We start from the raw sequence: 57,671 nt of genomic DNA on the forward strand, positions 1-57,671 counted from the left end.
GGAAACGCCAAGTTATTTGAAGAAATATCCAATGGGAGAAATTTCGGTTAATACGATAAACGGCATCGAGAGTTTTGACTTGCATAAAGATACTACACAATGGCTTTATTATTGCGATTTTGATAAAATGATAATCAGAGCAAAAGTTTCAAGTGAGGCAACACCTATCTATGAGAATTCATTTGAGTTGGGTTATGGACAAGAGTGGATTTACAAACCAGAAACAAAAACAATAAATAGTTTGAAATGTCAGCTGGCAGAAGATACGGCAAATCAATGGAAGATTTGGTTTTGCCCTGATATACAAAATAGCATTAATTTATCGGGTATTTTTAATTTACCAGGTTTAGTTGTTCAGGCAGATTTTTTACCTTTTAATGAACATTATCAGCTGATAAGTTATGATACACAAAGCGCAATTTGCGATGCTGTTTTTGAGCCTAAAGAGTTTAAACAAGTTAAAAAAGATACGAGGGTATTAAAAAGTTATCATGGCAAACCAGGCAAAAAGACCAAACTAGAAAAGCAACAAGAAATTTTAAAACAATAATTAAGATGAAGTTAGCTTTTTTGTTCTTCTTTTTGTTCATATCGCCCTTTACCATCCAAGCTCAGGAAATCAACCTAAATTCAATAATTATTGATGAATTTGGGATACCAATTAACGACTGTAGCATCACAATTAAAGGCAATAAAAGCAAGCTTATTTATAGTTATTTTGTATTGGCTGGCAAAAATACTTTCAATAGAAATTTTGTTATTAATAAAGATGATGATAGTCTCAAAATCGGCATCAACCACATTACATATACCGATACGACTATTGCTATAGCTGTAAAAAATCAAAAGCAGAATTTGGTAGTAAAGCTTCATGTAAAATCCAATTTTTTAAAAGATGTCAATATAAAAGGCCCTCCGATTTGGAAACGTGGCGATACCACCAATTTTAGGGCAGATGCATTTAAAGAAGGAGATGAAAAAAAGCTTAAAGATGTTTTGGAGAAAATACCTGGTTTCGAGATCTCTGAAGAAGGTAAACTTACTTATAACCGCAAACCGATTAATAAAATCCGTGTAGATAATGAAGATCTCTTTTCGGATAAAGTAAAGCTTTTGCTCAATAGCTTTCCGTCGCACGTAATAGATCTGGTACAAGTGCAAGAGAACCAGAGCGAAAATAAATTGCTAAGCGGTATTAGTGGAAATGAAACCTTTTTAAACTTAACCCTTAAAAAGGGAACTATTAAGGCTGGCTTTGGTGATTTCGAAATGGGCTTTGGAACAAAAAAACGTTATCTGGCAAGTCCTGTTCTTTTTTCAATTTCAAATAAAATCAAGGCAGGTTATGTTGGTAATATAAACAGTTTGGGCGATGGGGTGGATTGGAAGCTGGATAGTGAAATAAAAAATGAGCACGAACAATTGGGTGGCCAATTATTAATGACCAATTACCCGCTTTCCTTAATAAATAATGTACTTAACAGATATTATATTCGCAATAATTTGTTTGATAATAGGATTGATATTAATGCGCCGATTTCGAAAAAAACACATAGTAAAACCGAAGTTTCTTACATAAGCGATCATCAACAGCAAAGCACAATTACAAGTACAAATTATTATAATGGGCAAAGTTTCCTCAATAGGGAAGAAAATAATCTGGGTACTTATAAACCAAGATTGCTTAATATAAAACAAACGGTTAATTATGATATTGATACTGCCAGTAATCTCAAAACCGTAATAGGCTGGTTTTCCGATCATACTCATGGTAATCAGCAATCCAATTATCTGCAAAGTGGGAGTTTATCAGTGCTTGAAAATGGTTTGATCAATAATTGGGATAGTTTTAGCTTAGAAAGTGAATATACGCACCGCACTAATGCATCTTCAGCTAACCTAACGAGCATAAAATTTAATACTCAAAAGATAGATCAAAGTGCAGAAGCGCTATCTCTGCAATGGCCCGCGATTTTTAATTCGCCAAACTCTGATTATGTGTTATTGAATCAGCATTTGGATGATAGATTAAGTACTTTTTTAATAAGCCATAAAAGATTTATTAGCACCAAAAAACAAAGAATTGAATGGAACATTTCATATCAAATAAGTGAAATGAAGTTAGATGGGAGCACAAATTTTACTGACCTTTCAGATAATTTAACGCCCATAAGCCCTGTTGATTTTGGGAGAGGCCATTCGTATTTACAAAATAAAATAGTAACAAGTGTTGATGGTAGATTAATACGTAAAAAGGATTTTAGCGTTTCCTACAAAATTGAGGCTGGCTTAAATAGAAGTGTGCTCAAAGAAGCTCAAACATATGAAAGCTTTATTATTCCATTGATTAATACTTCATTAATTTATGTTCATAAAATACATACAAAAGCTAGTGGTTTCCTAACCATTAGCTATAACCAAAATGCTTATGACATTACTAAATTATCTAGGATTTATCAACCCAAATCAATAGAAAGCTACAGTAGAAATGCTACAGTTGATAACGGTGTAAAACAAATTTCTTTTAGCTATAATCTTAATTTCATTTGGCCAGATGTTTCAAACAACAGTAATCTTTATTTCTTTTATAATTATAATTTAAATAATCCAGTGCATATTAATCAGTATCAAAATTTTTTAAATTTTAGTACCGACAGTTTGGCTAATGCAGGGGCAGGGAATTTTTATGTAGGTACCAATCACCGATTTGTGTCTTTGTTTCTCAATGCGCTGATAGAACTAAAAGCCTCTGCAGGAAGATCGACATATCTATTGTTGAATAATGGGGGCATTTATAAAACAGTTAATAGTACTTCGGCACTAGAAATTTTTCTTAAAAGGAATTGGAGCAAAAAATATTATATCACACTTAACGCCAGCTATTTCAATTCGTTAAATAAACAGCCTGATTTTCTATTAAATAACGAAATACAATCTAAATCTGCTGATTTGGTTACAGGTTTTAAACAGAGATTATCGATTATTAAGCAAACCAACTTTATTCTAGATACGCGTTTTGTATATAATAATTTGTATACCACTTACAAAGCAAATTTTTTGTTTGTTGATGCAGAAGTAAATTTCAAACTTAAAAATACACCACTTTTTTTTACTCTCCGGGGCGAAAATCTAGCCAATGTTAAATCTTACTCAGCAGTTTACAATTTGGGCGATGGACAAAGAATTAGCAACATTCCGCTTATTGGGCGAAATGTTTTTGCCTCAGTTCGGTACGAACTCTAAAACGCCTTCAAAATAATTTACTATGCAGCCATAGTAATTTCAATCTGAAATGCTACATTTGATTAACTAACCTTTTATACATAAATGTTATGCATTTTGAATTAAGTGAAGAACAAATAATGATTCAGCAGGCTGCTCGTGATTTTGCACAGCAAGAACTAAAACCTGGCGTAATCGAAAGAGACGAACATCAAAAATTTCCGACAGAACAAGTAAAAAAACTAGGGGAACTTGGTTTTTTGGGGATGATGGTCGATCCAAAATACAATGGAAGTGGCTTAGATGCCATTTCTTATGTGCTGGTAATGGAAGAGCTCTCCAAAATTGATGCCTCGGCATCGGTTGTGGTATCGGTAAATAACTCTTTGGTTTGCTACGGACTGGAACATTATGGCAACGAGGCCCAAAAAGAAAAATATTTAAAACCATTAGCTTCCGGAGAAAAAATTGGTGCATTCTGTTTATCAGAGCCTGAAGCGGGTTCGGATGCGACTTCTCAAAGAACAACAGCAGAAGATAAAGGCGACTACTATTTATTAAACGGAACCAAAAACTGGATTACAAATGGCAGTACAGCATCAACTTATTTAGTTATTGCACAAACACATCCAGAATTAAGACATAAAGGAATAAATGCTTTCATCGTTGAAAAAGGCGCTGAAGGTTTCACCATTGGTCCGAAAGAAAATAAGCTTGGCATTCGTGGATCAGATACGCACTCTTTAATGTTTAACGATGTTAAGGTGCCCAAAGAAAATAGAATTGGAGACGATGGTTTTGGCTTTTCATTTGCCATGAAAACCCTAGAAGGTGGTAGGATAGGGATTGCAGCACAAGCTTTGGGCATTGCGCAGGGCGCTTTCGAGCTGGCAACACAATATGCGAAAGAACGTAAATCGTTCGGGAAACCAATTTCAGAACATCAGGCCATTGCATTTAAATTGGCAGATATGGCTACTCAAATAGAAGCTGCCCGTTTATTAGTTTATAAAGCTGCATGGTTAAAAGATCAAGGCTTGCCTTATACACAAGCTGGATCAATGGCTAAACTTTTTGCCTCGAAAGTTGCAATGGATGTAACTATTGAAGCCGTTCAGGTACATGGTGGCTATGGTTTTGTAAAAGAATATCATGTGGAGCGATTAATGCGTGATGCAAAAATTACCCAAATTTATGAAGGAACATCAGAGATCCAGAAGATGGTCATTTCAAGAGAGGTAATCCGATAGATTTTGGTTGGAAATAACAGTTTACAGTTAGCGAGTTAAAATGCTAACTGTAAACTGTCTGCCAAATTATTCTTTCTCACCAGCAACAGCGCCGAATATTGCTTTTATCAAAGCCACAACAATTGCTAAAAATGCAGCAGCTAAAAAGCCAGATGTGTTAAAAGAAGTCATCATGCTATCTACCAATAAAATCATTAAAACGGTAATGATGAACGATACCAGCCCCAAGGTTAAAAAGTTTACTGGAAAGGTTAACAGTCTTAAGATAAAACCAATGGTCGAGTTTGCCAATGCAATCAAAATAGCTGCAATAATTGCGCTACCATAACCTGCAACTTCTACTCCTGGAACTAATTTGGCTCCGATAAAAAAGGCTAATCCCATCAAAAGGATTTCAATAATAAATCTCATAATTGTTTAGTTTTGTAAATGATTAAATGTGTTTTTAAATACTTGTTTATTGTTGTAATCGCAATGCTTGCAATTTCTTGCTCAAATACAAACAGCAAGCCAGTAATAAAGTTTTCGGGAGATAGTTCTTCAATAATAATTAAAAATATTGATGAGGCAAGTTTCTTTCAAGTTAAAAATTCTTTTAAAACAAATCCTGATTCCGTTAATTTAATATCTGTGCTGTTAACGCCTAGCGATCAGGACAGTTTGCAAGTAGAAGAAGAAATTAGCGGGAGATTTAGTTTAGAAGGCGATTCGGTGGTTTTTAAACCAAATGAAGCGTTTATAAAAGGTAAAAATTACTTGGTAGAAAGTTATATTGGGGTTAATTATGCAGATGCTAAAAAACTACTAACAAACGGCATTAAACATAACTTACAGCCACAACGACAAATACTTACACGCTAATTCATACTATAATAATTGATCTAGCTATTGGATTTTTTATAAAAATTTAGTACATTTGCATCGTAATCGAAGAAAAGAGAAGGGGACAATGTCCCCTTTTTCTATGAAATCAGGTTAAAATATGCAGGTAGAAAAGAGAGTTGCAACCCTAGTAGAGGAAAAAATTGCAGATCGACCAGAACTATTTTTGGTCGAAGTTAAAATGTTGCCAAACAACAAATTGATTATTCATGTTGATGGAGACGAGGGAGTAAGCATACAGGATTGTGTGGCCATTAGCAGGCATGTTGGGTTTCATCTAGAAGAAGAAAATACAATAGAACAGGCTTATAATTTAGAAGTTTCTTCGCCAGGTGTAGGTGAGCCGTTAAAACTCATCCGCCAGTATAACAAAAATATTGGGCGTACAATAAGTATTAAGCTTGTTGGCGGACAAAAAAAAGAGGGTAAACTTTTAGAGGTTACCGAAAATAAATTGCTGATTGAAGAATCGGTTAAGGAAAAAGGAAAAAAGGCGACAACTGTGCAAACGGAAGTAGCATTTAATGATATAATAGAAACCAGTGTGTTAATTTCATTTAAATAAAAATGAGTACTACAACAATTAATTTGATCGACTCTTTCCAGGAGTTCAAGGATTTTAAAAATATAGATCGCCCAACGGTGATCAGTGTGTTGGAAGAAGTTTTTCGTAGTATGTTGCGTAAAAAATACGGAACTGACGAAAACTGTGATGTGATTGTGAATCCTGACAATGGGGATTTGGAAATCTGGAGAACGAGAAAAGTGATGGAAGATGGATTTTCTGAGGACGATGATCTAGAAATCGAACTTGCTGAAGTGTCTAAATTAGACAGCACTTTAGAAGTTGGTGATGATTATATCGAACAAATTACCCTAGAAAGTTTCGGTCGTAGAGCAATTTTAGCTGCACGTCAAACTTTGGTTTCTAAAGTATTGGAATTAGAGAAAGACGAAATCTTCAAAAAATATAAAGATAGAGTAGGCGAAGTGGTAACAGGCGAGGTTTACCAAGTATGGAAAAAGGAAACTTTAGTTTTGGATGATGAAGGTAACGAACTTTTAATGCCTAAAACAGAACAAATTCCTGCTGATTATTTCAAAAAAGGCGATTCTGTGAGAGCGGTAATCTCTAAAGTAGAAATGATTAACGCTAATCCAAAAATTATTATTTCAAGAACAGCACCTGAATTCTTACAACGTTTGTTTGAACAGGAAGTTCCAGAAATTTTTGATGGATTAATTACCATTAAGAAAATTGTTCGCGAACCAGGAGAACGTGCTAAAGTAGCAGTAGAATCTTATGATGACCGTATTGATCCAGTAGGAGCATGTGTGGGTATGAAAGGTTCTCGGATTCATGGTATCGTTCGCGAATTGAAAAACGAAAATATTGACGTGATTAACTTCACAAATAATACTTCATTATATATTACACGTGCTTTAAGCCCGGCAAAAATTACTTCTATTAAGTTAGATGATGAAACTAAACACGCATCGGTTTACTTAAAACCAGATCAGGTTTCATTAGCAATTGGCCGTGGTGGACACAACATTAAATTGGCTGGTAAATTAACTGGTTACGAAATTGATGTGTATCGCGAAGCAGGTGAAGAAACAGACGAAGATGTGGATCTAGAAGAATTCTCAGATGAGATTGATAGCTGGATTATCGACGAATTAAAGGCTATCGGTTGCGATACTGCTAAGAGTGTATTAGCACTTACAGTAGAAGATTTGGTAAAACGCACCGACCTTGAAGAAGAAACCATTAAAGAAGTGGTTCAAATTTTGAAGTCAGAATTTGAATAAGTGGTGTAATTGCCAAATAAACACTACTTTTGTATTAAATAAAAACAATAACAGGAGCTAAATGTCAGACGACAAACCAATCATTTTAATTAAAGCTATTAAAGAACTTAATATAGGCATGGGTACGGCCGTTGAGTTTTTAAACAAAAAGGGATTCTCTGCCGAGAAGAGTCCTATGTTTAAACTTACGGGAGACATGTATAATGCCTTGTTAAAAGAGTATCAGGGAGATAAGATCGTAAGAGAAGAAGCCAAACAAATAGTGATTGGTAAAATACGTCGTGACGAGCCTGAAACTGAGAAGCCAGTAGAAGCGCCGAAGAAGAATACCGATTTTGAGAAAGAAGAGATTTTAATTAAAAATGCTCAATCATTCGCACCTCCGGTAGAGAAACCAAAGGTAGTTGAAGCACCAAAAGTAGAAAACCAAGCTCCAGCGGCAGCAGAGCCAGTTAAAGAAACTAAGGCAGAAGATAAAGCTGAAGACAGCGGTCGCCCAGGAGTTAAAATTGTAGGAAAGATCGATTTAAACGACCTTAACTCAAAAACTCGTCCTGTTAAAAAGGAAGAAGCACCAGTTGCGCCACAAGTTACAGCTCCAGTTGCAAAGGTTGAAGAGCCTGCTAAACCAGCAGTTGAACAGCCAAAAGCTGAAGAAAAACCTGTAGAAGTTAGAAAGGAAGAAACTCCTGCGCCAACAGCGCCGGTTGCGAAAGCACCAGAGCCTGTTAAGCCAGTTGAGCAACCTAAGGCAGAAGAAAAACCAGCTGAAGTTAAACCTGTAGAGGTTAAACCAGTTAGTAATGAGCCTGAAGTTATAAAAGCACGTACAGTTAAACTTACTGGACCGAATATTATTGGTAAAATTGTTTTACCAACTACGCCAGATAGAAGAAACGGTCCGGTAGCATCATCTAGCGATAGTGAAGCGGCTAAGCGTAAACGTAAACGTAAAAAAACTCCTGGAGCGCCAGGTCAACCGGGCCAACATGGTGGCGGTGGCCAAGGTCAACAAGGACAAAATCCTTCAACGCCAGGTCAGCCGGGTGCATCGGGTACACCTCGTACTCCTTACCAAGGCAACAGACCGGGTGGCGGAACACCATACCAAGGTAATAGACCAGCGGGTGGTGGTGGAACTCCATACCAAGGAAATAGAAATAACAATACAAACCGTCCAGGCGGTGGTTTTCAAAATAGAAATGCTACACCAAGCGGGCCTAAAGAGGAACCTACTGAGAAAGAAATTCAAGATCAAATCAAAGCAACACTTGCTCGTTTAAGTGGTGCTGGTAAATCTGGTAAATTTGCCCAACGTGCAAAATTACGTCGTCAAAAACGTGATGATGTTGCTACATCGGCAGAAGAAGCAGCAAATGAACTTGAATCTCAATCAAAAATATTAAAAGTAACAGAATTTGTTACGGCTAATGAATTGGCGAGCATGATGGATGTACCAGTTACCAAAATTATTGGTACTTGTATGAGCCTTGGAATGTTCGTTTCAATTAATCAGCGTTTAGATGCTGAAACCTTAACCATTGTAGCTGATGAGTTTGGTTACGAAATTCAATTCGTTAAACCAGATGAAGACGAAGAAAACGTAATTGAGGAAGAAGATGCAGTTGAAAACTTAATCGAAAGAGCTCCGGTTGTTACGATTATGGGTCACGTCGATCACGGTAAAACTTCATTGCTGGATTATATCCGTAAGGCAAACGTTGTTGCTGGTGAGGCGGGTGGTATTACTCAGCACATTGGAGCTTATATGGTAACTACCCCAACTGGTAAAAAAGTAACGTTCTTAGATACTCCTGGTCACGAAGCGTTTACAGCGATGCGTGCTCGTGGTGCTAAGGCTGCTGATATTGCTATTATTGTAATTGCTGCGGATGATGCGGTGATGCCTCAAACAAAAGAGGCCATTAACCATGCACAAGCAGCAGGCGTACCTTTGGTATTTGCTTTTACAAAAATTGATAAACCAGGTGCAAATTCAGATAAAGTGCGTGAGCAATTATCGGTAATGAATATCTTGGTTGAAGATTGGGGTGGAAAATTCCAATCACAAGAAATATCAAGTAAAACAGGCTTGAACGTTGATGCACTTTTAGATAAGGTGTTATTAGAAGCTGAATTATTAGAACTTAAAGCGAATCCGAATAAGAGAGCTACAGGTACTGTAATCGAATCGGCATTAGATAAAGGCCGTGGTATTGTAACAACTGTATTGGTTCAGGCTGGTACGTTAAGAGTTGGAGATCCAATTTTGGCAGGTAGTTATAGTGGTCGTGTTAAAGCATTAACCAATGAGCGTGGTGCTAAGGTAGAATCGGCAGGGCCATCACAACCGGTACAGGTTTTGGGTATGCAGGGAGCGCCAACAGCTGGTGATCGTTTCAACGCTTTAGAAAGTGAAACTGAAGCACGTGATATTGCAAACAAGCGGATGCAATTACAACGTGAGCAAGGTTTACGTACACAGAAACACATTACATTGGATGAGATTGGTCGTCGTTTAGCGATAGGTAACTTTAAAGAACTTAACATCATTGTTAAAGGTGACGTGGATGGTTCGATTGAGGCATTAGCCGATTCATTATTGAAATTATCAACAGAGCAAATCCAAATCAACATTATCAGTAAAGGTGTTGGTCAGATTTCAGAGTCTGATGTATTATTGGCTTCAGCTTCTGATGCAATTATTATTGGTTTCCAAGTTCGTCCATCAACTGGTGCACGTAAATTGGCAGAACAAGAGCAAATCGATATCCGTTTATATTCTATCATTTACGATGCGATCAACGAGATCAAATCTGCAATGGAAGGTATGTTGGATCCAGAATTTGAAGAGAAAATTGTGGCTAACGTTGAGATTCGTGAGACGTTCAAAATTACTAAAGTGGGTACTATTGCAGGTTGTATGGTATTGGATGGTAAAATTACCCGTAAAAGCCAGATCCGCATCGTTAGAGATGGTGTTGTAGTTTATACAGGTGAATTAGCATCGTTAAAACGCTTTAAAGATGACGTTAAAGAAGTGTTGAAAGGTTACGAGTGTGGTTTAAACATTCAGAACTTTAACAACATCGAAGTTGGCGATATTGTAGAAGCTTACGAACAAGTAGAAGTAGCAAGGAAACTTTAATCGTTTCTAGATTATATACAAAAGGGAATCTCATTCGAGATTCCCTTTTTTTATTCGTTCTTTTTTAGATCATAAAAAAAGGGAACAGATTTGATATCCATTCCCTTTGCATATTTTATTTGGGCCATTAAACCGTCATTACGTCTTTTTCTTTAGCCTCAGCATGTTTGTCAACTTTGATAATATAGATATCAGTAAGTTTTTGAACCTCACCTTCACCGGTTTTTATCTCGTCATCAGAAACGCCATCTCCCTTTAGTTTTTGAATTTTGGTATTTGCATCCTTACGAATATTGCGTACGGTTACTCTTCCGCGTTCAGCTTCTTCCTTAACCTTTTTAACTAAGTCTTTTCTGCGTTCTTCTGTTAAAGGTGGCACAACCAAACGAATAACGATACCATCATTCTGTGGGTTGATACCAATATTTGCAACTTGGATTGCTTTTTCAATAGGCACTAAAAGTGATTTTTCCCAAGGCTGAATCACTATTGTTCTTGCATCAGGTGTGTTTATGCTAGAAACTTGAGATAAAGCGGTAGAAGCGCCGTAATAATCTACAAAAATACCATCTAACATTCCTGCTGATGCTTTACCAGCTCTAATTTTAGTTAATTCAGATTCACAATGATCGATGGCTTTATCCATTGCAGATTGCGCATCCATTAATTGTAATTGTATGAGGTCGTTCATAATTGTGTGTATTCTACAAAAATAATAAATTTTTTATGGTTATTTAACCAGGGTTCCAATAGGTTCGCCGTTTGCTATTTTCATGAAATTGCCATGCTTATTCATATCAAACACAATAATTGGAACTTGGTTTTCTTCGCAAAGTGTAAAGGCTGTCATGTCCATAACGTTTAAGCCTTTATCATACACTTCTCTAAAGGTGATTTCTTCATATTTGGTAGCATGAGGGTCTTTTTCAGGGTCTGCCGTGTAAATACCATCTACACGGGTTCCTTTTAAAACCACATCAGCTTTAATTTCAATTGCTCTTAAAGCAGCTGCAGAATCTGTTGTAAAATATGGATTACCTGTACCGGCACCAAAAATAACAACTCTGCCTTTCTCTAAATGGCGAACGGCTCTTCTGCGAATAAATGGCTCGCAAATTTGCTCCATTTTAATTGCAGTTAGTAAACGGGTTTTTATACCAACTTTTTCTAACGCATCTTGTAAAGCCATTGAGTTGATAACCGTAGCCAACATGCCCATATAATCGGCTTGCGCTCTATCCATCCCACTTTTTTCAGCACTTAAGCCTCTAAAAATATTTCCTCCACCAATTACGATTGCTATTTCTAGCCCTTTATCGTGAACAGCTTTTATATCTATAGCATATTGCCTAACCCGTTCATTATCAATACCGTACTGTTTTTCGCCCATTAGTGATTCTCCACTGAGCTTTAATAGGATGCGTTTGTATTTCATGACCTCAAAAATATTAACAATTTTTTACTTACCGGCTATCGATTTTAATAATTGATGTAAATATTTAGTTTGATAAAGAATTGCCCTTAAATATAGTTTGTTTAATATTTAGAGCTTCATCCAAAACGAGTAAATTCGCTTCCATACCCACCCCAATTTTTCCGAAAATTTGATCACTACCAATTAATTTAGCAGGATATTCTGTAGCCATTTTTAAAGCATCTATTAAAGTAATGTCGCAATGTTCTACACAGTTTTTAACAGCTTTTAGCATAGTTAAAGATGATCCTGATAAAGTTCCATCAGGCATTACATATTTATCGCCAATAAGCTTATGTTGATAAGGGCCCGAAGAACATTCAGTTACCGCATCGGTAATTAAAAACATCCTTTCCTTCAATAATTTCTGACTAAATTTAACCACTTCAAAACTTACGTGCTGATTATCTACAATAATACTGGCCATTGCCTTATTGTGGTTAAAAACTGCTGTCGGGATGCCTGGTTCGCGATGATGAATGGGACTCATTGCATTAAAGAGGTGTGTAGTGGTTTGAATTCCCTTATTATAAGCCTCGGTGGCCTGCTGAAAAGTAGCGTTGCTGTGTCCAAGAGAAACCACAACTCCGTTGTTTAAAAGATATTCAATCACTTCATCATCCTGAAGTTCTGGAGCAATCGTCATCATTTTAATAACGCCATCACCAAAATCCAACAAGGCTTTAATTTCATCGAGAGAAGCTTTTCGAACAAATTCTGGAATGTGTGCCCCTAAACGTTTTGGGTTTAAAAATGGGCCTTCTAAATGTAAACCTAAGCAGTTCTTTGCGATAGTTCGATGCTCTTTAGCCGCTTTTATACATTCATTAAAAACCTCTGGAGTGTTTGTCGCCATGCAAGCTAAAAAACCTGTAGTGCCCCTTCTTAATAAATCATCTTCCATTATGGTTAATGATTCTACAGTTGGTTCTGCAGAGAATAATCTACCGCCAGCACCGTAAATTTGAAGGTCTATAAAACCAGGAACAACAATCCTTTCACTTTCTTTATTATCTTTTATTGAGGGTTTGATAGAAGATATTAGGCCACCCTTAATTTCAAGATCATGATTTTTAATTAATATATCATTTTGATAGAAATTGATATTTTCTATTGTTAGCATGTTTTTTGTTTTATGATTAGGCTAAATTACAATCGAAGTTGTAAAAAAAGGTATAATTTTCAATTTACGCCATAAAATTGAGCAAAAAAAAATCCCGATTCTCATCGGGATTTTTAATACTATTTATAAATGCTTATGCACCTAATTGAACACGTTTGAAAGCTGTTACAGTTAATCCTTTAACAGTGTTATCTAAGAATTTACGAACATCTACAGAACCGTCTTTAACAAACTCTTGGTTTAATAAAGTACTGTCTTTGTAGAATTTATTCAATTTACCAGCAGCAATTTTTTCAACCATTTCTTCTGGTTTGCCTTCTTGACGAATTACATCTTTAGCAATTTCGATTTCACGTTCAATAGTAGCAGGATCAACACCGTCTTTATCAACAGCAACTGGGTTCATTGCAGCAATTTGCATTGCAACATCTTTACCAGCTTCAGTAATATCTACGCCATTAGTACCTTCAAATACTACCAAAACGCCCATTTTGCCATTAGAGTGGATATAAGAAACGATTTTTTCACCAGATACATTTGCGTAATCTTGAATAACGATTTTCTCACCAATTTTACCGGTTAGTTCAGTAATGGTTTCGCCAACTGTACGTCCATCTTCCAAAGTAATCGCTGATAATTCTTCGGTAGAAGCAGGATTGTTGGCAACTGCTGCAGCTAATACAGCTTGAGCTAGATTACGGAAATCTTCAACTTTAGAAACTGGCTCAGTTTCACAAGCTAGAGCAACTAATTTGCCATTAGTGCCATCTGCTGAAACATTGATTGATACTAGACCTTCAGAAGTAGCATTACCAGAACGAGCGGCAGATACTTTTTGACCTTTTTTGCGCAATAAATCAACCGCTGCTTCGAAATCGCCATTTGCTTCAACCAAAGCTTTTTTGCAATCCATCATACCAGCACCAGTTTGTTGGCGTAATTTATTTACATCTGCGGCAGTAATTTGTACTGTAGACATTTTTATTTTGTTTTTACAAACAAATCCCGATTGAAATCGGGACTTGTTTGTGATTAAATAATTTTATGAATTTTGAATTGTAACCTATACTTCCCCGTTAGAGGAGGTTGGGGGTTATTCTTCTGTTTTAGTTTCTTCTGATGAAGGCGCTTCAACTTCTGCTTCAGCAGTTACCTTTTTAGTAGTTGGTCTTTTTTCACCAGCTGCTCTAGGCTCTTTAACTTCAGGAGCATCAGCTGCAACTTTCGCTGCTACTGCTTCTTTTTCAGCTTCATCGTCTTTTTCACGTTTACGCTCATCTAAACCTTCTTCAATAGCTTTGATAATTACATCAGTAATTAAAGAGATTGATTTTGTAGCATCATCATTCGCCGGAATAGGGAAATCGATGTTAGAAGGATCAGAGTTTGTATCAACCATCGCAAAAGTTGGGATGTTTAATTTTAATGCTTCAGTTACTGCAATGTGCTCTTTCTTAACATCAATTAAGAATAAAGCTGCAGGTAAACGGTTTAAATCAGCAATACCACCTAAAAGTGATTCTAATTTAATACGCTCACGCTGAATCATCAAACGCTCTTTTTTAGATAAAATAGCATAAGTACCGTCTTTAGTCATTTTATCGATGTTAGACATCTTTTTGATTGACTTACGAACTGTAGCAAAGTTAGTTAACATACCACCTAACCAACGTTCGGTTACGAAAGGCATATTTACTTTTTTAGCTTGTTCAGCTACGATTCCTTTAGCTTGTTTTTTTGTTGAAACAAATAATACTTTACGTCCTGATTTTACGATTTGTTTAATCGCAGCCGCAGCCTCTTCAGTTTTAGTTAAAGTTTTATTTAAATCTATAATGTGAATTCCATTACGCTCCATGAAAATGTAAGGAGCCATTTTTGGATTCCATTTACGGGTAAGGTGACCAAAGTGTACACCTGCATCCAATAAGTCTTGATAAGTTGTTCTTGCCATTGTCTTTGCCTCCTGTGATTAACGTTTACTGAATTGGAATTTCTTACGAGCTTTAGCACGTCCTGGTTTTTTACGCTCAACCATACGGTTATCACGAGTCATTAAACCTTTAGCACGCAATGCTGGTTTTTTCTCCGCATCTAGTTCTACAATCGCTTTAGCAATAGCTAAACGAACAGCTTCTGCTTGTCCTTTTACTCCACCGCCTTGTACGTTTACAGTAATATCATAACGGCCAGTAAGCTCAGAAACTTCTAAACTTTGGTTTACGATATATTGCAAAGGTAAAGTAGGGAAATATACTTTGTGATCTTTACCGTTAACGGTAATTGCGCCAGCACCATCTTTTAAGTAGATGCGTGCAACAGCTGTTTTTCTTCTTCCTGAAGTGTTAGTAACTGACATTTCTTAAAGTTTAATGGTTTTTGGAGATTGAGCCGAATGCGGATGAGATTCACCAGCATACACAAATAAGTTTGTGTATAATTTTTTGCCCAATTTAGTTTTCGGTAACATACCACGTACCGCTTTCTCTATTACACGTTGAGGGTGTTTCGCCATTAACTCTTTTGGAGAGATAAAACGTTGACCACCTGGATAACCAGTATAAGAAACATATTGCTTTTCGCTGAATTTGTTTCCTGTCAATTTAACCTTGTCTGCATTGATAACAATAACGTTATCTCCGCAATCTACGTGTGGGGTGTACTCAGGCTTGTTTTTACCACGGATGATCATAGCGATCTTCGATGACAAGCGCCCCAAAATCTCGCCTTGTGCATCAACAACAATCCACTGTTTGTTAACAGTTTTCGCATTGGCAGAGACAGTTTTGTAACTTAACGTATTCACTTGCTTGTATTTAATTTATTAAACAATTATTTATTCCCATTAAATTTGGGACTGCAAAGATAGGTAGAAAACTTTTATTATCAAATAGTTGGTCGGAAAAAAGTTCATAATTAGAGGTTATTACAATTTGAGGGGAATTCCCCTCTTTTAGAGGGGTGCCTGCAAGGCGGGGTGTTTTAGTGATTTGGAAAGCAAATCCATTTGCTCTTCGGCTGGGTTCGGCCGGGCTTTCCGCTAAATCTTTTTGTTTTCAGCTTTGACAACTTTCTTTCTACGTGGCTATTAAAAGTTGTCAAAGCTTTAAGAGAAAACAAAAAGGATACCGCTGCAATCCCGTTTAGGTGGGATGGTTTGTAGTGCTATTGCGGGCTTAGTGCTAATAGTCATAAATCATCTGGCTTATAACCAATCTGTTTCCTTGGCTCAATTTTCTTTTCCATTAATTGATCCAAGTAACTAAAAACAAGCTCTATATTTTTATCCTGATTATTGAGCTTCCTTTTAATGTCCTCAATTTCGTACTTCAATTCTCCGTTTTCGGTTAACCATTGCCTTAATCGCGTAAATATCTTCACAATTTGAATGTTAACCTGAATAGCTTGCTGACTATTTAAAACACTGGAAAGCATTAGGACGCCATGTTCGGTAAAAGCAAAAGGAAGTTTTCTTATCCCACCTCTACCTTTCTTTGATGTCACAATTTGTGATATCAAAGAATTCCATTCTTCTTTACTTAATTGAAACATAAAGTCTTCAGGGAAACGTTCTATATTCCTTTTAATGGCTTGATTTAAAATTCTCGTCTCCACACCATAAAGTTCTGCCAAATCACTATCAAGCATCACTTTACAGCCACGAATTTCATAAATTTTGTTGACTAAAATATTTTCAGGGATGATAGAGGGCGCTTGTTTGGCTGTCATATCATTATTGGATTTAAATTGAAGATGCAAAAACAGATTTGATTTTGAGGTCACAATTTGCGACCTCAAAGATAGTCCCTCAAGCGTTGAATTAATTATAGTTACTATTTTCCAACTCATTACCAATCACAAAAATTGAGATTTATGAAATTCTTATTTATCTTGGAACATCTATCAACCTCTAGCAATATAATTTATGTTCAACATCGAATTTTTATCTTCATTAGGCAAGAAAACTCAATTACTAAACCGAAATAGCGCCGAGGTAGTAAACTTTTGTAAGGGTATCAATTGGCTGCAAGAGATTAAAAATCACTATCATGCTTACAGAAGTGACGAGTACATCGCTTACGAGGATTATTGGTATTTGGACCTTTCTGCTATCGAAAGCAGGTTAAATTTAAATGTTTTTCTTAATTATATTCATGAAGATCAACTACATGAACATAACTTAAACTTTGTAGTTACTTTGTCTTGGTATCATCTCGAAAAAACAGGCTGGCTAACTAAATTCATTACTAGAAAAGAGGAGAAAAAAGTTTGGGATGCCAGACATGCAGATGAAATATTAGTTAAGGATTTGGAACAAATCATTAAATGTTTTGTAGAAGGAGATTTAGCACAACTTAATTCAATATTACCGCTTGAAGGAGAGCATCAATTCGATGTGGATTAAATGTTTGAATAGCCACTTAACCTTCCCTACATGATCAGCTGGCTTGAATTTGCGACATTAAAACTTTTTACTGCAATATCGAATCAATAATGGATTTTACCTTTTCTTCTCGTTCTTGATAATTGCCACTAATTTTAAGATAATTTATTCCTCGATTTTCGAGTTCATGCTGTTCTCGAATAATTTCTATACTCTTTTATCCAATGCCATAAAGCAAAACCCGCAATAATCGTAAATATGAAGTACTCAATTCCGAAAAATTTAGCACCCTTTAAAAAGTACAAGTAAGTAGCAACCACATCAATTATCAACCAAATAATCCAGCATTCTATTCTTTTTTGAATCATTAAAAAAGTAGTGATAACACTCATTACCAAGATAAAAGAATCTATAAATGGGTAAGCACTTGGCAAATTGAACAATAATGGAAGCCAACTGTGAAGTTTACTTGCTAACGTTCCGATTAAAAAGGTTCCTAATATTCCGATACCCAGTAAAACCATAAATTGTTTAATTGGCATAAAACTGATACGTAATTCTTTCTTATTGTCCGCTTCCTCAGGTTTTGGATTTGCCCATCGGTACCAGCCCATAATATTGGTAACAAAAAAGAAAACCATTAAAAACATATCAGGATAAAGCTGAATTTGGTAATAAAAAAAGGCAGATAGAAACACATTTACTATCCCCATAGGCCAGCTCCAAATGTTAGCCTTTGCCGAAAGTATAACTGAAATGATGCCAGTAATTACAGCGAAAAACTCCAAGTAACTCATTTTGTAATCGAGTACCGTAAAAAAAATGCTGTGGCTATTGAAGAAATCCATTTTATCGATTTTTCTTAATGATTGAAAACCCTAATGTATTGAAATTATTATTGACGTAAAATTATCCCGACAAACAAAACGCAAAAGATTGTTGTTGTTAATTTATCGACTTGGCAATTCGCCGCACTATTTAACCAACAAATTTCTTTATGCAGTATCTCGACCATTTTTTCGGTTACCCCATTCCGTTATTTTTTAAGAATCTAATTATTGGAATTGTGGTCATATTGCTTGGCATGCTGATTAAATTTATCATACATAAAATTTTCTTATTGTTGTCTCGTTTGTGGGATTCCATTATTATAAAATCTACCATAAAACATTTACGGCATCCCGTTGGTGTATTTATTCCAGCCTTATTCCTAAATTTTTCTTTATCGCTAATGGAAATGGATGCGGTGTATCGATTATCATTAACAAAAATATTAGAAGTAGCGCTAACGATCCTATTTGCGCTAATTCTTATTCGGATTATTGATGTGCTAGAAGATTATTTTTTCCTCAAATATGATTTAAACAAAGAGAATAATTTAAAAGAACGGAAGATTAGAACTCAGCTTCAGTTTGTTCGAAAGTTTATTGTTTCGCTAATCATATTAATTACCGCCGCAATTATTTTATTGAGTTTTGAAAGCATGCGCAGAATTGGGGCTGGCTTACTCACGGGTGTAGGAATCGGTGGAATTATTATCGGCTTTGCGGCACAAAAATCACTTGGAAATTTATTGGCAGGCTTTCAAATTGCTTTTACTCAACCTATAAGGATTGATGATGTTTTAATTGTGGAGGGTGAGTGGGGAAAGGTAGAAGAGATAACTTTAACTTATGTTGTGGTAAGTATTTGGGACCAACGTAGATTGATTTTGCCCATTACTTATTTTATTGAAAAACCCTTTCAAAACTGGACAAGAGTTTCAGCTGATTTGCTCGGAACAGTCTTTCTTTATATGGATTATACCATTCCTATTGAGCCTTTGCGCCAAGAATTAACAAGGCTTTTAACCAATAATTTACTTTGGGATAAAAGAGTGAACGTGGTTCAGGTTACCGATACCAATAAGGATGGCTCAATAGAGATTCGTTTTTTAATGAGTGCTTCTAATTCTTCCAGAGCGTTTGATTTGCGATGTATTGTGCGGGAAGCGATGATTACGTTTATCCAAACAAATTATCCTGAAAGTTTACCTAAAACGAGGTTGGAACACAAGGATAAGTTTGAGGGGATTTAATACCACCTCAGACACCTAAGCTCAACTAAGGTAAGGTGCCTGAGGTGGTGATAGAATTATTTAAACATGCCTTTCAACTTCGCCAATTTCTCCTGCAAATCACCATCAGCATTTTTAACCCCAACCCCTAAAGGGGCTTTATTATGCTTATTTTTATTCGATTTTTCATCCTTTGGTAAAACTTTGTTTTTAGCTTGTGGTTTCGAAGCCTCTTTAGGGGTTTGGGGTGTTTTCATTGAAAGTGATATTCTTTTACGAGCAGCATCCACTTCCATCACGGTAACCTCTACTTTTTGATGAACTTTAACAATATCATTTGGATTGGCTACAAAACGATTGGCCAATTGGCTGGTGTGAACCAAACCGTCTTGATGCACGCCAATATCTACAAAAGCACCAAAGTTGGTAATGTTGGTTACAATTCCTGGCAATTTCATTCCAATTCTTAAATCGGCAATTTCGTTTACGCCATCGGTAAAACTGAAAGCTTCGAATTGTTCGCGTGGGTCGCGGCCAGGTTTTGCAAGCTCTTTTAAAATATCAGTTAATGTGGGCAAACCAATTTCGGCGGTAACATATTGTTGTGGCTTAATTTGTTTTTGTAGCTGTGGATCTTTCATCAAAGCTGATACCGTTGTGCCTAAATCCTTTGCCATTTTATCTACCACGGCATAACGCTCAGGGTGAACGCCACTTGTATCTAGAACATTTTCAGCATTTCGGATGCGCAAGAAACCTGCCGCTTGTTCATAAGCTTTATCTCCCAAACGAGGAACTTTTTTCAAACTTTCACGGTTTTTAAAAGCACCGTTAGTATTGCGGTAATCAACAATGTTTTGCGCTAAAGTTGGTCCTAAGCCAGAAATATAAGCCAGAATCTGTTTCGAAGCGGTGTTTAATTCTACGCCAACAGCATTTACGGCGCTGATTACGGTATCATCCAAACTGGCTTGCAATTTATTTTGGTCAACATCGTGTTGATATTGGCCAACACCTATAGATTTTGCATCGATTTTTACCAGTTCCGCCAGTGGATCCATCAATCTTCGACCAATGGAAACTGCTCCACGAACAGTAATATCCTGTGTCGGAAACTCCTCACGTGCAACATCAGAGGCTGAATAGATTGAAGCGCCACTTTCGTTAACCATCACAATAGTTGTATTTAGTAAGTTTAGGCCACGGATAAAAGCTTCGGTTTCTCTACCTGCAGTTCCATTACCAATAGCGATTGCCTCGATTTCATACTTTTTGCAAAGCTCTTGAATGGTGATTTCTGCATTTTTTACATTTCCTTGTCCGGTGTGCGGATAAATTGCTGTACTTTCTAAAAGTTGGCCTTGCTTATCTAGGCAAACTACTTTGCAACCCGTACGGAAACCTGGATCGATAGCCAGCACATTTTTTTGCCCCATTGGCGCTGCCAACAATAACTGTCGAGCATTTTCTGCAAAAACACGGATGGCTTCTTCATCAGCTTTTTGTTTGGTTAACACCCGAAGTTCGGTTTCCATTGCTGGCTCTAATAGTCGCTTATAACCATCTTCCAAAGCTTGCTGAACTTGCTTTGATGCGGCATTATTGCCCAAAATAAATTGGTTTTCCAGAATTGTTAAGGCATCTTCAGCAGGTGGCAAAGCATCTAATCTAAGTATCAGTTCTTTCTCGCCACGGCGCATGGCTAAAACACGGTGCGAAGCCGCAGTTTTTACTGGTTCACTCCATTCAAAGTAATCTTTGTATTTTATTCCCTCTTCTTCCTTACCTTTAATTACTTCAGCTTTAAAAACGGCTTTCTCCTGAAAATAAGTCCGCATTTTAGTACGAGCTTCAGCATTTTCCGAAATCATTTCGGCGATGATATCTCTGGCTCCAGCTAAAGCTTCATCCAAAGAATTTACACCTTTTTCTATATCAATAAACTTATCGGCTGATGCTTCTAAATCAAAATTCTGTTGGTCGAAAATTTGTAAGGCCAAAGGCTCTAAACCTTTTTCTTTTGCTACCGAAGCACGGGTTTTGCGTTTCGGTTTGTATGGCAAATAAATATCTTCTAAAAGCGAAATCGTTTCTGCATTGTTAATTTGTTTTTCCAATTCTGGAGTTAATTTTCCAAGCTCCGTCATTGATTTTAAAATGGCTTCGCGGCGCTTGTCTAAATCGCGTAACTGCAAAACTCTATCGCGGATTGCGGCAACTTGAACTTCGTCTAAACTTCCAGTAACTTCTTTTCTATAACGCGAAATGAAGGGTACGGTTGCGCCTTCATCTAATAAACTTACTGTTGCGGTAACTTGTTTTTCTGCAACTTTTAACTCTGTTGCAATTAATTTATGGTGGGCTAACATATTCTGAAATTAAAGGGGTAAAGCTAATCAGGATTTGCGGGATTTAAGGATTTTTAAGATGAAGTTTTCCACCGAAATATGTGAGTAATTAATTGCTTCGCGTACCAGGATTTGAATGATTAAATGATTTTGTAATTTCCTTTTTTTTGAAAAGCAAAAGCAGAAGCCTTGTTTATTGTTAGTTGGGCTTTACGCTAAATCTTTTAAAAAACTTCTGTCATTCTGAGGAACGAAGAATCTGTTTCATCGGTTGCAGATGCTTCGTACCTCAGCATGACAGCATATTCAGGGTTGCTGCTATTTTAAAAGTATATCGCTTCAATCCCGTTTAGGTAATTTGGGTATTGCTACTATTTTTGGTTGCAAAGGGCTAAAACTATTCACTAATCAAAATATCGTATTTGTTTAATAAGCCAGCGATTCCTGCTTTCGAAAACCTTGCTTTCTTAATTCTATTATTATCAGGGTCGATGGAATAATTGTATGCCGTTCTGAAATCGGCTTTTTCGAGAATGGTTCTGTCGAAAGTTGTGCCGAGTAAATCGCAGTTGTCGAAAGTTGAATTTGCCAAGTCGCACTCCGAAAAATCGACTTCATGAAGCTGGGTGTTTTTGAAAGTCGTTTTCTTTAGTTTCAGTTTGTAGAAAGAGGAATGGTCTAATTTGCAGTTATCAAAACCGAATGCCAAACCGAAATCGTTGCAATTTTCGAAACGGAGTCCAAGCATTTTACAATCACTGAAATTGATATCGTTAAGTGAGGTTTTGGTTAAGTTTGCTAAACTTAAATTGCAAGAAATAAATTCACAATCGAGAAATTTTACACCGTTTAAATCTGAATTGGAGAAGTTGCAGTTAAGGAATTTACAGTTTTCGTATTCTGCTTTTGGTAATGCTCTTAAAGTAAAATCTTCTTTGTTAAATATTTGCTCGGCTATGTAATTCTCGGACATGGAATGTGGTTTTTTGTCGTAGCGAAGTTAAAAAATATCGTTCGGTTTTTACGTTTAAGCAGGAAACTGAACGAAGTTTTTTGAACAGACTTGAGTAAAATAAACCCGACAGGAATGGTTCCGATTTTTCATCGGATTAATGGATGGCGGGGCTAATGTTTCAGAAGAATTACTGAATGTTGGTTTTCAAATATTTGCCACGGAAATGAAGAATTTATTTGTTGAAGTGAGATTGCTTCGTGCCTCGCAATGACGTATAATAAAAAAATCCCTCAAATTGCTTTGAGGGATCTATATGCTTATTCTTTGCTTAAGCAAAGAATGATAATTTATTTTTTAACGTACATTACTTCTTTCACGGCTTTAACTACACGCTCTGCATTTGGTAAACTAGCAGCGATTAAAGTTGGCGAATATGGAAGCGGAACATCAGCACAAGTAATACGAACTACTGGTGCATCTAAATAATCGAATGCATTTCGTTGAACGTTATAGGCAATTTCTCCTGAAAGCGATGCCAAAGGCCAAGCTTCTTCTACAACAACCAAACGGTTTGTTTTCTTAACCGAAGCTATAATTGTATCGTAATCGATAGGGCGAACAGTACGTAAATCTATAACTTCTACGCTGATTCCCTCTTTAGTTAATTCTTCTACAGCTGGGTTTACCACGCGGGTTAACATTTTCCCGAAGGTAACGATGGTTACATCTGTGCCTTCTTTAGTCACGTTTGCTTTACCAAATTCGATGTAATATTCTTCAGCCGGTACATCACCTTTATCGCCATACATCACCTCTGATTCCATGAAGATAACTGGATCTGGATCAATAATCGCTTGTTTTAATAAACCTTTTGCTTCGTAAGGTGTAGATGGAACTACAACTTTTAAACCTGGAGTGTTTGCAAACCAGTTTTCGAAGTTTTGAGAGTGTTGTGCACCTAATTGGCCAGCGTTACCTGTTGGACCACGGAAAACCATAGGGCAGGAGAACTGACCACCACTCATTGATAAAATTTTAGCAGCGCCGTTGATAATTTGGTCAATTGCTACTAATGAGAAGTTGAATGTCATGAACTCTACAATTGGAATTAAGCCTGCTGTTGCTGCACCAGTTGCAATACCTGCAAAACCTAATTCGGCAATTGGGGTATCGATTATACGTTTCGCACCAAATTCATCAAGCATTCCCTGACTTACCTTGTACGCTCCGTTATATTCTGCTACTTCTTCACCTAATAAAAAAACGCGGTCATCTTTACGCATTTCTTCTTGCATAGCTTCGCGTAGTGCTTCTCTAAATTGGATTTCTCTCATTGTAAATTTTAATAACGGTGGCAAATATAATTATTAATCGCATTGAAACCAAAGGGTATTAGGCGTGTATTTTGTAATAATTATGGTTGATTAATGCGGTTTTTGCGAACAGAAGTTTGAAGTATTGTTGGGCATAGCCAATAATTAGAAATTATATTGCGAATATCTGTTAATGAGGTGCTAATTGTATTCATGTTGAAGGTTTTTTCGGAATATGTTGGTGGAAATGGGTAATTATAGATTTTCTAGATCGTTTAAATCTTTTGACTATTCCCCCGTTACTTATTCCTTGCTCTAACACTAAACTTTGTTCTATCCATTCTGGGGTTGATTTTCTTCTGGGAAATTGTAAGCAATGCCGTTTCAATAATTTGCAATTCGCAAACGTTCTTTCCAGGTTAAGGTGCGATAATATTCAGCATGAGATTTTGAAGCTTCTTCTGCAGTTTGGGCTTTAAATGCTGTTCTGTCTAAACGATACATAATCAAATGTAAATATTTTATAGATTGATTTAATGGTTCGGATTCAATAATCCGTAAATCTCGCTATCTAAAAACTGCCCTCTAAAATAAAAATCTTGTTTGAAATGAGCTTCTTTTACAAAACCATGTTTAATGAGCATTTTTCGTGAGGCATTGTTTTCTACATTAATATTTGCCTTGATAGTATGCAGATTCATGTCTCTGAAACCGAAATCGATTGTTCTTTTTAAGGCCTCAGAAATAATGCCTTTTCTCCAATAATCAGGGTGGAGCATGTAACCAATTTCTGCTCTGTGATTAGCAAAATCGGTTCGCCAGTAACCAATTGAGCCAATCATGTGGTTAGGATTTTCTTTCAGCGCAATAACCCAAGCCAAATTATCGCCGTTTTCAAAGCCATCGTTAAATGTGGTAATGAAAGTTTTAATTTCCAATAAATCTTTTGGCCTTTCACGGTCGATGTACTTCATTACCGTTTCATTGGTGCGCATGGCGAAAAGTGTTTCAGCATCAGAAAGATGATGCTCTCGAAGAATTAATCGCTCGGTTTCGAGGATTGGAAATTTAGTGAAGTTAAGGGTTAGCATTTTTTATTCTTTTCGTAATTCAAATTTATACTTATCGGCGAACTCTTTTACTTCTTCTTCAAAAGATTTTTTGTTATGATGGTTCTCCTGATTTTTAATGTAATTACTGACAATCTCTAAGCTTGATTCACCAACGGAAACCGCAAAATAATCATCTTGCCACATAAAGGTTTCGTCGGTTAATTTATTTTTATTTATCCAATGGGCTGATTCGCCTTTAATTAGTTGTGCAATTTTAGCTATACTTTGTTCTTTTCCTATAGATATCAAGCAGTGCAAATGTTCTGTATAACCATTAATAGCTTTCAGGAAAATTGATTTCTCCTTACAGTTTTCAATTATGTGGCTTTGAAGTTGATAGCGGATGTTCTTTGTTAAATAGGGATGTCGGTTTTTAGTTGAGAACACCAAGTGAACCCAAATTTTTACATACGACATATTTTAAAGTTTGGCTAAAGCCAATGTAGTGATTTATTTTTATTCCGTCGGCTGAAGCCAGACGGCAAAGAAATGGATTGTTCAGATAGCGATTTTATTATAGCTGTGGTAAGATATTTATTGCCGTTGGTTTCAACCAACGGTTTGAGTTTGGCTAAAGCCAATGTAGTGATTTATTTTTATTCCGTCGGCTGAAGCCAGACGGCAAAGAAATGGATGGTGCAAATAGCTATTTATTACAGCCATGGTTTAATATTCATGGCCGTTGGTTTCAACCAACGGTCAAAGGACAATAAGTAAAAATCGGCTTCAGCCGATCTACTTCCCAAACAGCGTTTTATAAATCGAATACTTATAATTATCTGGAATTTCACTAGCCTTAAAATATGGCGAACCAAAAAGCTCAGCAAGTTTTTCTTTCAGTTTGGCCAAAAATATGGGCTTAATTTCTTCAAGGAAATCGCCACGCAAAACTTGCCTGTTAGATCTAAACCACACACCACCAAAAGCCGGATCGTTCATTGTTTTTACGATATACAAATTCGGTTCGACACAAGTTTTACCAGAAAATTGTTCATAAGCAAAGGTGTAAAGTAAGGTTTGAATTAACGCTTTATTGATGTGTTTTCCATCAGAATTGAAAAGTTCATCAACATCCTTAAAAGCCAATTTATCACTTCCTGTTTTGTAATCGACGATTTTTGTAACGCCATCTTTAACATCAACCCTATCAATATAACCGAATATTTTTACGCTTTCCTCTTTCCCGTTTAGCGGGAAACTAATTACCGCCTCCACCTTTTGCTCCAAACTAATAATGGTAAAAGGTGCTTGAGAAATATCTTGATTGAGGATAATATTTACATAAGCATCAACAATGGCAAGAATCACTTTTTGCATGCCTTTATATTCCATCACCAAATCCGGATGTTTAAACATCACCGCATTAAAAGCTTTCTGGATTAACTTAGGCACATTTTTTATTTGCTCATTAATGCGTTCGGCGGTAATTTCTGATTGCCTTAAATCTTGATAGAAATATTCCATCACTTTGTGCAAAATGGAACCAATTTCATTCGCCTCAACAACTGCGCTGATTTCTTTTGGCTCTTTAATTCCGGCAATATAGTTGAAGAAAAAATCTATAGGGTTGGAAATATATTGCGTTAAAGCCGATGGAGATAGAATTTTCTTTTTATCGAGATACTTTTGCAACGTTTCCTGAATAAAAGCATTTCCAGTTTTCTCAATCTGAACTTCCTTAAATGATTCCGTTTTTACATCGAGATTTAGCTCGTTATAAGTAAACTCAAAACCACTTTCATATTCCAGTTGCTTTAAAATTCTGCTGGCCTCACCAGATGTAGATTCATCGGTTAAACTGTTGTAAACGAAGTTGATATTCTTCGCTCTTTGCATTAATCTGTAAACCATGTAAGATGAAATGGCATCAAGATTTTCCAAAACCGGCAAGCCATAAACCCTGCGAATAGAATCCGGAATGAAACTATTACCGATTGAAGATTTAGGTATAATACCTTCATTAAAGCCCAAAATTACAACTTTATCAAAGTTTAGGTTTCTGGTTTCGAGTAATCCCATCACTTGTATTCCATTTAACGGATCTCCAGAAAGCGGAACCGCAATGGCTTGCAATGATTTCTGAACCAAGTAAATCACAAAAGGAATTTCCTCTTTTCCAATATGATTACTGAAAGTATCATGCAATCTATTTAACTCTTGAATGGTTTTTACAAACAGTTCAGCATCAATTTTCTTTAATGTTTTTGCGTTCGATAATCTGGTTAAAACGAAATCCAAAACATCCAACAAATTGGTTACCACGTGCTGAGGATTATCGATTTTCTTATAAAAAGCCTCGAATAAACCACTTTGTCTGAGCAAACGTTTATGGTCAATTTCAACTTTGTTTTCTTCCAACAGAGCAGTTAAAATTTTATCACGCATTTTTTGCGTTAAACCAGTTAATGGATGGGTTAAAAATGCCTCGACATTTTTGTAGGTTACTTTATCGGCTTGTAAAATTTCCAGCTGACTGGTTAACCATAAATCGACCAAGCCAAAAATGCTCGAGGTTGATAAGGCAAAACCCATGGTTACGTTTAGGTCGATTGCCGAACCATTAAAAGTAGTTGGGATGGTTTGTAGAGTTGGAATCAGCAAACTTTCATCAGCTAAAACCACAACGGTTTTGCCAACACTTTCTGCATCTGTATAATCCTCCTCTAAAATATTATTCAGAATTTTTGCTTGTGCCGATTGCCCCTGAACTTTGAAAACGTTCACATGATGTTCGCCAGTTTTCATCAAGCTTTCTTGATTTGCAAATACGTTTTTTAAACCTATTTGATTTAGGTTTTTCCGCAAGAATAAACCAGCCTCTTGTGAGGCATCGTCCAAGTAATAAGTATCTGCATCGAAGTAAAATATCGCCCTATCTGCCTCTTGTAATTGAGTAAATATTTTTGCCTCGGCGCTACTTAGCGCATTGAAACCAACGAAAACAACTTTTCCCTTATCAAAATTTGAAATAAATTCTTGATGGTTCGTAATATCATCTGCCAAATGGCGGTAAACAGAACCGTTTGTTAAATAGCCTTGTTCTTTAAGCGTAGCATGAAATTTATGATAAAGCTTAGGCATTCTACGCCACATTTTTATAAATAATTCCTGCTGTTTTTTGTGTTTTCCTTCCGAGTAGGAGGTCCAGAATTGAGAGAGAAATTCATATTGTTCAGGACTTAAATAATCGAATTCTTTGTTGATAACGGAGATGTCTTCTAAATCGCGATACAGTTTTTCGGCATCAACCAAATCTGCATCAATTTGGTTAAAATCGCTTAAAATAATTTTGGCTAAGGGAAAAAATTTATGACTGGAAATGGTTTCCAATTTTTCTTCGGCTAAAAGTTGATTGTAGATTCTATGCAGTGTGAAAAACTGCAAATAGAAATCGGCGATTTTATAACTTGTTGAGCAGGCAAAAAACTCTTGTATGGTAAAAAACGACGGACTAAAAAAAGGCTTGCCAATTAAATCTGCAAAGTGTTTTTGTAAGTAAGCTGCTGGTCGTTTATTATTAAAAACAATGGCGCAGTTTTCCAGTTGATTTCCAAATTTTGCAACTAAATCTTCGGCAACTTCTTGTAAGAATGGTTTCATTGTTTGATATAAGAATTTAGATATGAGATAAAAATAAAAGGCACCTTTCCAAATGAGATTGCTTCGTTCCTCGCAATGACGGTTGGGCGGTCGTCATTGCGAGGCACGAAGCAATCTTAAAGCGTATATTACTAAATTTCATGAGATTCTTCATAACTATACTAATTTCAACTTGCCTTTAACTGCATAAAAAAGATAAGTTTTAATGTTTTTATAACCCATTTCCGAAAGCAACATTCTGTATTTATCAACTTGTTGAGTGTGTTTATCACTTTCCTCCAATGTAAATTTATAATCTAAAATAATTACTTCATCTGCATTAATTAGTACTCGATCTGGCCGATGCAATTTACCATTCGCATCAATTATATTTTTTTCGGTGATGCTCTCTGTCGCTCTATTTAGGATTTCTTTTAACTCTGGATTATTTAATACTTCCAAAGCAGAATCAATCAGTTTTTGCTTTTCTTCTTCCTTAATAATGCCCTGTAAAACAAGGTTTGTAGTGTAATCATCAACACCTTTTTCGGTACTGGCGCTTGCTAAAATATCGTGCAACAACGAGCCTCTTCTTCCAGATTTTTCAACATTTACCAAGTGTTTTAAATGCTTTTCTTCTGATGGAATATAAAGTTCTGATAGCCGAGTTGTAGTTGGATAACTTTTTAGATTGATGAAATTAAGTTCCTCAATCTTATTTTCGAAAGGCATATAATCTACAATTTCGTAAACGCCATTTTCATCGAACTGATCGTTAAAAGTAAGATTAATAACATCGCCCATATTTGATAAATTGACCTCTTTATTCCCTTTTGGCTCAGCTTTACCCATTGTAGCGATATAGAGATAATCTTTTGAACGGGTTGTAGCCACATAAAGCATGTTTAAAGCGTCCATATTGTTGTAAAGCAATTCTTCGTAATAAGCTTTCGCGATGGAAGAATCTGCCAATGCCTCATTATATTTCAGCGGAATTCCACGAAGCTCTTTATAAACAGTATCTTCTGATGATACCCAAAAAGTTGAATTCGTTTTGCCTTTCACTTCCCAATTACAAAAAGGAACGAATACTGCCCTAAAAGCCAAACCTTTAGATTTATGAATGGTAATAATTTGAATTGCATCTGCACCCTCAGGCGATGGCAAAGATTTTTTCACGCCATCTTCATCCCACCAAGTTAGAAACGAAATAATACCTTTCTCGCCTAATCTGCCTGCATTTGCCGTTAAATCTCTGAAAGCCAAAAGATACGGTAGATGCTGAGTAAGATTTTTAATGTCATAAGCCTCAATCAATATCTCTACCAATTCTGGCAAAGGAAGTTGTGACCACGATTGCCAATTTTCGCAAAGCGATTTAGGTAGAACATTGCTCAAATTGCTTAGCGAAGCATTAATTAAATTTAAATAATGATTTGCATTTGCCTCTTTTTCATGCAATGAATGATACAATGCGATGCAATTTGCTTTATATAAAGCCGTTTGCGCATCCAAACCAATTAATGTTTTTAAGGTATTGATGATGAGTTGAACGGCAGAGTTATTCGAAATCATTAAGGCATCGCCAGAAAGCACAGGTAATTTTTGCTCCATCAATTTTTGAACGGTAAGCAACGCCTCACTGTTCGATCGGACCAAAATGGCGATGTCTTTTAAGGCATAATTTTGTTCATCCTTTAAGTAAAAAATTTCTTCAATAACATCATTTAAAGCAAGATCCCGAAAAACAGTTTCAGAGAAACGACTTTCTTCTGGAGCATGATCTTTGCTGAATTTTTTAATTTTTATTGTACCGCCTTTCGAAGTATTTGTGGCGAAGTTTTGAGTTGAGCCCCTGTAAATATCTGTAATTATCGAATCGTAATTTTGAATATTCCACCAGCCAGAAATACTTTCGGGTTTGCTTGCTAAGTTTTGGTTTAATTCATTTTGTAACGTTATCGGAATAGAACGATAAAGGAAATTATTAAACGTAATAATATTCTCCGCACTGCGATAATTCTCTTCTAAACTTTCTTCGATAACATTATGTGCGCCAACATCTGTTTTGGCATGTTTGTGCAAAATGTTCCAATCACCGTTTCGCCAGCGATAAATAGATTGCTTGGTATCGCCAACAATTAAATGATCGGTTAAATCTAAACTTGGCGTGGCAATCGCATTGGTTAAAAGCGATTTAAAACTTCCCCACTGACTCGTTGAAGTATCTTGAAATTCATCAAACAAAAAATTTCGGTATCTGTTGCCAACTTTTTCCCAAATAAAAGATGGATTGTCGCCAGCATCTTCCGTAATTCCGGAGATTAATTTCTGCGCATCGCTGATTAAAAGATTATCATTTTCTGCTCTATATTCTTTTAGCAACACCGCAATTTCTTGCATCAACCTTAAATAATAAAGGTTTTTATTGAAAGCGATAGCAAGTTGATATTTTGGTAAATGCTCTAGATAATGTGTCTTTATTTTTTGCAAAATCGGATTTACGGTTTCAAATGCCTCGGGTACGTTTGCGTTCTTTTGAAACCATTCTTCTGGTTCATCAATAAGATTAAATATGGGTTCTATTTTAGAGAAATCACCTCGGGCAACTATAATTAGCTTAGTCAGCGGACTCCGAGATTTTCCTTTCAGTTGATCGTTTTCTACGCCTAAAACTTCAAATGCTTCGTGCGCATCGGTTGCCAGTTGAATAATTTCACTCTCGAAATTTTTGATTTCATCTTTGGTAACGCTGATGTATTTCTTAAAAAGTTCATCAATATTTTCCAAGCCCAATTCTTCAACAGCAGATTCAAAAATCTGGAATCGCTCTGAGAAAATTTCTCCAATGAGGTTGTAAAGTTCTATTTTATAATTCCAGCTTTTGTTATCACTGATGCGTTCGATGGCTAAATCTATTATCCATTGCAAAAGCTGTTTGTTATCGTTTAAAGCCTCGTCAAGTTTGTTTACCAAGTCATCTTTAACCTTATCATAATTCATTTCCAAATTATAATCGGCATTTAAGCCAAGCTCAAAAGCGAAACCACGGATTACTTTTTGTACGAAACCATCAATGGTGCTCACCGAAAATCGACTGTAATCATGCAGTATTTTACGGTAGATTTTATCGGCCTTAACTTGTAATTCTTGAGCGCTTAATTGCGAATAAGCTACCAGAATGAGCTTGCGATAATCTTCAATTTTCTTTGATGGATTTCCTTGGGCTAAACCTACAAGCACTTCCAAAATTCTCGATTTCATTTCTTCGGTAGCCTTGTTGGTAAAGGTTACAGCTAAAATTTCCCGGTATTTGTTATCGCCAGAAAAAAGTAAAGTGAGGTAATGTGCAGTTAAACTGAACGTTTTACCGGAACCAGCAGAGGCTTGAAGAATTTTGAGGGGTTTATTCATTTATTGTTTCCTCTTTGATGCCCGCGGGCGGGTTTTAATTTATTGTTTTTTAACACCCCGTCTGCTTCGCATCCACCCCTCTAAAAGAGGGGAATGTTGGGAGCATAGACTAGCATGCATTTAATTGGCTTCTTGTAACTTTAGGCGTCAGGGTTTTTCTGCACTTTGTATTCCCCTCTTTTAGAGGGGTGCCCGCAGGGCGGGGTGTTTCTATTTATATTACCCCGAACCAATTCCATATTCCTTAATAATATATTCTTCCAGTCCCATTCTTACAAAATCCATATTTTTCATCACATCATCAACAGTAATTCTGTAAACCTTTAATCCTAAGGAAATAAAATATTCCTCTCTAACTCTATCGTAGAGTTCCTTATCGTCATGACTAGCGCCGTCAATTTCGATTACTAAACCTAATTTTTTGATATAAAAATCGACTATATAATTTCCAATAATTCTCTGTCTATCGAAATCGATATTGTGAAATCTCTTTTTTGTGATTTGCATCCAGAATAGAACTTCAGGCAAATTTTCTGCATACCGCAATGATTTAGATCTATCCTTTAAATTAATATTATAAGGGAGGTTTAACTTTGGTTTGTGATATACAATTATATTATTAATGAGGTAGTAATTTTCTGATGATTGCGCCTTATTAACCACCCCGTCCTGCGGACACCCCTCCAATGGAGGGGAATTGCGTGATGCAAAACCTGCAGGATCGAAATTTTTCATTTAAGTAATTTTTTAGGCAGTGGGTTTTATTCCCCTCCTTTGGAGGGGTGCCTGGTAAGGCGGGGTGGTTCTAAATTATTTACTAATACAGTGTTTTCTTTTTACAACACCTAACTTACAACAATTTAAAACTTCTCCGAAATAAGGATATTAACAATCTGTTAAAAAAAACGACCATTTAGATGCCTTGGTTCGTGTCTCCACGAACCAAATAAAGTTATGAACTTTTCTTTTTCTTCTTTGCCAATGTTTTATGACTAATCCTGGCTGGTCTTTCTGCCATTTCTATTGGAAGTCCTAACAAATCGCGAATTACAACTGATGCACAAGCACCACCAAAAGCTGCTGGTAAGTAAGAAACCGTTCCGTAAGCGGAGCGTTTAAAATTACTTCCGTCCGTCATAATCATAGAATTCTTATCCATTTCTTCCGTGGAAAAAACAGCTTTGATTTTATCGGCACCAACTAGTTTATTTAATCTTTTGCGAACATAGCTGGCGAAAACACATTGGTATGTATCTGGAAGCATTGTAATTCTGATTCGCGTTGGGTCCATTTTGCCACCCGCACCCATAGAACTTACAATTGGAATATTTTTTTCTAAGGCAGTTCCTAGCAAAGTAATCTTCGGCATCACGCTGTCGATACAATCCATAATGTAATCAAATTTCGATTCCAAAATTTCCCTGCATTTTTCGGGTGTAAGAAAAGTGTTTACCACATGGAGTTTTAAATCTGGATTAATAGCCAGCAAGCGTTCTTGCATAATGGCAGCTTTGCTGACGCCGTGGTTCGTTGCCAAGGCAGGCAATTGTCTGTTACGGTTTGTTGGGTCAACTACATCGCCATCAACAATGGTCATTTCGCCAATACCCGAGCGACAAATAAATTCGGCTGCGAAAGAACCTACCCCACCTAAACCGATCACTAAAACGTGTTTCGATTGCAGTTTATCAATTCCATCATTTCCAACTAATAGGGCAGAGCGTGAAAGCCAACTTGTATCAGACATATTACTAGTTTTTTTTACCGCAGATAAAAGGATGAACACAGATATTCAAACTTTAATCTATAGTTAATTTATTTTTTGCTGGGGAAAAACGGATTAACACGAAGTTTTTTTCTGTGAACTCTGTGCTTCCGTGGCTAATTATATTTTATGCTCTTAAAAAAACAGACACCATAATCAGTGTTTATTTGTGTCCATCTGTGGTTAATTAAAGCAAGCTTAATTTTTTCCAGTCGGCAAAAATACGTGCTTTAAGTTCATCAACAGAACATTTTTTTAAATTGGCTGTGGCATCATAAATTTCTTCGATCGGAGTTAATGAGTCATCGGTCTCTAAAAAAAAGTTGTCCGTATCTTGAATCAATTTTGCAGCGCCCGAATCTGTTCTTAAAATCGAAGTTCCAAAAGACAGCATAAAACCTTTATCAATTAACTGTTTGCCAAGTTCTACATTCTTATTAAAACCATGAAGGATCATTGGAACTTTAACTTTCAACCTATCTTTTATCTCAATTAGTTCAGCAAAACCTTTAACGCAATGAAGTATTATCGGTTTATTCAGTTCTTCAGCCAATGCAATTTGCTTTTCTAAAATTATGACTTGATTTTCCAGCCTTTCCCCTCTCAATTTATCCAGACCACATTCTCCAATCATTTTAACATTAGGTTGTTGCGCTTTATTCTTGAGGTTCTCGAATTGTAATTCTAAATTTTTCAATTTGGCAAACCAAGGGTGTAACCCAACTGAGATAGGCCTAGTATTGGTTAAAGGATATAAATCACCATCTGTTAACGATAAACTCAAAATGCTTTGAACATGCTGTTTTGGTAATGGCTGATGAGTATGAATATCAAGATATAGCATTTCTAAAAATTAGGATTTAAATAAAAATGTATTTGCTCTGTAAAGAATTCGCTAATAATCTATAAAATTAGTCGACTTTATTAATTTTACATCATCATTCTTAAAAATCATGAAAAAAATATTAATATTATTAACTGCGGTGTTAATTTCTACTACCGCTTTTAGTCAAGCAAAAAAAGAGGCTGTTCATATTTATAACCCCCAGGCAAACGCCAAAGCAGATCTTGCATCGGCGGTTACAAAAGCCTCGAAAGAAAATAAAAATGTACTAGTACAGGTTGGTGGAAATTGGTGTTCGTGGTGCATTGCGTTCCATAATTTAGTTGATAGCACAGCCACTTTGAAGCAATACATTAACGATAACTTTGAAACCGTTTTGGTTAATTATAGTCCAGAAAATAAAAATGAAGCTGTTTTGGCCGATTTGGGTTTCCCTCAGCGATTTGGATTCCCGGTATTCTTGGTACTAGATGGAAAAGGGAATGTGCTTCATATTGAAAATTCTGCTTACTTGGAAACAGAAGAAGTTGCCTCAAACGGTAAAAGGAAAGTTGGGCACGACGTAAAAAAAATCACTTCGTTTTTAAAAGGGTGGACGGTTACTGCCGTAAATCCTGAAACGTATAAAGCAAAAGCGAAATAAGCTAAAGGGTTAAAGACCAGACCTTAAAGCTAAAAAGCCACAAATTTTCAGATATTAAAGTCTGCGAATTTGTGGCTTTCTTTTTTTAATCATCAGAGTCATCAGTTTCATCATCGAGGTTAAGCTCGTAAGATGCTCTAGAGGCTTCGTCTGCCTGTTCAAGCATATCTTTGTCATGCTCAATGCTGGTGTCATCGCCACTTAATTCATTTATTTCATTTACGTCGTCCTCTCTGCGTAAAGCATCATTCGGATCGCTCGAGTAATCTTCGTCTTTTGGGTCTATCATAACTTTGAGTTTTATTAATAGATAATGATTTGGATTGGCAAATTGTTTTAAGTTTTTCTGTTGGTATCGTCATGCTGAAATAAATTCTGTGTTTCCGTGGCAAATGTATTAAACAAAAAATGCCAGATGAATTCATCTGACATTTTCTTTGTATTCTTAGTGTCTTGGTGATTAAACTACTCTACAACCCATCTCCAAACTTATAATTTGGCAATATACTTACAGGTAATTTTCCTGATGGAACCAATCTGTTATTAATCACCGCCGCCGCAGAAATTTGCATATAATCTTCTTTCTGGTATCCAATAATTAATCCTTTGCTATTTTCTAAACCCGGTAATCCGGCTAAATTATATGGATTTGCAAACAAAGCAAAAACTGCATTTTTGGCACTTAATTCCTTTATAAAATTTTTAACCCCAGCATTTAATGGAATGTTGTTGCCTGGTCTTGACCTGCTATCATGAATACCCACAATTACCTGATCAAAAGCACCAATTTCTCTAGCAATATTCGAAATCTGAGTTGCGCTCGCATCTTTATCCAAAACATAATAAACAGAGTTATAATACCCTTTAGAAATCTCTTTTTGGAAAGCCGTAACCAAAGGAACACCGATACTGATAATTGCCGTTCTTCTAATCGGAATTAAGTTTTTAATGTATTCCTTGCCCTTTAAAAGCGTAACCGAAGCATTTGCCAATTCTTGAACCAAGGCGTTACTTGAATTTCGGTTTACACCTGCAATTAGGCCTTGAGTAACTATCGTATCGCGTTTATTTAATCCGGCCCAATATTTTGCAGTAAGAATTTTTTTAACACTTTCATCAATTACTTTCATATCTATTTGATCATGTCGAACTGCTTTACGAACCAGCTTAATTGCTCTATCGCTATTTTCCGAAAGTTCCAAAATATCGTTTCCAGCCATAATCGCCATTAAATCGGCATTGCCATCTTTAAAGTATTTCACTACACCTTTCATATCCATGGCATCGGTAATAATTAAGCCCTTGAAACCGATTTTTTGCTTCAAAATGCCGGTAATAATAGGTTTAGAAAGTGTAGATGGCAGGTTAGGTGTATTATCCAACTGAGGAATATTCATGTGGGCAACCATTATGCCCGAAGCACCCTGTTTAACCAATTCTTTAAATGGGTACATTTCTAAAGTATCCAATCGCGTCGGACTAAAGTTTAACTGTGGCAAATCGTAGTGCGAATCTACATCTGTATCGCCATGACCGGGAAAATGTTTTAATGAGGTTAATAAACCGCCATCTTGCATGCCTTTCATGTATGCCCCAGCTTTATTGGCGACGTTGTATTTGTTCTCACCGAAAGAGCGATAATTAATTACAGGATTTTTGGCATTATTATTTACGTCAGCATCGGGTGCCAAATTCAATTGCATACCCATGCGTTTAAAATCTTTAGCAACCTCTTGCCCCATTCTATAAATTAAATCTTTGTTTTGGATGGCACCCAAAGTCATTTGGTAAGGGAAAGAAATTGTACTGTCTAAGCGCATACCCAAGCCCCATTCGCCATCATTTGCAACAATTAACGGTACGCGACTAACTTTTTGGTAAGCATTGGTTGCTCTAGCTTGCCTCACCGGCCCGCCTTGAAAGAAAATTACCCCTCCAAGCTGTTCTTTCTTAATTACCGTTCCTACTGAGTCAGTATATTTCTGACCCAAATTAGTATGCGCCCTAACAAAAAACATTTGCGCAATTTTTTCACGGCGATTTAATTTATTAAAAACAGAATCAACCCATTTTGGCTGATTGGCTAACATTTCTAAATAGGTTTGCTTTTGCGCATTTGCAGAAATTGTTGCAATGCAGAAGACAATAAGGAAGAATAGATTTTTTTTCACGTGTGTTTTGTTGTATCCGATGCGCTAAATTAAGAATCAAAAAACGAATTAAACAAAAACCAATCCAAGTAATCGATTTGATACAATATTTATAAATCTGGCAACTTCTTTGGATTTAAAAAATGGAAAATTTGATTTTTTTGAAAACGAAAGTTCAGTAATTCTTCGGAGAGATCGGTCCCGCTGTACGCTAAAGCCTCGCAGAAAAAGCTCGGGCTACCGCTTCCATCCGGTTTAAGAACAAAGTTGGTGCTTTAAAAAAGCTCGCAGGTTTATCATAAAATTTGTTTTTAGCACTAGCCCTTCGTAAATAAACCCGATTATACGAATGCCAATTTTTTTTTCTAATTGGCAGTAGGGAAAGCGGGACTGCTGTGTCAAATGAAATGTTGAACGTTCATTTCCAAGTTATTTTGTTTTACTAAACATCTTTCTAATCAATTCATCGCAGAAACTTAAAACATAATCTATCGCTATCGGTTAATATTATAGCGCTCGGATAAACAGTATTAATTAAAATTTATAATGTTATGAAAAACGTAAGCACACCAAAAAACAATCCTACAACTCAAGGGAGTTCGATTGCAGATAGAGCAAACCACGATGTTAAAGTGGATAAAAAAATTCAGGGAATTACGAACGGTGGCGGACAGCGATCAGATCAAACTTCCAACAAAGACAATCAAAGAAAGTACGATAACAAGAAATAAATAGGTTTGTCACATTGAGCTTGTCGAAATGTTCGACAAGCTCAATGTGACAGTTTTTTGAGTCAATCTTAATGAGTTATTTAGTTATGAAGGCTCATTCGCTAAAGCAATAATATCTTTTCCTTCTAATATTTTGCGCTCATTGTTATGGCTCAAAGTATTAATCATTGCATTTGCCAACTCTTCCATGGTACAAAAGCCGTTTTGATAAATTGCTCTTCCGATAGGGAATAACCAGTTGATATATTTATAAAATTTATGCGCATATTTTTGCCCTTTTATCGGTTTGATAAAACCAGGACGAAAATTAAACACCTGTTCAAACGGCAACTTCATTAAATCGTTTTCTGTTTTTCCTTTCACTCTAGCCCATTTCAATCTGCCTTTTTCAGTACTGTCTGTTCCGCCTCCAGATACATAACAGAAAGTCATATCCTCGTTTAGCTTAGCTAAGGTTTGGGCAACATGCATGGTTAAAGTGTAAGTCATTTTGTAATAGGTATCGTCATCCACGCCAACTGATGAAATTCCTAAACCAAAGAAACAAGCATTATAACCCGCTAATTGATTTTCTATTGGAGAAAAGTTAAAAAAATCTTGATGGATAATTTCTTTAAGTTTTGGGTGAACATAACCACAGGGTTTGCGGTTAATAACTAAAACCGAATTTATTTCTGGACTATTTAGGCATTGAATTAAAATACCTTCGCCAACCATACCCGTTGTACCGGTTATGATTACATTATTTTCTGCTCTAGTTTTTCCCATGTTTTTATTTCTTTCGGCGTGTATCAACTTGAAAAACTGAAAACACGAAACTTTGTTTTTCTTTAAACGATAAAAGTCTCGATTTTCATCGAGACTTTTATCGTTTATCTTAATACAGTGCCTTGCATTTTAAAATCTTTAGGTGGTTCTAAACCTAACAGGTTTTGCACAAAATAATCCCACCGCCTGCGCATCATGTATGGAGAATAAGCACCATAACCGTGTGCGCTATTTGGAAAGATCACCAAATCGAATGATTTATTTGCTTTCTCCAATGCTTCTACCACTAATAACGTGTTGTATGGAGGAACGTTATCGTCCATTAAACCGTGCACCAACATCAACTTGCCTTTTAAGTTTTTAGCGTAATTTTGATTCGCTTGTGCTTCGTAATCAGCGTTTTCTACTAAGCCGTTATAACGTTCGCCCCAATCATCCTCGTAGTTTCTATTGTCGTGATTCCCCGATTCCGAAATGCCAACCTTAAAGAAATCTGGATAACGGAACATTGCAGTAGCTGTTGCAAAACCACCGCCAGAATGTCCCCAAATACCCACTTTGGTCGTATCAATTGGATATTTTTCTGATAACTGTTTAATGGCTGTAATTTGATCTGGCAAAGTATTTTCAGCCATATTGCCATAACTCATATCGTGGAAACTTTTAGAGCGATCTGGATTACTCGTTCCCTCAATAACGACAACAATAAACCCCAATTCGGCCAAGGCTTGATTATCGCCACGAGAAGCAACAAAGCTCCAACTGCCAACACTTCCACCCTGTGGGCCAGGATAAATATAATCTATAACCGGATATTTTTTATTCGCATCCATTTTGGTCGGCGTAAATACCAATCCGTAAATATCGGTTTTACCATCATGAGCCTTAACCGTAACTGGCGTTGGCGCTTTCCAACCTGTTGCCGTTAGTCTGCTTACATCGGTTTTCTCTAAAGTTGTAACCAATTTGCCATTTAAACTTCTTAATACAGTTACCGGCGGAACATCTGGTTTTGAATAAGTATCGATAAAATAATTGGAGGATGGTGAAAGTGAAACCGTATGATTTCCATCTTCAGGAGTAAGCGAAATAAGATTTTTACCATCAAAACCAATTTTATAAAAGTGGCCGAAATAAGGATTTCCAACCTCTTTACCATTCGCAATAAAATAAAGGGTGCGGGTTTTCTCATCAACCTTTAATAATCGGGTGATAACCCAATTGCCTTTGGTAATTTGATTTTTTAGTTTGCCAGTTTCTGAATTGTATAAATAAAGATGTCCCCAATTATCGCGTTCCGAATACCAGATGATTTCTTTCGAATTGGCAAGATATCTCCAGTTAATTGAGCCCTGACCAGATTCAAATTGTGTTTTTACGGTTTCCTCGAAAACCTCACGAACAACTCCTGTAGAAGCTTTGGCGATTCTAAACTTTTCTTGTTTATGATCTCTAGAAGTAGAAAGAAATGCAACTTCCGAACCGTCTGCTTTCCAATCAATATCATCAAAAGTTCCACTACTCGAAATGTCATCGCTTAAAGTAGCGCGGTGCGGATCGGCAGGGATATTGAATGAAACTACCTTTGGATTTTCTACATCGATAACAACTCTTCTGATTGTTGGGATTTCTTTATCGCCCGGTAAAGGGTATTTCCATGCTTCTAGTTTTGGCGATCCCACGTTTGTGGTAACCAAATACATATCTTTACTATTTCTTTGATCTTGCTGAAAGGTAGCAATCTTTTTAGAGTCTGGCGACCAGCGCAAAATTGGTGCATCGCTGTGTTTCCAGCCCGCATTATCAGTAGCATAACCGTAATCTTTTACACCATCGGTTGTTAACTGCGTTAATTTTCCACTCGCAACATCTTTAACATATAAGTTGTAATCTTTAATTAAGATTGCTTTTTTGCCATCAGGAGATAAAACCTCATTTCTACCACCAAAACGTCTGCCACCAGTTGGTGTCGTGGCTTTGTAATCTGTGGTAAGGGTTTTTGTTTTCTTTGAAGGATCTACTAAATAAGTTTGCTCGCCTTTATCTGTTTTTGTGGTGTACCAAAATTTATCACCATCGAGCCAGTTGGGTTGCACGTTGGCGTTATCAATAAACTTCGCGGTATTGTACCCCATAAAACTTTCGGCCCTTTCGTAATCTTTGGCAGTTAAGGAATTGCCTTGCTGAGCGAATGCAGAAACAGCAAAAGCACAGGCTGTTACCGTAAGAAAATATTTATTCATCGTTTGATTTTATTCTTCAGCGATAAAAATAACACTGTTCTTGCACTTCAATTTAAAGTATTAAGAATGATACAGAATTTGAGGGTTTGAAGTGTGAAGGATAAAAGCGGAGAGGGCGGGATTCGAACCCGCGGTACCTTACAGTACACACGCTTTCCAAGCGTGCTCGATCGACCACTCTGACACCTCTCCGTTTAGGAATGCAAAAATATATTTTTTTAAATAAAAAAAATGCTCTCGTTTTAATCGAGAGCATTTTGAATATGTTAAGGTTAATGAAATTATTCTATAACCGTAATTTTTAACATGTTGGTTTTACCTTTAGCTTCCATTGGAATTGCTGCGGTATTGATGATAATATCACCTTGTTTAACCAGTTTTTTGCTTTTTAAGAATTCGTTAACTTCGATAATCGTGTTATCTGTGCTCTCAAATTTATCGTAGTAGAAACCTCTAACACCCCAAAGTAAACTGACAGCATTTAATAAAGCTCTGTTACTAGTGAAGATGAAAGTTAAAGCTTCTGGTCTGTGACTCGAGATTTCAAATGCAGTGTAACCGCTCAATGTCATCGAAACGATACCAACAGCATTGGTTTGTTTAGCTAAGAAACAAGCAGAATCGCAAATTGCATCACTTAAGAAAGATGGAGATTTCGGTTTTAAGAATTTATCAGGATTGAAAGGATAGTTGTTCTGCTCAATGTTCTGAATAATTTTTTGCATCGTTTCAATAACGATCAAAGGAAATTCTCCAACTGAAGTTTCACCACTTAACATTACAGCATCAGCACCATCAAGTACCGAGTTTGCAACATCATTTACCTCTGCACGAGTTGGGCGAGGCGTAGTAATCATACTTTCAAGCATTTGAGTTGCAACAATTACAGGTTTTGAAGCCGCTCTACATTTAGCAACAATCATTTTCTGTAACAATGGAACTTCTTCCATTGGACATTCAACACCCAAATCACCACGAGCAACCATAATACCGTCAGATACAGCGATAATTTCATCGATGTTAGCAATAGCTTCTGGTTTTTCTATTTTGGCAATTACGCGAGCTGTTTTACCACGCTCTGCAATTATTTTTTTAAGTTCGATAATATCTTCAGCCTTACGAACGAAAGATAAACCGATCCATTCTACATCATTTTCTAAAACGAATTCTAAATTTTCACGATCTTCTGGAGTTAAAGATGGAATAGAAACCTTTGTATTTGGAAGATTTACACCTTTTCTCGAAGTTAAAATACCACCGTGAACAATCTCACAAACTACTTCATCTTTTAAATTAGTAGAAATAACCTTCATTTGAAGCTTTCCATCATCCAAAAGGATAATTTCTCCAGCCTGAACATCTTGAGGGAAACTTTGATAAGTAATGTAAATGCGTTCCTCATTACCAATACATTCAGTAGTCGTAATTACAGTCGTTTTTCCATTAATTAAGTTGATCCCACCTTCTTTTACTAAGCCAATACGAATTTTCGGGCCTTGTAAATCGGCAAGAATACCAACATTATAGTCGTATTTTTTATTTAGCTCGCGGATGGTATCCAAAACCGCTTGGTGATCGGCTTGCGAACCGTGTGAGAAGTTTAAACGGCAAACATCTAAACCTGCGTTAAACATACTATATAATACATCTGGTTTAGCGGATGCTGGGCCTAAAGTGGCTACAATTTTAGTTCTAGAATGAAAAGGTTTCATTTAATAATTGATTTTAGCAATGCAGTTTAAGAAAACGCCAATTAATTATCTAAAATAATCAAACTGCATTAATATTTATATATTTTGTTTTTTTGTTCGTTGTTTGTAACCCTCAAATATAGTGTATTTAATACACCAAGTATATAATTTTTATATTACCAAATTTTCTCTACTCTTTAGCTTAGTCGGATCTATTTTCGCAGCTACTTGTATATCAGGTAGTTTGTTTAAGCCAGAGAGTAAATAATCAAGATCTTCCTTATCGATAAATTCTTTAATGATGATAAAAAAATCTACGTTTCCCATTTCAGGAATCAAGATTCCATCGCTACTTCTGTTGCTAATTAAGTAATATTCTACGTCTCCCTGCTCAACAAAAAAATAATATTTCGAAAAAGACCAGGCGGGTTCATCAATGTTAAAAAATATTTCATGGTCCTCTATTTTCTCGAAATGTAAATTTAATCGGGTATTAATTTTGTGGCAAAGTACATAGTCTTTTAGGGGCGCAGTGATCGCAATCAGTATAAAATCAAGGTCTAAGGTTAACTTTAGGTAAGTTCTATTCAAGGTGAAATAAATTATTTACAGAACGAAATTAAAAAACTAATTCTATATTCGCTGTGTTATTTAGATACCAAAAGTACGTGTCGAAATAAAAACATTTGAAAATTGTAAGAATTTATTTTTCTTTGCACAGAATTATTTAACCATTAAATTATAAAATTATGTCTGATATTGCTTCAAGAGTTAAGGCTATTATCGTAGAAAAACTAGGTGTTGACGAAAGCGAAGTTACGCCAGAGGCTTCATTCACCAACGATTTGGGTGCAGATTCTTTAGATACCGTAGAACTTATTATGGAATTTGAAAAAGAATTCAATGTAGCTATTCCTGATGATCAGGCTGAAACCATCGGTACAGTTGGTCAAGCAATCGCTTATTTGGAAAAAAACGTTAAATAGAATTACGCTTTTTCAGTATAAATGGAATTAAAAAGAGTAGTAGTAACAGGGTTGGGTGCGCTCACTCCTATAGGCAATAATGTTCCCGATTTTTGGGAAGGATTGACTAACGGGGTGAGTGGCGCTGCTCCTATTAAGGGTTTTGACACTGAAAAGTTCAAAACCAAATTCGCTTGCGAGGTAAAAAACTTTAATCCGGAAGATTTCTTGGAGAAAAAGGAAGCCCGTAAGCTAGATCCGTTTGTACAATATGCTTTGGTGGCAACAGAAGAAGCTGTGAAGGATGGTGGTTTTGATTTTGAAAAATTAGATACCAACCGAATCGGTGTAATCTGGGGCGCTGGCATAGGTGGATTGAAAACTTTCTTAGATGAAATCTCGAATTTCGCTAAGGGAGATGGTACGCCAAGATACAATCCATTTTTTATTCCTAAGATGATTATTGATATCGCTCCAGGGCATATCTCAATCAAGTATGGCTTACGTGGGCCAAATTTTGCAACTGTTTCGGCATGTGCTTCCTCAACCAATGCAATGATAGATGCATTCAATTATATCCGTTTGGGTATGGCTGATGTAATTATCAGTGGCGGTTCTGAAGCCATTATTAACGAAGCAGGAATGGGTGGTTTTAACGCCATGCATGCATTATCTACACGTAATGATGATCCGACAACGGCTTCTCGCCCTTTCGATAAAGATCGTGATGGTTTTGTAGCTGGCGAAGGTGCAGGAACTATTATTTTAGAAGAACTTGAACACGCAAAAGCAAGAGGTGCAAAAATTTATGCAGAACTTGTTGGCGGTGGAATGAGTGCTGATGCAAATCACATCACAGCTCCACATCCTGAAGGTTTAGGTGCTAGAATGGTAATGACGAATGCACTTAAAGATGCTGGATTAACCACTGCTGATATCGATTACATCAATGTTCACGGAACTTCTACGCCGCTTGGTGATATTAGTGAAACGAAAGCGATTGGTACATTATTCGGGGAAGATGCTTATAGATTAAACATCAGTTCTACGAAATCAATGACAGGTCACCTTTTGGGAGCAGCTGGTGCTATTGAAGCAATTGCGGCAATTTTAGCTGTTAAAAATGATATTGTTCCTCCAACAATTAATCACTTTACAGATGATCCTGCCTTTGATCCTAAGCTAAACTTTACTTTTAACAAAGCTCAAAAACGTGTTGTTAGAGCGGCGCTAAGTAATACTTTTGGTTTCGGCGGACATAATGCTTCAGTAATTTTCAAAAAGTACGAAGATTAATTAAACAGCCTTGCTATATAATTTTGTATGCTAATTAAAAATAGATAACTTAGTTAAATATGCTAGTTAGCCGTTAATTGTGTTATTTATTTAATGCCGATATTAAAATTATATAAACTTTATCTCTCTCCCGAAAAGGAGTTTGTAAAAAAGCTGAAAAACATTTTGGGCTTTGTGCCGGGCAATGTTACGCTGTACAAAATGGCGTTTAGACATCGTTCTGTAGCTAAAGTTTTAAAAAATGGAAGCCGAAGCAGTAACGAACGCCTAGAGTTTTTAGGTGATGCTGTTTTGGGTTCTGTAATTGCAGAATTGCTTTTTAAACATTATCCGTACAAGGAAGAAGGTTTTCTAACCGAGATGCGATCTAAAATTGTAAATCGGGCAAATTTAAACCAACTTGCCAAGAAAATAGGCTTTGATAGAATGATCCAGTTTGATCAAAGATCTGTGAGCATTCAAACCAAGCATAACTCTATGTTAGGCGATGCTTTTGAGGCCATTATTGGTGCAATCTACATGGATAAGGGCTATAACTTTACAAAGGAATTCTTACTTCGTAGAATTGTTAAGCCACACATCGATATTCATACCCTTGAACTTACCGAAACCAACTTTAAAAGTAAATTAATAGAATGGTGCCAACGCCATGGTAAGGATGTGCTTTTTGAACTTGCTGAAAATGGTGAAGGCGAAAGTGCCAAATTATTCACGATCAGTGCAGTTGTAGAAGGTGAAAAAGTAGGAACTGGCAGAGATTATAATAAAAAGAACGCTGAGAAATTGGCTGCCGAAAAAGCCTGCGAAACGCTATCGATTTAGATTTAAAATGTTTTATTGGTTAACTGCCTAATTGGGTTAACTGTTTAAATTGATTAGGTAGCCGAAACTTACTTTCCTTTTCCTAAAGTATCTGTAAAGTTTTTAGATGATTCCTTAATGTATTTAATGTAATCGTAACTGTTCCAGTATTGGGCTTTTTCAAATTCAGGGCGACAATTTAACATGTATTTCTCTAAGGTATCACCACGTAATTCTGTATTGTTTTTAATCATACTTTGATTGAAATAAACATCAATTTGAGATTGTTTAATTTCGTTATCCGCATATCTTCCAAATCTGCGGGCGTTTTTAGGGTCTTTCCCAACCAAATTATACAAAGCATTTAGCGGACTAAAAATTGCTGACAAAACAGATGATTTGCCACCATTATAAACGCCTTTGTTTTGAAATTCTCTTTTTATCTCATCAAGATCCTGCTTTTTTGTATTTCCTCTAATGGTAACATCTTCTAACATGGTTGTATTTCTAATAAGATAAACAATCAAATCTTGAGGCCCTTTTACCACTACTTCTTGATCCATTAAATTTCTTTTCGTAACGAGCAAGGTATCGCCAACACTGGCTTTAATTTGAAACAAGCCCAAATCATTGCTTCCAACCCCAAGCTTTGTGCGTTTATTAGTAATCTCAACCAAAGCAACCCTAATGTTAGATCCCTTTTCTATAACTACGCCTTTGGCAATAAAATCTTGTGCCTTTAAGCTATAGCCAGTTAATATTAAGATTGTATTTAGTATTGCATATTTTAAAAATTTCATGAGCATTTTAATTTTTCAAGGTATCTGTATATTTTTTGGCAGAAACCTTAATGTAATTTACGGCATCGTAATTATTCCAATTCTTTACCATTTCACTTTTTGGATAGTAATCTAGCATAAACTTATCTAGGTTTTTACCCTCAAAATTTGTGTATTTATTTATTAATGTCTTATTGAAAAATAGATCGACTTGCATCGATTTTATTTCGTTATCGTAATACTTTTTAAAGCGGCGGGCTTTAGCCGGCGTTTTTCCAAAAAGTTCATAAAAGAAAGTTAACGGACTTCCGCTAAACGGATTGAGCAATATTAATGGTGGTTTACCTTCGTAAAAAGATCCCTGCCGTTTAAATTCTCGTCTTATTTCATCCAAATCTTCTTTTTTCGTTTTGCCCTTAATGGTAACTTCCTCCAGTGTTGTACTTGCTCTAATTAGGTAGGCAATAACGTCTTTATCATCTCGAACTACAATTTGCTGATCAACGAAGTTCCGCTTTTCGATAAATAAAGTGTCTCCCAATTTGGCTTTGATTTGGTACATGCCCAGGTCATTACTGCCAACAGCCTGTTTTGTACGCCTATTGGTTACAACACACAGTGCTATTCTAATGTTCGTGCCTTTTTCAATTATAACACCTTTTGCTAGCAAATCTTGCGCATAAGCAGAATTTGTGTCAAAAATCAAACAAATAAGAAGTATAACGAGCGAAACAAAAGCTTTCATATCTGCTAGATATTTTTTGTAAAATTAACATTTGTTAACCTTTTTAATTGTTAAATAAACGTTAATGCTGATGCGTATGTATATGGATGGATGTAGCATTGAGGTGTAAATAAATTTTTACTTCAAACTAAAAAAATTATAAATTACTATTTTACTCTACTGCAAAACTCCAGGCTAGCAACTTAAACTCCAAACTTATTTTTCTATCTTTGCGCATGATAAAATCCATGACAGGATACGGCTTAGCAACAGCCGATTATGCGAATGCAAAGTACAGTGTCGAAATCAAATCGCTCAACAGTAAATTTCTGGAGCTTAATTTAAAATTCCCTAAAGCTTTTTCTGATAAAGAAATTATTCTGCGTAATGTGTGCAGTAAAGATATTGAGCGTGGCAAAGTTAGCCTAAGCATTAATGTAGAGCGTTCTGCAGCTGAAGTTACCGGTGCTACAATCAACACTGCATTATTGGCTCATTATTACAATCAATTAATTGCCGTTAACGATGAATTGGGTGCAAATAGCAGTAATTTATTGCAAACAGCTTTAACTTTTCCAGATGTAATTAACTACAAAGAGGAAAGCGTTTCTGAAGATGAGTGGAATCATTTATATAAAATATTTACGCAGGCCGTTGTTAGTTTTAACAAATTTAGAGAAGATGAGGGCGCTGTCTTAAAATCTGATTTAGAATTACGAATTAAGAACATTCTTTCGTACTTCAAATCTGTAGAAGAATTGGAACCAAAACGACTTTCGGCCATTCGTGATAAGTTTACTCAGTTTTTAGATGATGCAGTGGGCAAGGTTAACATCGACCAAAACCGTTTTGAGCAGGAATTGATTTATTACATTGATAAAATCGATATTACTGAAGAAAAAACACGTTTAAAAAGTCATTGCGATTACTTTTTGCAAACTTTAACCAGCAAAGAGGCAAACGGTAAAAAGTTGGGTTTCATCTCTCAAGAAATTGGTAGAGAAATTAATACCATGGGTGCAAAAGCAAATGATGCGCAGATGCAACAATTTGTGGTTGGTATGAAAGAAGAATTAGAAAAGATAAAAGAACAGTTATTAAACGTATTATAGAAAGCCTAAAGCTTAAAGCTCAAAGCTTAAAGCTTTGGACTTTCTGTTTTTAGTCTTTAGTTTTAAAAAAATGAAACAAGGCAAACTAATTATATTTTCAGCACCATCGGGAGCAGGCAAAACAACAATAGTACACCACTTATTAACTAAATTTCCCGAGCTTAGCTTTTCTATTTCAGCTACCACCCGCGAATTACGAGGTGCAGAAACGCATGAAAACGACTACTATTTTATTACTAAGGAAGAGTTTTTGCATAAAGTTGCCCGTCAAGAATTTGTTGAGTTTGAAGAGGTTTATAATGGAACTTTCTACGGAACCTTACGTTCAGAAATTGAACGCATTTGGGATGATGGAAAGCATGTAATTTTCGACATTGATGTTGAAGGCGGAATTCGTTTAAAAAGAAAATATGAAGAAGATGCTTTAGCTATTTTTGTTCAGCCTCCCTCATTAGAAGTTTTAAAAGAGCGTTTAAGCGGTAGAGGAACAGATAGTTCAGAAAAACTGCAAGAGCGTTTTATCAAAGCTGAAAAGGAATTAACCTATGCCGATAAATTTGATGTGATTTTAAAAAACTACGATTTAGCAACAGCTTGTGCTGAAGCGGAAAAGTTGGTTGGAGATTTTTTAAAGAGCTAAGGCATTTCGCCTTATTGGTCGTGATTGCGAGGCACGAAGTTACATAGCAATCCCTTTGGGACAATCTCATTTGACGATCTAATTTAAATGTTCGATTAAGATTGCTTCGTGCCTCGCAATCACGATTTGGTTTAAACTGATAACTACAAATTGAAAACTGGTCTATTCTTCGGTTCTTACAATCCAATCCACACTGGGCATTTAATTATTGCTAACTATATGGCCAACCACACCGAACTCGATGAAGTTTGGTTAGTGGTTTCTCCACACAATCCGCTTAAAGATAAAAGTGGATTAACCAATATGTACGATCGATTGGAAATGGCCAAGTTAGCTACTGAAAATGCGGAACACATTCGGGTTAGCGATATCGAATTTGCGTTGCCTCAGCCATCTTACACCATTGATACCTTAACCTATTTGCACGAAAAATATCCAGAAAAAGAATTCGTGCTGATTATGGGAGCCGATAATTTAGTTTCTTTTAAAAAGTGGAAGAACTATGAAGTGCTTCTAAAAAACTATCAAATTTACGTTTATCCACGTCCTGATGCTCATGTTGCCGAATGGGAAAATCACCCTTCGATTACGTTTACCAAAACCCCATTAATGGAAATTTCTTCAACTTTTATTCGCAAAGCGATTAAGGAAAATAAGAATATCCAGTTCTTTCTGCCAGATAAAGTCATCGATTTTATTGAAGGAAAGGGGATGTATCGGTAAACTCGACTTGCGAAGTTTCAAGGGGAACAAGGGTGGGGAAAACTTATGAAGTCTTTTAAGAAGGTGATTAACCCAATAGAAATTCATTTGAAAAGCAAGCACAGCGATCAGATTATCGTCCGGCTGGCTTTCCGCTAAATCCCGATGAAACCTGTGCAACAAGCAAGCATACTACTACAATGGAAAAGCCGATGCTTAAATCGGGGATACCGCTTCAATCCAGTTTATATATAAAATGTTCTGCAATTATTAAAGGTTGAGATTTGCTTTAAAGAAAAGCAATAAGCCTGTGATTTTTTTAAAACGGAACGATTTTAATGTGCACAGTTTTAAGTTAAATAAACCCGACAGCCGCGGCAATACTTTTTTTGATAACGATTATTTCCAACCGATCATGTTAGTTATTGACTGAGTTTTCTGCACTGAATTTTATTAACCCCACTCAAAAAAAGATTGTAGCAAATGGCGGGACTGCAATTGCCAAAAGCTTCTAACATTCGTTTTCTGATAATAGATAACTTGGTATAAACCTTAATCACCAGATATAGAGTATAAAATAAAAATGGTCTGCTAGGACACAGACCATTGTGTAACTAATACAATAAAAATATAGCAGGCTTTTTATGTAAATCTATCGTTTCCTTACGCCACAGATAAACGGTTTGAGTTTTAATAAATTCGTCTTCGCCCGTTAAGTTACAAGCAATACAAAGCTGAGAACTCGGCTTACAGCTTTTCAAAATTTCTTCTAGCATTTGGTTATTGCGAAAAGGTGTTTCGATAAAAATTTGAGTTTGTTTATAACGACTGGCCGATAAATCTAAATCTTTAACACGTTTGGTACGTTGTTCCTTATCAATAGGTAAATAACCCCAAAAAGCAAAACTCTGTCCGTTAAAGCCAGATGCCATAAGTGCGAGCAAAATAGAACTCGGGCCAACCAAAGGCACCACTTTAATCCCTCTTTTATGCGCTTCGGCAACAATATCGGCTCCCGGATCTGCAATACCCGGACACCCTGCTTCGCTCATTAAACCAACATCTTTACCCGCTAAAAGCTCAACAAAGAACTGACTTAAATCGGTACGATTATGTTTCCCATAATCATGAACGATTAAATCTTTTTGAGGCGTTTTTAAACCAGCCTCTTTTAAAAACCGACGAGCGGTTTTACTATTTTCAACTATATAAGTATCAATTTGATTAATGGTATCAACCAAATATGGCGTAAAAGTTTTGTGTGCTACCTCTTCAGCAAGAGGAACAGGAATTAAATATAAAGTGCCGTTCTGCATGGTGCAAAAATACTCACAAAAAATAGAATTTAAGTTTTAAAGTTTAACTGATGTACAGTATAATCTCTTTTGTAAACAGTTGTGTAGCAAATTTTATTTCTAAATGACTTATTTTCTGCACAATTATACCCGACTTAAAACGTTAAATAAGAGTTAAATATGCCATTGGATGCAATATTTGGCACAAATGATAAAAACTATGCAAGCATATTAAACCTTGGATAATTTTGGTTCTCTAATTGATACACACATGATAGGTTATTAAAAATAAACACACAAATGAAAACACTGAAATTTACGGCTATTGTGCTGGGGCTTTTTAGCCTCCTTGCCGGAACCACAACCCTAGTCAGGGCACAAGACTACCAAGACAGTTACCAGGATGATGGCTACAGTACTGGAAACGTTTCTATGCAAACCTTTTACGATGAGCTTTCTCCGTATGGAACTTGGATTCAAGATCCGCAATACGGTTATGTTTGGCGTCCGGATATAGATCAGAATGAGTTCCGCCCATATTACACTAATGGCCGTTGGGCTATGACGGAATATGGTAACACTTGGGTTTCTAATTACGATTGGGGATGGGCACCGTTTCACTATGGCCGTTGGGTAATTAATAGTTACAGACAATGGATTTGGTTACCTGATACCAACTGGGGTCCAGCTTGGGTAGATTGGAGAAGTGGAGATGGTTATTATGGTTGGGCACCAATGGCGCCAAGTATTAGCATTAATTTAAGCTTCGGTCGTCGTTATTCAGTACCAGAATTCTGTTGGAACTTTATTCCACAATCGAATATCTATATTAATACTTTCCCAAGATATGATTATGGTCGTAATAATGTTTACATCCGCAATACAACCATCATTAACAACACTTATGTGTACAACAGAAGAAGTTATTATGGTGGCCCAAGAATGGAAGATATTAGAAGAGCAACCAATCGCGATGTAAGAGTTTACAGATTCGACCAAAGTAATAGACCAGGAGCAAGTAGAATTGATAGTAGGGCGGTTTCTATTTACAGACCAAGACCAGAACGTAATGTGGTTGATAATCGCAATGCGGCACCAAGAAAATTTGAACAAGGAAACGCAGGTTTTGCAAGAAACGGTAGAGGAAATGATAACACAACCCGTGGAGGAAACAATAATACAGACAACAGGTTTGGAAACAGAAATGACAATAGAAGTGGACAACCTGATGGACGTACTAACGGAAATGTAGATAGGGGTAATAATAATCAGCCTAATACAAGAGGTGGCGTTTATAATAGAGATGCAAATGGAAGAACTGATCGTGTAGGCCAGAATAATGGGCAAGCTAATGTTGATAGAACTCAAGATCAGCAACGTGCCCAGCAAGCGCAACAACAAAGAGCAGAGCGTGGAGGTCAACAGGATCGAATGAGCCAAGATCAACAACGTGCTCAACGAGATGTGCAAATTCAACAACAACGCGGTCAACAAGCAGATCAACAAAGAGCACAACGTGATGCGCAGGTTCAGCAACAACGCGGTCAACAGGCAGATCAACAAAGAGCACAACGTGATGCGCAGGTTCAGCAACAACGCGGTCAACAAGTAGAGCAACAAAGAGCTCAACGTGATGCACAGGTTCAGCAACAACGTAGTCAGCAGGCAGAACAGCAACGTGCACAACAAGCGCAACAGCGTTCTGCCCAAGTAGAGCAACAAAGAGCTCAACGTGATGCTCAAGCACAGCAACAACGCAGTCAGCAGGCAGAACAACAACGTGCGCAACAATCACAACAACGAGAAGCGCAGGTTCAACAACAAAGAGCTCAGCAGCAACAACAACAGCAACAACGTACAGAACAAAGAAGAACTGAAGCACCACAACAACAGCAACAACAACAACAAAATCGTGGTGGTGAAAGAAGTGGCTCTGAAGGAAGACCATCAAGAGGTGGTAGAGGATAGATTGATAAGTCCCGATGAAAATCGGGACTTTTTTTATGCCCCATTATTCCCCAACTGCGATTGGCAGGTTACTCAAATCTTTTCCTCTATAAGTGCTTTCGGCATTAGGGTGTAAATTTTCCGGATCTAAAAGAAAAGTTTCAATTCTCAATTCAAGTCCGAATTTAATTTCAGAATCAGCATCATCACCTATTATTAAAATGTCATCCTTTTTCAGATTATATTTTTCAATTAAGTGTAGAAAGGCTTCTTTTTTGTTCGATGATCCTGCATCAACCACAAAAATTTCTTCAAAATCATCGGCTATGCCCAGCATTATTACTTTAGAATTTTGTTGTTTTGGAAAGCCAGCGGTAACAATAAATTTTCTTCCTTTTAAATCTTTAATGTAGTGGTAATCTTCGCTTGGTTTTAAGGTGGCCGTAACCGATCTATTGCTTAAATATTCTATAGCACGCTCTGTAGCTTCTGGTTTAAAGCCATATTTTTTGGCTATTTTTTGAAACGGCGTTGTAAGCATTTCCTTTTTTGCCATTTGCTTTTGTTCCTCAGAAATCCCTAAGTCTAATTGATCGAGCAGACTGTAAATCCCACTCATTAACTGTTCTTCGTTCGGTTTTGTAAAATAAATGGTATTATCTAAATCGATAAAAAATACATGCTTCATTGTGGATTGGTTTTTGTAAGATAAAAAAAATAAAACACCATTAGCTTAAATATGTTTATTAACTAAAGATTAAAGATCATGAAGAAAGAAACAAAAATTATAGTAGGCGTATTAGCCGGAGCAGCATTAGGAGCAACAATCGCATTGGCATTATCTTCAGATTCTTCCAGCGATATAAAAGGTAAATTATCAGATTTTTTTGCTGATTTGTTAGATGTATCAAAAGATAAACTAGCGGGCTTGGCAGATAAAGCTTCAAGCGTAGCAGATAAGGTAAAAGATAAAATAGCAGATATTAATGCTTAAAGAATAGGAAATGCCGGAAATATCCGGCATTTTTATTCTACATAATTTCTAACCATCACAAATGAAAATTGCTTTTCACGGTGCAGCCCGTACAGTTACAGGTAGTAAGCACCTCATTACGCTTAAAAACGATACTCAAATATTATTAGACTGTGGCCTTTTTCAAGGGATGGGCCATGTTACGGACAAGCTTAACGATTATTTTGGTTTTGATGCCAAAAAAGTTACCTATCTGGTTTTATCTCATGCACACATAGATCACTGCGGTTTATTGCCAAAACTTGTTGCCGAAGGCTTTAGTGGTAAAATTTTTTGTACTTCTGCCACAATGGATTTGGCTAGGATTTTAATGATGGATTCTGCAAAAATTCAAATGCAGGATGCCGAATTCTCCAATCGCCATTTACGCCAAGGCGAAGAAATGGAAGAACCACTTTACACAGATGATGATGTTGTAAAAACGGTGAGTTTGATGAAGATTGTAGAGTACGAGGAAGATTTCGAAATTGAACCAAACATTCGACTAAAATTTACAGACGCAGGCCATATTTTAGGTAGTGCGGCCGTTCACCTAACCATCACTGAAGATAATAAACCTACAAGAATTACCTTTAGCGGTGATGTTGGTCGTTATGGGGATTTATTATTAAAAAGCCCACAGCAGTTTGATCAGGCAGATTATATTTTGATGGAATCTACTTATGGCGATTCTCTACATAAAGATTTAGATCCAATTGAGGATATGTTGCTGGAAATCATCAGCAATACTTGCAATGTAAAAAAGGGTAAAGTAATTATCCCCGCTTTTAGTGTTGGCAGAACTCAAGAGTTATTATATGCTTTAAATGGATTGGAGCTTAAGGGCAAACTGCCCGATATTCCTTATTATGTTGATAGTCCCTTATCCTCAAAAGCCACGGAGATTCTAAAAAATCATCCGGAGGTTTATAATAATGGAGTTAAGGAAACCTTAAAAATAGATCATGATGTTTTTGCATTCAAGGGTCTGCGCTTTATAGAAAGTGTAGAGGAATCTAAAGCTTTAAATGATGATCCTCGACCTTGTGTAATTATTTCAGCATCGGGCATGGCCGAGGCAGGAAGAGTTAAACATCACATCAGAAACAATATTGGAAACCAAAAAAATACAATTTTAATGGTTGGTTACTGCGAGCCAAATTCGCTCGGCGGAAGATTAATGGCGGGACAAAAAGTTGTTGAGATTTTTAGAGAAGAGTACGATGTGAGAGCTGAAGTTAAATCCATAAAATCTATGAGTGCGCATGGCGATCATGAAGATTTGCTCAAATTTTTGTCTTGTCAAGATCCAGATAAAGTTAAACAGTTATTTTTGGTTCATGGAGAATATGAAGTGCAACAACATTTTGCAACAACCTTAAAAGAACATGGTTTTAAGCATGTTGCTATTCCAGAATATCATCAAGAGTTTGGCCTCACCCCAGCCCTCTCCGAAGGAGAGGGAGCGCAACCGGTATAGATAATTTGCTTAAGTCACTTGGCTTTTATCTTTTTGCTTTAAGCTTTGGTCTTTTTCCTTTCAGCTTTCTCTCTATCTTTGTGCCTATGGATGTTTTTGGTAAAGCGCTTACTGATATTTATAAAACTGGCGAAGCCGACGTGCTTTGGTTACATAACTCTTACGGTGAACCGGAAGAAATGCCTTTAGAGTTTTTCTTTCGTGATGATGAAGATATGCCTGTTTTAGAACTTCAGGCTTTGCATATGTGTGAGGGTAAAGTTTTAGATATTGGTGCTGGTGTTGGAAGTCATGCTTTACTTTTACAAGCCTTTAATATTGATGTTACGGCAATTGATGTATCTGAAGCTGCGGTAAATATTATGAAAGATCGTGGTGTAAAAAAAGCCCTGTTGCAAGATGTTTACACATACAAAGAGAAATTCGATACCATTTTTATGCTGATGAATGGAATCGGTGTAACGGGGACTTTGCCTGGCTTTAAAGATTTTTTGATTAAGATAAAAGAGTTATTAAATCCCAACGGACAGGTCATTTTTGATTCATCAGATATTTCTTATTTATATGAAGATTTACCAAGACCTCAAAATCAATATTATGGTGAGGTTTCTTATCAATATGAATATAAGGGTGAGAAGGGAAATTGGTTTAATTGGATTTATATAGATGAGGAAACAATAAAAGCTACAGCAGAAGAAACGGGTTGGAATTGTGAGCTTATCTTTGATGATGGTGAGGATCAATATTTGGTTCGATTAACACAAAAAATATAATAGGTTTTAACAAATAGCGAAATCGCCTTCAATTACGAAGGCGATTCATTATTATAATCTAGTGTAAATCATTGTAGTTTATAATTTTAACATTTGGGTTTTTGGTTAAAATTTCTTCCATCCAAATTCTGTGTGATGCTCCAACACCTACAACAATTCTTTTTGCATTTTTAGCTTGGGCTTGATCGATTATGTTTTTGCACATCCCTTCATTTCTTAAAACCCATTGCGCAACCATTCCTTTTAATGCTTCTGTAGGGAAACCTGGGTATCCGTAAAAATGGCGACCTCCATATAAATTCCAAGCTTCATCAAGCTCACCATATTTTTTCGAGTTCATGCCAGCGTATGGATCTGCGTTAAAGGCTTTAGATTCTTCTGGTGTAAAATTCCAGTATAAATCCATGGCTTTAACGGTTTTAGCCTCATCTGAAGTTGAATCTGCTTTCCCTTTTGCCAGCATAGTTTTATATAATGAATCCATTTTTCCCCATGCTTGTCCCCAGGGTTTATCATAAGTTTGGCAATCCATTTTGTAAATCTGATTTTGCCCGAGTTGGTAAATTAATGGGAAAAAGATTTTGCTGTACTCGCTACTAGGTTTAACAATTCCAATTTTCTTTAGTGAATCAGAACTTCCAAACATTTTCACGTATTCAGCTTGTTCCTCTCTTCCGAATTTGGATTTCATGTTGTTTTCTAGCACAAACATTTGATAATCAAAGTTTCCTCTGTCCCAACTTTTAGCATATTCTAAGGCTAAGTTCATTCTGGTTTTGTGGTAATATGCAAAAGAGACTAATGCTTTTTGGTTCCTTTTAATTAAACTCGAAAGGTTTGCAGGCGTTTTTGGATTAAGCTTATTCATGTAATCAACTTTGTTTTTGAAAGCTTTTTTCGCCCAATGACTCTCCTCCAATTTAGCATAATCGGTTTCTGGTAAATATTCTCCAAAAACCATATCGGGTTTAAAGTTTTTCAGTTTATCTACAATCGCTTGAAAATTTTGAGTAGAATTGGAATTGTCGTGACTTGAGCCAACAATAACAATTTCGATTTGATTTTGTGCATTTGATTTTATCGCGATGCTGAATAAAATTAAGAAGGCTAGGCTGATTTTTTGTATAGTTTTCATAATGAATCTTGTTTTCGTTTTTGTTGATTCAAAGATGATTATACGAAGGCAGGTGCAAAATTTAATTATCCCAATGGCTTAAAATATTATCCCAATAAATAGA

The 57,671-nt window shown here is 36.3% G+C and carries 52 protein-coding genes and 1 tRNA gene; 21 read left to right on the forward strand and 32 right to left on the reverse strand.

The genetic code is table 11. The features are described from left to right. From H7U22_RS00005 to H7U22_RS00015, 3 genes are all read left to right on the forward strand, one after another. A partial coding sequence (locus H7U22_RS00005) for a hypothetical protein (protein ID WP_222621768.1) occupies positions 1–550 on the forward strand: 550 nt, incomplete at its 5' end. Between the two features lie 5 nt (positions 551–555). Then, the gene (locus tag H7U22_RS00010) at positions 556–3,243 is read left to right on the forward strand and encodes a hypothetical protein (protein ID WP_187069294.1); all 2,688 of its coding nucleotides are present in this window, start codon (positions 556–558) and stop codon (positions 3,241–3,243) included. Between the two features lie 89 nt (positions 3,244–3,332). Further along, entirely contained in the window at positions 3,333–4,472 is a 1,140-nt protein-coding gene (locus H7U22_RS00015; RefSeq protein WP_187069295.1) for an acyl-CoA dehydrogenase, read from the forward strand. 66 nt (positions 4,473–4,538) lie between these two features. Here the strand turns inward: H7U22_RS00015 and H7U22_RS00020 are convergent, their stop codons facing one another. After that, positions 4,539–4,883: a phage holin family protein gene (locus H7U22_RS00020; RefSeq protein WP_187069296.1), complete on the reverse strand. Its 345-nt coding sequence runs from the start codon at positions 4,881–4,883 to the stop codon at positions 4,539–4,541. Positions 4,884–4,925: 42 nt separating this feature from the next. Between H7U22_RS00020 and H7U22_RS00025 the strand changes: the two genes are divergently transcribed. The 4 genes from H7U22_RS00025 (at position 4,926) to infB (ending at position 10,314) form a co-directional block, all read left to right on the forward strand. Next, positions 4,926–5,333, forward strand: coding sequence for a hypothetical protein (locus H7U22_RS00025; RefSeq protein ID WP_187069297.1), 408 nt, complete (start codon positions 4,926–4,928; stop codon positions 5,331–5,333). A 121-nt stretch (positions 5,334–5,454) separates the two neighbouring features. Beyond that, positions 5,455–5,919 carry a ribosome assembly cofactor RimP gene (gene rimP / locus H7U22_RS00030; RefSeq protein WP_187069298.1) on the forward strand — a complete coding sequence of 155 codons (465 nt, stop codon included), beginning with the start codon at positions 5,455–5,457 and terminating at the stop codon, positions 5,917–5,919. Between the two features lie 2 nt (positions 5,920–5,921). Beyond that, positions 5,922–7,166: a transcription termination factor NusA gene (nusA, locus tag H7U22_RS00035; protein ID WP_187069299.1), complete on the forward strand. Its 1,245-nt coding sequence runs from the start codon at positions 5,922–5,924 to the stop codon at positions 7,164–7,166. A 61-nt stretch (positions 7,167–7,227) separates the two neighbouring features. Continuing rightward, a complete protein-coding gene (gene infB / locus H7U22_RS00040; protein WP_187069300.1) occupies positions 7,228–10,314 on the forward strand; it encodes a translation initiation factor IF-2 in 3,087 nt (1,028 codons plus the stop codon). 127 nt (positions 10,315–10,441) lie between these two features. On the opposite strand, the gene frr is transcribed toward infB, so the two are convergent. The 8 genes from frr to H7U22_RS00080 all read right to left on the reverse strand — a co-directional run bounded on the left by frr (position 10,442) and on the right by H7U22_RS00080 (position 16,640). After that, the gene (gene frr, locus H7U22_RS00045) at positions 10,442–11,005 is read right to left on the reverse strand and encodes a ribosome recycling factor (RefSeq protein WP_187069301.1); all 564 of its coding nucleotides are present in this window, start codon (positions 11,003–11,005) and stop codon (positions 10,442–10,444) included. Positions 11,006–11,044: 39 nt separating this feature from the next. Next, the gene (gene pyrH, locus H7U22_RS00050) at positions 11,045–11,749 is read right to left on the reverse strand and encodes a UMP kinase (protein WP_187069302.1); all 705 of its coding nucleotides are present in this window, start codon (positions 11,747–11,749) and stop codon (positions 11,045–11,047) included. 64 nt (positions 11,750–11,813) lie between these two features. After that, positions 11,814–12,911, reverse strand: a complete 1,098-nt coding sequence (nagA, locus tag H7U22_RS00055; RefSeq protein WP_187069303.1) for an N-acetylglucosamine-6-phosphate deacetylase — start codon at positions 12,909–12,911, stop codon at positions 11,814–11,816. 133 nt (positions 12,912–13,044) lie between these two features. Further along, complete coding sequence (gene tsf, locus H7U22_RS00060) at positions 13,045–13,890, reverse strand: translation elongation factor Ts (RefSeq protein WP_187069304.1); 846 nt, start codon at positions 13,888–13,890, stop codon at positions 13,045–13,047. A gap of 114 nt (positions 13,891–14,004) precedes the next feature. Next, positions 14,005–14,865: a 30S ribosomal protein S2 gene (gene rpsB / locus H7U22_RS00065; protein WP_109925370.1), complete on the reverse strand. Its 861-nt coding sequence runs from the start codon at positions 14,863–14,865 to the stop codon at positions 14,005–14,007. Positions 14,866–14,883: 18 nt separating this feature from the next. Further along, positions 14,884–15,270: a 30S ribosomal protein S9 gene (rpsI, locus tag H7U22_RS00070; protein ID WP_025145383.1), complete on the reverse strand. Its 387-nt coding sequence runs from the start codon at positions 15,268–15,270 to the stop codon at positions 14,884–14,886. A 3-nt stretch (positions 15,271–15,273) separates the two neighbouring features. Beyond that, entirely contained in the window at positions 15,274–15,717 is a 444-nt protein-coding gene (gene rplM, locus H7U22_RS00075) for a 50S ribosomal protein L13 (RefSeq protein WP_131557562.1), read from the reverse strand. Positions 15,718–16,100: 383 nt separating this feature from the next. Further along, positions 16,101–16,640, reverse strand: coding sequence for an ORF6N domain-containing protein (locus H7U22_RS00080; protein WP_187069305.1), 540 nt, complete (start codon positions 16,638–16,640; stop codon positions 16,101–16,103). A 196-nt stretch (positions 16,641–16,836) separates the two neighbouring features. Between H7U22_RS00080 and H7U22_RS00085 the strand changes: the two genes are divergently transcribed. Then, positions 16,837–17,316 carry a hypothetical protein gene (locus H7U22_RS00085; RefSeq protein WP_187069306.1) on the forward strand — a complete coding sequence of 160 codons (480 nt, stop codon included), beginning with the start codon at positions 16,837–16,839 and terminating at the stop codon, positions 17,314–17,316. A 164-nt stretch (positions 17,317–17,480) separates the two neighbouring features. On the opposite strand, the gene pnuC is transcribed toward H7U22_RS00085, so the two are convergent. Next, the gene (gene pnuC / locus H7U22_RS00090; protein WP_187069307.1) at positions 17,481–18,143 is read right to left on the reverse strand and encodes a nicotinamide riboside transporter PnuC; all 663 of its coding nucleotides are present in this window, start codon (positions 18,141–18,143) and stop codon (positions 17,481–17,483) included. A 149-nt stretch (positions 18,144–18,292) separates the two neighbouring features. Between pnuC and H7U22_RS00095 the strand changes: the two genes are divergently transcribed. Continuing rightward, entirely contained in the window at positions 18,293–19,372 is a 1,080-nt protein-coding gene (locus H7U22_RS00095) for a mechanosensitive ion channel family protein (protein ID WP_187069308.1), read from the forward strand. Between the two features lie 56 nt (positions 19,373–19,428). Here H7U22_RS00095 and H7U22_RS00100 read toward each other — a convergent pair whose 3' ends face one another. From H7U22_RS00100 to H7U22_RS00145, 10 genes are all read right to left on the reverse strand, one after another. Next, positions 19,429–21,720 (reverse strand): Tex family protein, encoded by a 2,292-nt coding sequence (locus H7U22_RS00100; protein WP_187069309.1) that lies wholly within the window; start codon positions 21,718–21,720, stop codon positions 19,429–19,431. Between the two features lie 376 nt (positions 21,721–22,096). Further along, entirely contained in the window at positions 22,097–22,672 is a 576-nt protein-coding gene (locus H7U22_RS00105; RefSeq protein WP_187069310.1) for a pentapeptide repeat-containing protein, read from the reverse strand. A gap of 329 nt (positions 22,673–23,001) precedes the next feature. Beyond that, the gene (locus tag H7U22_RS00110) at positions 23,002–23,988 is read right to left on the reverse strand and encodes a pyruvate dehydrogenase complex E1 component subunit beta (RefSeq protein WP_187069311.1); all 987 of its coding nucleotides are present in this window, start codon (positions 23,986–23,988) and stop codon (positions 23,002–23,004) included. A 512-nt stretch (positions 23,989–24,500) separates the two neighbouring features. Further along, entirely contained in the window at positions 24,501–25,058 is a 558-nt protein-coding gene (locus tag H7U22_RS00115; protein WP_187069312.1) for a GNAT family N-acetyltransferase, read from the reverse strand. Positions 25,059–25,061: 3 nt separating this feature from the next. Then, positions 25,062–25,496 (reverse strand): IS200/IS605 family transposase, encoded by a 435-nt coding sequence (gene tnpA, locus H7U22_RS00120; RefSeq protein ID WP_187069313.1) that lies wholly within the window; start codon positions 25,494–25,496, stop codon positions 25,062–25,064. A gap of 318 nt (positions 25,497–25,814) precedes the next feature. Beyond that, entirely contained in the window at positions 25,815–28,679 is a 2,865-nt protein-coding gene (locus H7U22_RS00125; RefSeq protein WP_187069314.1) for a PD-(D/E)XK nuclease family protein, read from the reverse strand. Between the two features lie 156 nt (positions 28,680–28,835). Continuing rightward, positions 28,836–32,072 carry a UvrD-helicase domain-containing protein gene (locus H7U22_RS00130; protein WP_187069315.1) on the reverse strand — a complete coding sequence of 1,079 codons (3,237 nt, stop codon included), beginning with the start codon at positions 32,070–32,072 and terminating at the stop codon, positions 28,836–28,838. A gap of 219 nt (positions 32,073–32,291) precedes the next feature. Next, positions 32,292–32,807, reverse strand: coding sequence for an endonuclease domain-containing protein (locus tag H7U22_RS00135; protein WP_187069316.1), 516 nt, complete (start codon positions 32,805–32,807; stop codon positions 32,292–32,294). Between the two features lie 217 nt (positions 32,808–33,024). Continuing rightward, on the reverse strand, positions 33,025–33,819 hold the full coding sequence (locus tag H7U22_RS00140) for a tRNA threonylcarbamoyladenosine dehydratase (RefSeq protein WP_187069317.1): 795 nt from the start codon (positions 33,817–33,819) through the stop codon (positions 33,025–33,027). A 205-nt stretch (positions 33,820–34,024) separates the two neighbouring features. Beyond that, positions 34,025–34,681 (reverse strand): TatD family hydrolase, encoded by a 657-nt coding sequence (locus H7U22_RS00145; protein WP_187069318.1) that lies wholly within the window; start codon positions 34,679–34,681, stop codon positions 34,025–34,027. A gap of 109 nt (positions 34,682–34,790) precedes the next feature. On the opposite strand from H7U22_RS00145, the gene H7U22_RS00150 reads away from it, so the two are divergent. Further along, on the forward strand, positions 34,791–35,324 hold the full coding sequence (locus H7U22_RS00150) for a thioredoxin family protein (RefSeq protein ID WP_187069319.1): 534 nt from the start codon (positions 34,791–34,793) through the stop codon (positions 35,322–35,324). A gap of 85 nt (positions 35,325–35,409) precedes the next feature. Here H7U22_RS00150 and H7U22_RS00155 read toward each other — a convergent pair whose 3' ends face one another. Further along, a complete protein-coding gene (locus H7U22_RS00155) occupies positions 35,410–35,613 on the reverse strand; it encodes a hypothetical protein (protein ID WP_187069320.1) in 204 nt (67 codons plus the stop codon). A gap of 181 nt (positions 35,614–35,794) precedes the next feature. After that, entirely contained in the window at positions 35,795–37,495 is a 1,701-nt protein-coding gene (locus H7U22_RS00160; RefSeq protein WP_187069321.1) for a glycoside hydrolase family 3 protein, read from the reverse strand. Between the two features lie 530 nt (positions 37,496–38,025). Between H7U22_RS00160 and H7U22_RS00165 the strand changes: the two genes are divergently transcribed. Then, on the forward strand, positions 38,026–38,205 hold the full coding sequence (locus H7U22_RS00165; protein ID WP_109929720.1) for a hypothetical protein: 180 nt from the start codon (positions 38,026–38,028) through the stop codon (positions 38,203–38,205). An 84-nt stretch (positions 38,206–38,289) separates the two neighbouring features. On the opposite strand, the gene H7U22_RS00170 is transcribed toward H7U22_RS00165, so the two are convergent. The 5 genes from H7U22_RS00170 to H7U22_RS00190 form a co-directional block, all read right to left on the reverse strand. Further along, positions 38,290–38,973 (reverse strand): Rossmann-fold NAD(P)-binding domain-containing protein, encoded by a 684-nt coding sequence (locus H7U22_RS00170; protein ID WP_187069322.1) that lies wholly within the window; start codon positions 38,971–38,973, stop codon positions 38,290–38,292. A gap of 104 nt (positions 38,974–39,077) precedes the next feature. Further along, the gene (locus tag H7U22_RS00175) at positions 39,078–41,216 is read right to left on the reverse strand and encodes a S9 family peptidase (protein WP_187069323.1); all 2,139 of its coding nucleotides are present in this window, start codon (positions 41,214–41,216) and stop codon (positions 39,078–39,080) included. 107 nt (positions 41,217–41,323) lie between these two features. Continuing rightward, positions 41,324–41,408, reverse strand: a tRNA-Ser gene (locus H7U22_RS00180). A gap of 89 nt (positions 41,409–41,497) precedes the next feature. After that, positions 41,498–42,928, reverse strand: a complete 1,431-nt coding sequence (pyk, locus tag H7U22_RS00185) for a pyruvate kinase (protein WP_187069324.1) — start codon at positions 42,926–42,928, stop codon at positions 41,498–41,500. Positions 42,929–43,078: 150 nt separating this feature from the next. Then, complete coding sequence (locus tag H7U22_RS00190) at positions 43,079–43,498, reverse strand: IPExxxVDY family protein (protein ID WP_187069325.1); 420 nt, start codon at positions 43,496–43,498, stop codon at positions 43,079–43,081. Between the two features lie 158 nt (positions 43,499–43,656). On the opposite strand from H7U22_RS00190, the gene H7U22_RS00195 reads away from it, so the two are divergent. The 3 genes from H7U22_RS00195 to rnc all read left to right on the forward strand — a co-directional run bounded on the left by H7U22_RS00195 (position 43,657) and on the right by rnc (position 45,990). Continuing rightward, positions 43,657–43,893: an acyl carrier protein gene (locus H7U22_RS00195; protein ID WP_008508386.1), complete on the forward strand. Its 237-nt coding sequence runs from the start codon at positions 43,657–43,659 to the stop codon at positions 43,891–43,893. 21 nt (positions 43,894–43,914) lie between these two features. Beyond that, positions 43,915–45,168: a beta-ketoacyl-ACP synthase II gene (gene fabF, locus H7U22_RS00200; protein WP_187069326.1), complete on the forward strand. Its 1,254-nt coding sequence runs from the start codon at positions 43,915–43,917 to the stop codon at positions 45,166–45,168. Positions 45,169–45,261: 93 nt separating this feature from the next. After that, positions 45,262–45,990, forward strand: a complete 729-nt coding sequence (gene rnc, locus H7U22_RS00205) for a ribonuclease III (protein ID WP_109925345.1) — start codon at positions 45,262–45,264, stop codon at positions 45,988–45,990. Positions 45,991–46,058: 68 nt separating this feature from the next. Here the strand turns inward: rnc and H7U22_RS00210 are convergent, their stop codons facing one another. Further along, positions 46,059–46,775, reverse strand: coding sequence for a hypothetical protein (locus H7U22_RS00210; RefSeq protein WP_187069327.1), 717 nt, complete (start codon positions 46,773–46,775; stop codon positions 46,059–46,061). Position 46,776: 1 nt separating this feature from the next. Then, on the reverse strand, positions 46,777–47,493 hold the full coding sequence (locus tag H7U22_RS00215) for a hypothetical protein (RefSeq protein ID WP_187069328.1): 717 nt from the start codon (positions 47,491–47,493) through the stop codon (positions 46,777–46,779). Between the two features lie 227 nt (positions 47,494–47,720). Here H7U22_RS00215 and H7U22_RS00220 point away from each other — a divergent pair, with 227 nt between their 5' ends. The 3 genes from H7U22_RS00220 to nadD all read left to right on the forward strand — a co-directional run bounded on the left by H7U22_RS00220 (position 47,721) and on the right by nadD (position 49,947). After that, a complete protein-coding gene (locus H7U22_RS00220; protein WP_187069329.1) occupies positions 47,721–48,584 on the forward strand; it encodes a YicC/YloC family endoribonuclease in 864 nt (287 codons plus the stop codon). 70 nt (positions 48,585–48,654) lie between these two features. Beyond that, positions 48,655–49,224 (forward strand): guanylate kinase, encoded by a 570-nt coding sequence (gmk, locus tag H7U22_RS00225; RefSeq protein ID WP_187069330.1) that lies wholly within the window; start codon positions 48,655–48,657, stop codon positions 49,222–49,224. A gap of 150 nt (positions 49,225–49,374) precedes the next feature. Then, the gene (gene nadD / locus H7U22_RS00230) at positions 49,375–49,947 is read left to right on the forward strand and encodes a nicotinate (nicotinamide) nucleotide adenylyltransferase (RefSeq protein ID WP_187069331.1); all 573 of its coding nucleotides are present in this window, start codon (positions 49,375–49,377) and stop codon (positions 49,945–49,947) included. Between the two features lie 593 nt (positions 49,948–50,540). Here the strand turns inward: nadD and H7U22_RS00235 are convergent. Continuing rightward, positions 50,541–51,242 (reverse strand): SAM-dependent methyltransferase, encoded by a 702-nt coding sequence (locus H7U22_RS00235; RefSeq protein WP_187069332.1) that lies wholly within the window; start codon positions 51,240–51,242, stop codon positions 50,541–50,543. Positions 51,243–51,521: 279 nt separating this feature from the next. Between H7U22_RS00235 and H7U22_RS00240 the strand changes: the two genes are divergently transcribed. Beyond that, positions 51,522–53,189, forward strand: a complete 1,668-nt coding sequence (locus H7U22_RS00240; protein ID WP_187069333.1) for a DUF6600 domain-containing protein — start codon at positions 51,522–51,524, stop codon at positions 53,187–53,189. 43 nt (positions 53,190–53,232) lie between these two features. Here the strand turns inward: H7U22_RS00240 and H7U22_RS00245 are convergent, their stop codons facing one another. After that, the gene (locus tag H7U22_RS00245; protein ID WP_187069334.1) at positions 53,233–53,856 is read right to left on the reverse strand and encodes an HAD family hydrolase; all 624 of its coding nucleotides are present in this window, start codon (positions 53,854–53,856) and stop codon (positions 53,233–53,235) included. A gap of 78 nt (positions 53,857–53,934) precedes the next feature. Between H7U22_RS00245 and H7U22_RS00250 the strand changes: the two genes are divergently transcribed. The 3 genes from H7U22_RS00250 (at position 53,935) to H7U22_RS00260 (ending at position 56,433) form a co-directional block, all read left to right on the forward strand. Beyond that, on the forward strand, positions 53,935–54,162 hold the full coding sequence (locus tag H7U22_RS00250; RefSeq protein WP_187069335.1) for a YtxH domain-containing protein: 228 nt from the start codon (positions 53,935–53,937) through the stop codon (positions 54,160–54,162). 61 nt (positions 54,163–54,223) lie between these two features. Then, positions 54,224–55,660: an MBL fold metallo-hydrolase RNA specificity domain-containing protein gene (locus H7U22_RS00255; RefSeq protein WP_187069336.1), complete on the forward strand. Its 1,437-nt coding sequence runs from the start codon at positions 54,224–54,226 to the stop codon at positions 55,658–55,660. 5 nt (positions 55,661–55,665) lie between these two features. Then, a complete protein-coding gene (locus H7U22_RS00260; RefSeq protein WP_317172928.1) occupies positions 55,666–56,433 on the forward strand; it encodes a class I SAM-dependent methyltransferase in 768 nt (255 codons plus the stop codon). A 58-nt stretch (positions 56,434–56,491) separates the two neighbouring features. Here the strand turns inward: H7U22_RS00260 and H7U22_RS00265 are convergent, their stop codons facing one another. Further along, positions 56,492–57,568, reverse strand: coding sequence for a DUF5694 domain-containing protein (locus tag H7U22_RS00265; RefSeq protein WP_187069337.1), 1,077 nt, complete (start codon positions 57,566–57,568; stop codon positions 56,492–56,494). Between the last annotated feature and the right edge of the window lie 103 nt (positions 57,569–57,671).

This window comes from Pedobacter fastidiosus, from assembly GCF_014306625.1.
Taxonomy (GTDB): Bacteria; Bacteroidota; Bacteroidia; order Sphingobacteriales; family Sphingobacteriaceae; genus Pedobacter; species Pedobacter fastidiosus.

What these genes read in the sequence shown, in the direction of transcription:
- H7U22_RS00010 (WP_187069294.1), top strand. Translation starts at nt 556, where the DNA reads ATGAAGTTAGCTTTTTTGTTCTTCTTTTTGTTCATATCGCCCTTTACC.
- H7U22_RS00015 (WP_187069295.1), top strand. Translation starts at nt 3,333, where the DNA reads ATGCATTTTGAATTAAGTGAAGAACAAATAATGATTCAGCAGGCTGCT.
- H7U22_RS00020 (WP_187069296.1), bottom strand. Translation starts at nt 4,883, where the DNA reads ATGAGATTTATTATTGAAATCCTTTTGATGGGATTAGCCTTTTTTATC.
- rimP (WP_187069298.1), top strand. Translation starts at nt 5,455, where the DNA reads ATGCAGGTAGAAAAGAGAGTTGCAACCCTAGTAGAGGAAAAAATTGCA.
- nusA (WP_187069299.1), top strand. Translation starts at nt 5,922, where the DNA reads ATGAGTACTACAACAATTAATTTGATCGACTCTTTCCAGGAGTTCAAG.
- infB (WP_187069300.1), top strand. Translation starts at nt 7,228, where the DNA reads ATGTCAGACGACAAACCAATCATTTTAATTAAAGCTATTAAAGAACTT.
- frr (WP_187069301.1), bottom strand. Translation starts at nt 11,005, where the DNA reads ATGAACGACCTCATACAATTACAATTAATGGATGCGCAATCTGCAATG.
- pyrH (WP_187069302.1), bottom strand. Translation starts at nt 11,749, where the DNA reads ATGAAATACAAACGCATCCTATTAAAGCTCAGTGGAGAATCACTAATG.
- nagA (WP_187069303.1), bottom strand. Translation starts at nt 12,911, where the DNA reads ATGCTAACAATAGAAAATATCAATTTCTATCAAAATGATATATTAATT.
- tsf (WP_187069304.1), bottom strand. Translation starts at nt 13,890, where the DNA reads ATGTCTACAGTACAAATTACTGCCGCAGATGTAAATAAATTACGCCAA.
- rpsB (WP_109925370.1), bottom strand. Translation starts at nt 14,865, where the DNA reads ATGGCAAGAACAACTTATCAAGACTTATTGGATGCAGGTGTACACTTT.
- rpsI (WP_025145383.1), bottom strand. Translation starts at nt 15,270, where the DNA reads ATGTCAGTTACTAACACTTCAGGAAGAAGAAAAACAGCTGTTGCACGC.
- H7U22_RS00080 (WP_187069305.1), bottom strand. Translation starts at nt 16,640, where the DNA reads ATGACAGCCAAACAAGCGCCCTCTATCATCCCTGAAAATATTTTAGTC.
- H7U22_RS00085 (WP_187069306.1), top strand. Translation starts at nt 16,837, where the DNA reads ATGTTCAACATCGAATTTTTATCTTCATTAGGCAAGAAAACTCAATTA.
- pnuC (WP_187069307.1), bottom strand. Translation starts at nt 18,143, where the DNA reads ATGGATTTCTTCAATAGCCACAGCATTTTTTTTACGGTACTCGATTAC.
- H7U22_RS00095 (WP_187069308.1), top strand. Translation starts at nt 18,293, where the DNA reads ATGCAGTATCTCGACCATTTTTTCGGTTACCCCATTCCGTTATTTTTT.
- H7U22_RS00100 (WP_187069309.1), bottom strand. Translation starts at nt 21,720, where the DNA reads ATGTTAGCCCACCATAAATTAATTGCAACAGAGTTAAAAGTTGCAGAA.
- H7U22_RS00105 (WP_187069310.1), bottom strand. Translation starts at nt 22,672, where the DNA reads ATGTCCGAGAATTACATAGCCGAGCAAATATTTAACAAAGAAGATTTT.
- H7U22_RS00110 (WP_187069311.1), bottom strand. Translation starts at nt 23,988, where the DNA reads ATGAGAGAAATCCAATTTAGAGAAGCACTACGCGAAGCTATGCAAGAA.
- H7U22_RS00115 (WP_187069312.1), bottom strand. Translation starts at nt 25,058, where the DNA reads ATGCTAACCCTTAACTTCACTAAATTTCCAATCCTCGAAACCGAGCGA.
- tnpA (WP_187069313.1), bottom strand. Translation starts at nt 25,496, where the DNA reads ATGTCGTATGTAAAAATTTGGGTTCACTTGGTGTTCTCAACTAAAAAC.
- H7U22_RS00125 (WP_187069314.1), bottom strand. Translation starts at nt 28,679, where the DNA reads ATGAAACCATTCTTACAAGAAGTTGCCGAAGATTTAGTTGCAAAATTT.
- H7U22_RS00130 (WP_187069315.1), bottom strand. Translation starts at nt 32,072, where the DNA reads ATGAATAAACCCCTCAAAATTCTTCAAGCCTCTGCTGGTTCCGGTAAA.
- H7U22_RS00135 (WP_187069316.1), bottom strand. Translation starts at nt 32,807, where the DNA reads ATGAAAAATTTCGATCCTGCAGGTTTTGCATCACGCAATTCCCCTCCA.
- H7U22_RS00140 (WP_187069317.1), bottom strand. Translation starts at nt 33,819, where the DNA reads ATGTCTGATACAAGTTGGCTTTCACGCTCTGCCCTATTAGTTGGAAAT.
- H7U22_RS00145 (WP_187069318.1), bottom strand. Translation starts at nt 34,681, where the DNA reads ATGCTATATCTTGATATTCATACTCATCAGCCATTACCAAAACAGCAT.
- H7U22_RS00150 (WP_187069319.1), top strand. Translation starts at nt 34,791, where the DNA reads ATGAAAAAAATATTAATATTATTAACTGCGGTGTTAATTTCTACTACC.
- H7U22_RS00155 (WP_187069320.1), bottom strand. Translation starts at nt 35,613, where the DNA reads ATGATAGACCCAAAAGACGAAGATTACTCGAGCGATCCGAATGATGCT.
- H7U22_RS00165 (WP_109929720.1), top strand. Translation starts at nt 38,026, where the DNA reads ATGAAAAACGTAAGCACACCAAAAAACAATCCTACAACTCAAGGGAGT.
- H7U22_RS00170 (WP_187069322.1), bottom strand. Translation starts at nt 38,973, where the DNA reads ATGGGAAAAACTAGAGCAGAAAATAATGTAATCATAACCGGTACAACG.
- H7U22_RS00175 (WP_187069323.1), bottom strand. Translation starts at nt 41,216, where the DNA reads ATGAATAAATATTTTCTTACGGTAACAGCCTGTGCTTTTGCTGTTTCT.
- pyk (WP_187069324.1), bottom strand. Translation starts at nt 42,928, where the DNA reads ATGAAACCTTTTCATTCTAGAACTAAAATTGTAGCCACTTTAGGCCCA.
- H7U22_RS00195 (WP_008508386.1), top strand. Translation starts at nt 43,657, where the DNA reads ATGTCTGATATTGCTTCAAGAGTTAAGGCTATTATCGTAGAAAAACTA.
- fabF (WP_187069326.1), top strand. Translation starts at nt 43,915, where the DNA reads ATGGAATTAAAAAGAGTAGTAGTAACAGGGTTGGGTGCGCTCACTCCT.
- rnc (WP_109925345.1), top strand. Translation starts at nt 45,262, where the DNA reads ATGCCGATATTAAAATTATATAAACTTTATCTCTCTCCCGAAAAGGAG.
- H7U22_RS00210 (WP_187069327.1), bottom strand. Translation starts at nt 46,775, where the DNA reads ATGCTCATGAAATTTTTAAAATATGCAATACTAAATACAATCTTAATA.
- H7U22_RS00215 (WP_187069328.1), bottom strand. Translation starts at nt 47,493, where the DNA reads ATGAAAGCTTTTGTTTCGCTCGTTATACTTCTTATTTGTTTGATTTTT.
- H7U22_RS00220 (WP_187069329.1), top strand. Translation starts at nt 47,721, where the DNA reads ATGACAGGATACGGCTTAGCAACAGCCGATTATGCGAATGCAAAGTAC.
- gmk (WP_187069330.1), top strand. Translation starts at nt 48,655, where the DNA reads ATGAAACAAGGCAAACTAATTATATTTTCAGCACCATCGGGAGCAGGC.
- H7U22_RS00235 (WP_187069332.1), bottom strand. Translation starts at nt 51,242, where the DNA reads ATGCAGAACGGCACTTTATATTTAATTCCTGTTCCTCTTGCTGAAGAG.
- H7U22_RS00240 (WP_187069333.1), top strand. Translation starts at nt 51,522, where the DNA reads ATGAAAACACTGAAATTTACGGCTATTGTGCTGGGGCTTTTTAGCCTC.
- H7U22_RS00245 (WP_187069334.1), bottom strand. Translation starts at nt 53,856, where the DNA reads ATGAAGCATGTATTTTTTATCGATTTAGATAATACCATTTATTTTACA.
- H7U22_RS00250 (WP_187069335.1), top strand. Translation starts at nt 53,935, where the DNA reads ATGAAGAAAGAAACAAAAATTATAGTAGGCGTATTAGCCGGAGCAGCA.
- H7U22_RS00255 (WP_187069336.1), top strand. Translation starts at nt 54,224, where the DNA reads ATGAAAATTGCTTTTCACGGTGCAGCCCGTACAGTTACAGGTAGTAAG.
- H7U22_RS00265 (WP_187069337.1), bottom strand. Translation starts at nt 57,568, where the DNA reads ATGAAAACTATACAAAAAATCAGCCTAGCCTTCTTAATTTTATTCAGC.